At 57.5% G+C, this 40,739-nt stretch carries 34 protein-coding genes, 1 tRNA gene and 1 pseudogene; 17 read left to right on the top strand and 19 right to left on the bottom strand.

What is annotated here, in order from left to right:
* Nucleotides 1-383: 383 nt before the first annotated feature.
* Nucleotides 384-2,585, bottom strand: a complete 2,202-nt coding sequence (katG, locus tag ACR0JF_RS22375) for a catalase/peroxidase HPI (RefSeq protein WP_170661062.1) — start codon at nt 2,583-2,585, stop codon at nt 384-386.
* 358 nt (nt 2,586-2,943) lie between these two features.
* Between katG and ACR0JF_RS22370 the strand changes: the two genes are divergently transcribed.
* Nucleotides 2,944-4,560 carry a choline dehydrogenase gene (locus tag ACR0JF_RS22370; RefSeq protein ID WP_170661061.1) on the top strand — a complete coding sequence of 539 codons (1,617 nt, stop codon included), beginning with the start codon at nt 2,944-2,946 and terminating at the stop codon, nt 4,558-4,560.
* Here the strand turns inward: ACR0JF_RS22370 and ACR0JF_RS22365 are convergent.
* Complete coding sequence (locus ACR0JF_RS22365) at nt 4,544-5,398, bottom strand: SDR family oxidoreductase (protein ID WP_170661060.1); 855 nt, start codon at nt 5,396-5,398, stop codon at nt 4,544-4,546. The two genes, ACR0JF_RS22370 and ACR0JF_RS22365, sit on opposite strands and share 17 nt — an antisense overlap.
* Nucleotides 5,399-5,486: 88 nt before the next feature.
* Here ACR0JF_RS22365 and ACR0JF_RS22360 point away from each other — a divergent pair, with 88 nt between their 5' ends.
* Nucleotides 5,487-6,119: a class I SAM-dependent methyltransferase gene (locus ACR0JF_RS22360; RefSeq protein WP_170661059.1), complete on the top strand. Its 633-nt coding sequence runs from the start codon at nt 5,487-5,489 to the stop codon at nt 6,117-6,119.
* A 21-nt stretch (nt 6,120-6,140) separates the two neighbouring features.
* On the opposite strand, the gene ACR0JF_RS22355 is transcribed toward ACR0JF_RS22360, so the two are convergent.
* Together ACR0JF_RS22355 and ACR0JF_RS22350 are read right to left on the bottom strand one after the other, a co-directional pair.
* Nucleotides 6,141-7,130, bottom strand: a complete 990-nt coding sequence (locus ACR0JF_RS22355) for a sterol desaturase family protein (RefSeq protein ID WP_170661058.1) — start codon at nt 7,128-7,130, stop codon at nt 6,141-6,143.
* 23 nt (nt 7,131-7,153) lie between these two features.
* Complete coding sequence (locus tag ACR0JF_RS22350) at nt 7,154-7,909, bottom strand: class II aldolase and adducin N-terminal domain-containing protein (RefSeq protein WP_170661057.1); 756 nt, start codon at nt 7,907-7,909, stop codon at nt 7,154-7,156.
* Nucleotides 7,910-8,023: 114 nt separating this feature from the next.
* On the opposite strand from ACR0JF_RS22350, the gene ACR0JF_RS22345 reads away from it, so the two are divergent.
* From ACR0JF_RS22345 to ACR0JF_RS22325, 5 genes are all read left to right on the top strand, one after another.
* On the top strand, nt 8,024-8,884 hold the full coding sequence (locus tag ACR0JF_RS22345) for a LysR family transcriptional regulator (protein ID WP_170661056.1): 861 nt from the start codon (nt 8,024-8,026) through the stop codon (nt 8,882-8,884).
* Nucleotides 8,885-9,038: 154 nt separating this feature from the next.
* Entirely contained in the window at nt 9,039-10,841 is a 1,803-nt protein-coding gene (ade, locus tag ACR0JF_RS22340) for an adenine deaminase (RefSeq protein ID WP_170661055.1), read from the top strand.
* Nucleotides 10,838-12,298, top strand: a complete 1,461-nt coding sequence (locus ACR0JF_RS22335; protein ID WP_170661054.1) for an AMP nucleosidase — start codon at nt 10,838-10,840, stop codon at nt 12,296-12,298. The genes ade and ACR0JF_RS22335 overlap by 4 nt, the downstream gene beginning before the upstream one ends.
* Before the next feature lie 130 nt (nt 12,299-12,428).
* Nucleotides 12,429-12,716, top strand: a complete 288-nt coding sequence (locus tag ACR0JF_RS22330; protein ID WP_050605937.1) for an HU family DNA-binding protein — start codon at nt 12,429-12,431, stop codon at nt 12,714-12,716.
* A 106-nt stretch (nt 12,717-12,822) separates the two neighbouring features.
* Nucleotides 12,823-13,710, top strand: a complete 888-nt coding sequence (locus ACR0JF_RS22325; RefSeq protein ID WP_170661053.1) for a DMT family transporter — start codon at nt 12,823-12,825, stop codon at nt 13,708-13,710.
* Here the strand turns inward: ACR0JF_RS22325 and ACR0JF_RS22320 are convergent.
* On the bottom strand, nt 13,686-14,207 hold the full coding sequence (locus tag ACR0JF_RS22320) for a glutathione peroxidase (protein ID WP_170661052.1): 522 nt from the start codon (nt 14,205-14,207) through the stop codon (nt 13,686-13,688). The two genes, ACR0JF_RS22325 and ACR0JF_RS22320, sit on opposite strands and share 25 nt — an antisense overlap.
* A 146-nt stretch (nt 14,208-14,353) precedes the next feature.
* Between ACR0JF_RS22320 and msrB the strand changes: the two genes are divergently transcribed.
* Both msrB and msrA read left to right on the top strand, forming a co-directional pair.
* On the top strand, nt 14,354-14,803 hold the full coding sequence (msrB, locus tag ACR0JF_RS22315; RefSeq protein ID WP_170661051.1) for a peptide-methionine (R)-S-oxide reductase MsrB: 450 nt from the start codon (nt 14,354-14,356) through the stop codon (nt 14,801-14,803).
* Nucleotides 14,800-15,309 carry a peptide-methionine (S)-S-oxide reductase MsrA gene (gene msrA, locus ACR0JF_RS22310; RefSeq protein ID WP_170661050.1) on the top strand — a complete coding sequence of 170 codons (510 nt, stop codon included), beginning with the start codon at nt 14,800-14,802 and terminating at the stop codon, nt 15,307-15,309. The genes msrB and msrA overlap by 4 nt, the downstream gene beginning before the upstream one ends.
* A gap of 30 nt (nt 15,310-15,339) precedes the next feature.
* Here the strand turns inward: msrA and ACR0JF_RS22305 are convergent, their stop codons facing one another.
* The 6 genes from ACR0JF_RS22305 to ACR0JF_RS22280 all read right to left on the bottom strand — a co-directional run bounded on the left by ACR0JF_RS22305 (nt 15,340) and on the right by ACR0JF_RS22280 (nt 26,334).
* On the bottom strand, nt 15,340-17,343 hold the full coding sequence (locus ACR0JF_RS22305; protein ID WP_170661084.1) for a hydantoinase/oxoprolinase family protein: 2,004 nt from the start codon (nt 17,341-17,343) through the stop codon (nt 15,340-15,342).
* Nucleotides 17,344-17,503: 160 nt separating this feature from the next.
* On the bottom strand, nt 17,504-18,556 hold the full coding sequence (queG, locus tag ACR0JF_RS22300) for a tRNA epoxyqueuosine(34) reductase QueG (RefSeq protein ID WP_480669941.1): 1,053 nt from the start codon (nt 18,554-18,556) through the stop codon (nt 17,504-17,506).
* A gap of 75 nt (nt 18,557-18,631) precedes the next feature.
* On the bottom strand, nt 18,632-19,297 hold the full coding sequence (fzlA, locus tag ACR0JF_RS22295; RefSeq protein WP_170661048.1) for an FtsZ-binding protein FzlA: 666 nt from the start codon (nt 19,295-19,297) through the stop codon (nt 18,632-18,634).
* 58 nt (nt 19,298-19,355) lie between these two features.
* Nucleotides 19,356-20,096: a monofunctional biosynthetic peptidoglycan transglycosylase gene (gene mtgA, locus ACR0JF_RS22290; protein ID WP_170661047.1), complete on the bottom strand. Its 741-nt coding sequence runs from the start codon at nt 20,094-20,096 to the stop codon at nt 19,356-19,358.
* A 152-nt stretch (nt 20,097-20,248) separates the two neighbouring features.
* Nucleotides 20,249-24,781 carry a glutamate synthase large subunit gene (gltB, locus tag ACR0JF_RS22285; RefSeq protein ID WP_170661046.1) on the bottom strand — a complete coding sequence of 1,511 codons (4,533 nt, stop codon included), beginning with the start codon at nt 24,779-24,781 and terminating at the stop codon, nt 20,249-20,251.
* Between the two features lie 119 nt (nt 24,782-24,900).
* Nucleotides 24,901-26,334: an NAD(P)-dependent oxidoreductase gene (locus tag ACR0JF_RS22280; protein ID WP_170661045.1), complete on the bottom strand. Its 1,434-nt coding sequence runs from the start codon at nt 26,332-26,334 to the stop codon at nt 24,901-24,903.
* A 228-nt stretch (nt 26,335-26,562) separates the two neighbouring features.
* On the opposite strand from ACR0JF_RS22280, the gene ACR0JF_RS22275 reads away from it, so the two are divergent.
* Nucleotides 26,563-27,366: an undecaprenyl-diphosphate phosphatase gene (locus ACR0JF_RS22275; RefSeq protein ID WP_170661044.1), complete on the top strand. Its 804-nt coding sequence runs from the start codon at nt 26,563-26,565 to the stop codon at nt 27,364-27,366.
* Here the strand turns inward: ACR0JF_RS22275 and ACR0JF_RS22270 are convergent, their stop codons facing one another.
* Nucleotides 27,367-28,350: a complex I NDUFA9 subunit family protein gene (locus tag ACR0JF_RS22270; protein ID WP_170661043.1), complete on the bottom strand. Its 984-nt coding sequence runs from the start codon at nt 28,348-28,350 to the stop codon at nt 27,367-27,369. It lies immediately after the preceding gene.
* A 201-nt stretch (nt 28,351-28,551) separates the two neighbouring features.
* On the opposite strand from ACR0JF_RS22270, the gene ACR0JF_RS22265 reads away from it, so the two are divergent.
* The 3 genes from ACR0JF_RS22265 (at nt 28,552) to ACR0JF_RS22255 (ending at nt 29,336) form a co-directional block, all read left to right on the top strand.
* A tRNA-Leu gene (locus ACR0JF_RS22265) sits at nt 28,552-28,638 on the top strand.
* A 63-nt stretch (nt 28,639-28,701) separates the two neighbouring features.
* The gene (locus tag ACR0JF_RS22260) at nt 28,702-28,908 is read left to right on the top strand and encodes a hypothetical protein (RefSeq protein WP_170661042.1); all 207 of its coding nucleotides are present in this window, start codon (nt 28,702-28,704) and stop codon (nt 28,906-28,908) included.
* Nucleotides 28,818-29,336, top strand: coding sequence for a hypothetical protein (locus ACR0JF_RS22255; protein WP_480669947.1), 519 nt, complete (start codon nt 28,818-28,820; stop codon nt 29,334-29,336). The genes ACR0JF_RS22260 and ACR0JF_RS22255 overlap by 91 nt, the downstream gene beginning before the upstream one ends.
* A 40-nt stretch (nt 29,337-29,376) precedes the next feature.
* Here the strand turns inward: ACR0JF_RS22255 and ACR0JF_RS22250 are convergent, their stop codons facing one another.
* Nucleotides 29,377-29,628, bottom strand: a complete 252-nt coding sequence (locus ACR0JF_RS22250; protein ID WP_170661041.1) for an SOS response-associated peptidase family protein — start codon at nt 29,626-29,628, stop codon at nt 29,377-29,379.
* A 353-nt stretch (nt 29,629-29,981) separates the two neighbouring features.
* Nucleotides 29,982-30,386: a hypothetical protein gene (locus ACR0JF_RS22245; RefSeq protein ID WP_480669936.1), complete on the bottom strand. Its 405-nt coding sequence runs from the start codon at nt 30,384-30,386 to the stop codon at nt 29,982-29,984.
* A gap of 1,093 nt (nt 30,387-31,479) precedes the next feature.
* Here ACR0JF_RS22245 and ACR0JF_RS22240 point away from each other — a divergent pair.
* The 4 genes and pseudogenes from ACR0JF_RS22240 to ACR0JF_RS22225 all read left to right on the top strand — a co-directional run.
* A pseudogene (locus tag ACR0JF_RS22240) lies at nt 31,480-31,914 on the top strand (Hint domain-containing protein); the annotation flags it as partial.
* 469 nt (nt 31,915-32,383) lie between these two features.
* Nucleotides 32,384-33,055 (top strand): cupin domain-containing protein, encoded by a 672-nt coding sequence (locus tag ACR0JF_RS22235; protein ID WP_170661039.1) that lies wholly within the window; start codon nt 32,384-32,386, stop codon nt 33,053-33,055.
* Entirely contained in the window at nt 33,052-34,047 is a 996-nt protein-coding gene (locus tag ACR0JF_RS22230; RefSeq protein WP_170661038.1) for an FAD-dependent oxidoreductase, read from the top strand. The genes ACR0JF_RS22235 and ACR0JF_RS22230 overlap by 4 nt, the downstream gene beginning before the upstream one ends.
* Nucleotides 34,044-34,583, top strand: a complete 540-nt coding sequence (locus tag ACR0JF_RS22225; protein WP_170661037.1) for a TetR/AcrR family transcriptional regulator — start codon at nt 34,044-34,046, stop codon at nt 34,581-34,583. Before ACR0JF_RS22230 ends, ACR0JF_RS22225 begins: the two co-directional genes overlap by 4 nt.
* A gap of 1,685 nt (nt 34,584-36,268) precedes the next feature.
* Here ACR0JF_RS22225 and ACR0JF_RS22220 read toward each other — a convergent pair.
* The 5 genes from ACR0JF_RS22220 to ACR0JF_RS22200 all read right to left on the bottom strand — a co-directional run.
* Nucleotides 36,269-36,502, bottom strand: a complete 234-nt coding sequence (locus ACR0JF_RS22220) for a hypothetical protein (RefSeq protein WP_170661036.1) — start codon at nt 36,500-36,502, stop codon at nt 36,269-36,271.
* A gap of 42 nt (nt 36,503-36,544) precedes the next feature.
* A complete protein-coding gene (locus ACR0JF_RS22215; protein WP_170661035.1) occupies nt 36,545-36,901 on the bottom strand; it encodes a hypothetical protein in 357 nt (118 codons plus the stop codon).
* Between the two features lie 608 nt (nt 36,902-37,509).
* Nucleotides 37,510-37,926 (bottom strand): hypothetical protein, encoded by a 417-nt coding sequence (locus ACR0JF_RS22210; protein ID WP_170470608.1) that lies wholly within the window; start codon nt 37,924-37,926, stop codon nt 37,510-37,512.
* Between the two features lie 186 nt (nt 37,927-38,112).
* Nucleotides 38,113-39,600: a heme biosynthesis HemY N-terminal domain-containing protein gene (locus ACR0JF_RS22205; protein ID WP_170661034.1), complete on the bottom strand. Its 1,488-nt coding sequence runs from the start codon at nt 39,598-39,600 to the stop codon at nt 38,113-38,115.
* Nucleotides 39,601-39,610: 10 nt separating this feature from the next.
* A partial coding sequence (locus tag ACR0JF_RS22200; protein WP_480669933.1) for a COG4223 family protein occupies nt 39,611-40,739 on the bottom strand: 1,129 nt, incomplete at its 5' end.

Raw genomic sequence — 40,739 nt, 5'->3', positions numbered from 1 at the left:
GCGCGCCCGCCTAAAACTCAACCTCAGATGCCCCCAGTCTATCCTGAGCGTCTCCACCGCCTCAGCAGCGCCCCAGCGCCTCAGCAGCGCCCCAGCGCCTTAGCAGCGCCGGTGAAGGGGTATTTACGGATTAGGTCTGGGACCTGCAACCCCCATTTTGCAAAAACTTCAAATTTCTCGGCAGAAAGTTTCCTACCTTAATAAAAGCAACAGGTTAGCTTCATTTTACTGGCGGTTTTTCCGCCTATACCCCCACGGATAGCTGACAACGAACAGCCAAGCGCCTGAATCGTACCCAATGCTTGGTATGCGTTCAGGACGGACTGAGAAAAACGCCGCCCGAGTCTCCTCGGACGGCGCTTTTTCGTGAGTGGTGTAGGCCACTACTTCAGATCAAAGCGATCCGCGTTCATCACCTTGTTCCAGGCCGAAACAAAGTCGCAGACGAATTTGCCCTCGGCATCTGCCTGACCATAGACCTCGGCCAATGCCCGCAATTGCGAGTTCGAACCGAAGACCAGATCGACACGAGTTCCCATCCACTTGACCTCACCGCTGGTGCGGTCACGTCCCTCATAGACGCCTTTGCCCGAGGGTTTCCATTCCGTGCTCATGTCCAGGATGTTGGTGAAGAAGTCGTTGCTTAGCACACCGACGCGATCGGTGAACACACCGTGCTTGCTGTCACCAAAATTCGCACCCAAGACACGCAGACCGCCTACAAGGGCCGTCATCTCAGGGGCAGACAGTGTCAGCAGCTGCGCCCGGTCGACTAACAGCTCTTCGGGCGAGACGGTATAGTCGGCCTTCTGGTAATTGCGGAACCCATCTGCGATTGGCTCCATCACGGCAAAGCTGTCCACATCGGTCTGCTCTTGAGACGCGTCGGTCCGGCCCGGGGTAAACGGCACTTCAACATCCTGACCGCCTGCTTTGGCCGCCTGTTCGATACCAACAGCACCCGCCAAAACGATCACATCGGCCAAGGACACTTTCTTGCCGCCCGATTGAGCATTGTTAAACGCGGCCTGAACGCCTTCCAACGCGCCCAGCGCCTTGGACAGCTTCATCGGTTCGTTGACGTCCCAGTCTTTCTGCGGCGCAAGACGGATTCGGGCACCATTGGCACCGCCCCGCTTGTCCGAGCCACGGTAAGTCGAAGCCGAGGCCCAAGCTGTCGAGACCAGCTCGGACACCGAAAGCCCAGTCGCAGCGATCTTGGCTTTCAGGTCGGCCACATCCGCATCGTCAATCAGATCGTGATCGACTGCAGGGACGTTGTCCTGCCAGATCAGCTCCTCAGCGGGGGCTTCTTCGCCGATATAGGCCGAACGCGGACCCATGTCGCGGTGAGTCAGCTTGAACCAGGCGCGTGCGAAAGCATCGGCGAACTCTACCGGGTTCTCGTGGAAGCGTTTCGATATCGGGCCATAGATCGGATCCATGCGCATCGCCATGTCGGCGGTGGTCATCATGGTTTTGACCTTCTTCGACGGATCATGCGCCTGCGGGGCCATGTCTTCTTCTTTGACATTCACTGGCTCCCAGATCCACGCGCCCGAGGGGCTTTTGGTCAGGTTCCAGTCATAGGCGAACAGCAGGTCGAAATAGCCATTGTCCCATTGGATCGGGTTCGCGGTCCACGCGCCCTCGATCCCCGAGGTGGTGGTGTCGTCACCCTTGCCCGAGCCGAACTTGTTGATCCAGCCAAAGCCCATCTCTTCAATCGGAGCGGCCTCTGGATCGGGACCAACCAGATCGGGATCACCCGCACCATGCGCCTTACCAAAGGTGTGGCCACCTGCGACCAGAGCGACGGTTTCCTCGTCATTCATCGCCATGCGACCGAAGGTGTCGCGGATATCACGGCCCGAGGCCAGCGCGTCGGGCTGTCCGTCCGGACCTTCCGGGTTCACATAGATTAGACCCATTTGCACGGCGGCCAGTGGGTTTTCCAGATCACGCTCGCCCGAGTAACGGCTATGTGGGTTGTCCGTCGGGGCCAGCCATTCGGTTTCCGAACCCCAATAGATGTCCTCCTCTGGGGCCCAGATGTCTTCGCGACCACCGGCGAAACCGAAGGTCTTGCCGCCCATCGACTCGATGGCGCAGTTCCCCGCCAGAATCATCAGGTCGGCCCAGGAAATCTGGTTTCCGTATTTCTGCTTGATCGGCCACAGCAAGCGGCGGGCCTTGTCGAGGTTTCCGTTATCCGGCCAGCTATTCAGCGGAGCAAAACGCTGGTTCCCGGTCGAGGCGCCGCCACGGCCATCTGCCGTCCGGTAGGTCCCGGCACTATGCCACGCCATACGGATGAAGAAGCCACCATAATGGCCATAGTCTGCCGGCCACCAGTCCTGCGAATCCGTCATCAGCGCATAGAGGTCTTCTTTCAGCGCTTTGTAGTCCAGCTTCTTGAACTCTTCAGCATAGTCGAAATCTGCGCCCATCGGGTTCGATGCCGGTGCATGCTGGTGCAGGATCGAAAGCTTCAGCTGGTTGGGCCACCAGTCGCGATTCGAACGCGTGCCAGCGCCATGCATCACAGGGCAACCGCCTGCTTTGGGGTTATCACTTCCGTCCATATCGATCTCCAATCCTGGCTCAGGTCTTGCGGCTCAGCGCGGTATTAACTGTAACGAACAAGATTACAGAAAGATGTAGCCCTGATGGATTTCAAGGGTCGCTCGCCGAGATTGGCGCAGCCCCCACTCATCAGGGCGACTCTGCGCCCTTGTGTCGGGGGAAATCTAGCAAACCAGAGACATAGAGATAAGTTTTGTTTTCTCATAATAACAATAACCAAAACCTATGATACGTGGATCCTCCGACCCGTAACCTTGGGTCACAACGCGCTCAGGCAGATTGTCTTCTTTCCTGTTCGCTTTCAGTCTGGCCCGAACAAGCGGCCAAAGACCCCGAGCAGGACATAAGGACAGCAGGATGGAGTTTGACTATGTGATCGTCGGCGGAGGCTCGGCCGGATCGGTTCTGGCCGGTCGCCTGAGCGAGGACCCGAACATCAGCGTCTGCCTGCTTGAGGCCGGTGGTCCCGGAAAACATATCGCCATCCGTATGCCCGCCGCCGTAGTGTCGACGCTTCCCGGACGCCCCAAGATCAGCAATTGGGCGTTCGAGACAGTCCCGCAACCGGGCCTGAACGGGCGGAAAGGATATCAGCCGCGCGGCAAAGCCTTGGGAGGCTCCAGCGCGATCAATGCCATGCTCTATATACGCGGGCAGCGACAGGACTATGACGGTTGGGCCGATCTGGGCTGCGACGGTTGGGATTGGGACAGCGTTCTGCCTTACTTCAAACGCTCGGAAAACAACGAGCAGGGTGCAGATGACCTACATGGCGATAGTGGCCCCCTGCAGGTGTCGGATCAGAAAGAGCCGCGCCCGATCACCAATGCCTTCATCGATGCCGCCAGCCAGATGCAGCACCGCCGCGTCGAGGATTTCAATCGCGGCGATAACGAGGGCGTTGGACTCTATCAGGTGACGCAATTCCGCGACCCGACCCGCAACGGGGAAAGATGTTCAGCCGCAGCGGCCTATGTGCATCCGGTCATGGATCGTTCAAACCTGACCGTCATCACCCATGCCCATGCCAAAGAACTGACCTTCGATGGCAAACGCGCGACTGGAGTGATCTATAAGAAGAGAGCAAAAGGCGAAGATATCTCGGTCTCGGCCAGACGAGAGGTGTTGATCTGTGCGGGCGCGCTTCAATCACCGCAAATTTTGCAGCTGTCCGGTATCGGCGACGGGGAAGAGTTGCGCCAGCACGGAATAGCAGTCCGTCATGACCTGCCTGGCGTTGGTAAAAACCTGCAAGATCATCTGGATTTCATTCTGGCTTACAAAACCAAGGACACCGACAATTTCGGTATCGGCCTGACGGCAGGCATGCGCCTGATGGGGCATCTGTTGCGCTGGCGCAAAACCGGGTCATCGATGGCCTCGACGCCCTTTGCCGAAGGGGCCGCGTTCTTGAAGACCTCTCCTGAACTGGACCGTCCCGACATTCAGCTCCATTTCGCCATTGCGCTGGTCGATGATCACGCCCGCAAGCTGCACTATGGCCATGGCTATAGCTGCCACATCTGCAAGCTAAGGCCCGAAAGCCGGGGCACCGTCGGTCTGCATAGTGCCAATCCTTTCGCCGCACCCGCCATTGATCCCAAGTTTCTATCCGATGACCGCGATCTGCAAACCATGATCAAAGGTGCGCGGATGATGCGAGACATCATGCAGGCCCCCGCCCTTGTCCCTTACCGTCATAAAGAGATGTTTGGGACCGAAACCGCCGAAACCGACGCGGATTGGGAACGCCATATCCGCGCTCGCGCCGATACGATCTATCACCCCGTCGGCACCTGCAAGATGGGGCTGGATGAGATGGCTGTGGTCGACCCAGAGCTAAAGGTTCACGGGATCGAAGGGTTGCGGGTCGTCGATGCGTCAGTCATGCCAACTCTGATCTCGGGCAACACCAATGCGCCCACGATCATGATTGCCGAGAAAGCGGCCGACATAATCAAGACTGCTCAGTGACCTTCATCAGGGCCTCCAGCCCAACGCGGTAATTGGGGTAGAGCAGTTTGACCCCAAGCTCATCCTTGATCCGGTTGTTTCGAACCCGCTTATTCTCACTGTAGAAACTGCGCGCCATCGGCGTCATTTCGGCCTCTTCAAACGGAACGGCGGGCGGTAGCGGCAGGCCCTGCAGTTCGGCTGCGTAGCCGATCACATCTTGCGGCGGCACCGGCTCATCATCGCAAACGTTATAAACAGCGCCGGGATTCGGGGCCGCCATCGAAGCTGCGAGAACCTGCGCGATATCCTCCACATGGATGCGCGAGAACACCTGACCCGGTTTGATAATCCGCCGGGTCCCACCGCCCTTGAGCTTGGAAAAAGGCCCGCGACCGGGGCCATAGATGCCCGCCAGTCGGAAGATATGGATCGGCAGGCCGGGAATAGCCGACCATTGCTCCTCGGCCAGCAATCGCCAGCGCCCGCGTTTGGCTGTCGGCGCAGGTGGCGTGGCCTCATCCACCCAGTTGCCCTGATGATCGCCATAGATCGCCGTGGTCGACAGATAACCAACCCATTTGAACTGCTCCGCGCGCGCGGCGATCTCGGTGCCCAGCGCCGCCAGTACCGGATCGCCATCCTCCTTCGGTGCGGTCGAGATCAGCAGATGCGAGACCCCATCCAGATCCGGCACTTCTCCAGGCCAGATCAACGGCTCAGCGCCGGAGGCGCGAATAGCGTCAGTACCCTCGGCATCCCGCGTGGTGCCAACAACGCGCCAACCCTCGGGCGTCAGGCGGCGCGACAGGGCTTGGGCAGAGTATCCGTGACCAAAGGAAAACAGTGTGTTCGTCATGCCCTCTAGATGATCCGAGCAGACCGGGGATGCAAGCGCCACGTCGACTCACTTGATTCGAATCTCGCGATGCGCCTTTCTTTTAGGCATGAGCCAGAAAACCCCAGACCTGCACGCAGCCTATGCGCTGACCTCTCCGGACGACAACAAGCGCCTCTATGCCGAATGGGCGGGCGACTATGATGACGGTTTTGCCGCGCGCGAGGATTATCAGCTGCATATCCACACCGCCCGCGCCTTTGTGCGGGCCGGGGGGCAAGGCCCGGTGCTGGATGTCGGCGCAGGCACCGGTCTGTGTGGCGCGGTTTTGGCCGGTCTTGGGGTTGGGCCGATCGACGCCACGGATATTAGCGCCGAAATGCTGGATCAGGCCATGCGCAAGGACACCTATCGCGACGCGATCGAGGCCGACCTGACCCAAGGCATCCCTGTGCCGCGCCATAGCTATTCGGGTATCGTGTCCTCTGGCACCTTCACCCATGGCCATCTGGGCCCCGAGGTGCTGCCCGCCTTGCTGCGCGTCGCGCGCCCGGGTGCGCAATTTGCCATCTCAATTAACGCCAAACATTATGAGGAACTAGGCTTTGCCGACGCCTTCAGGCAGCTTGAGCAGGGTCAGATCATCAACCTGTCCCTGCCCGAGGTCCGCATCTACGGAGACCTCGCCGCTGGTCCGAACAAGGACGACACGGCCTATGTCGCCCTGTTCGAGAGGACCTGATCAGGTCTTCGCCCCGAAACGCTAGGTGTACATCTGTTTCTTGAACGCCCGCGTGCGCGTCGTCGCCTCGGCCGAACCGTCGTGATAGGTGCCGAACCACTTGTCGAACGGGATTTCCGAGGTGCCGTAGTTGCACTCGAAATAGCGGTGGTGCAGCTGATGGAAGAAATCGCCAGCGCGGGCAGCATCCGTTTCTTTCGCCCTCAGCTTTTCGAAACCGGAATGGGACAGAACCGGGCTGATCTGCTGAAAGTAGGTATGGAACAGAAGGTGCAGCGGGTACGATGGGATGATCAGGTGAATGAAATAGGTCGTGAAGTAGAGGATGTTCTCATACCAATGGTTTGAGATTCCCGACCAGGGCCCGATATTGACATTGCGGTGGTGCACCGCGTGGACATGTTTGTAGAGTTTCGGGTGATGCTCCAACCGGTGCACCCAATAGAAATGCAGGCCGGACCACATGGGGATCAGCAACATCCACAGAACAAACCATACCGGCGCGCTGGCCCATGTCACAGTCGGCACATAACCATTGGCCATCGCCCAAAAGATCACCCACTGATAAACGGTCGCCACTGTCATCGCGCTGCCCAAGGTCCACCAAATATTGTCGAGGACCTGATTGCGGAAGGTGAAGTTGCCGTTGTCCCGGGTCAGATCACGGCGATCGAACTTTTTGTACATGCCCTGCCCTTTGCGCATGTAAAGCCACCAGTGCAAACCACCCGCGACCAGAATTTGAGGCACCATGTTCAGCAGCCAAATCCGGACCATCCACCCCGCCGAGAAACTCTTCATTGCGTCCAATCCGGGGAAGAACAGAACATAGGCGATCACGGCCAGTGTCATGCACAGGGTCAGCGAGGTGATCTGCAACCACGCCCCGCCATACCATTTTACAACCGCCGCCGGGCGGAGCGGCCAAGTGAATAGAGGGTTCAATCCCACCGGTCCTTCGGGGTGATAATTCCAACGGGCGGCTTCCGGGTCCTGAGCAGTATCGGTCATGGCAGTCACTTTTGTCTGTTGGGTCAGGTTGCATAGTCCGAGCCTTCGGCGTCGAGCAGGGCTTTGATCTCACGCAGATGCGCCTGGGCTTGATCGGGGTAGTCATCCAGCTCTTGCGCGGTCTTTTCGGCGATTTCATCCGACAGCACGCGCAACGGCTGGCCCGTTTGCAGCGCACGGATGTAGGTTTCGGCGGCGCGTTCGAAATAATAGAGTCTATTAAAGGCATCTGCAGGGTCGCTGCCGATGATCAGAACACCATGGTTGCCCATGATCATGACCTTCTTCTTCGGGTCCGACAGCATTGAGGCGCAGCGTTCCCCCTCGCTTTCAAAAGCCAGACCGCCGAATTCCTCATCAATCACATAGCGGTTGTAGAAGGTGGCTGTGTTCTGGTCGATGGGGGGCATGTTGCTGTCCGCCAGCGATGCCAGCACGGTGGCAAAGATCGAATGTACATGCATGACGCACCGCGCATGCGGGCAATGGCGATGGATTGACCCATGAAGACCCCACGCCGTTGGGTCAGGCGCGCCGGGTTGGCTCATGACATCCGGATCATTGGCATCCAGCAACAACAGGTCCGAGGCCCGGATTCGCCCGAAATACATCTGATTGGGGTTCATCAGGAACTGCGTGCCGTCCTCGTTCACCGCAAGGCTGAAGTGATTAGCAACGGCCTCGTGCAAGTTCAGACGTTCGGTCCAGCGGAACGTCGCGGCCATGTCCACACGCTCGGACCAATGGTCGATATTGGGGCGAAGATTGGCGACACTCATGAGAACGCTCCTTTGGGCAGGGGATTTAAACAAAGCCTGCCTTGGGCCCCTGGATTTGACCAACGAAAAAAACGCATCTATCCCATTAGTAGAACTTATGGTGAGGTTATGCAGATGCAGAATTCCCTGCCTCCTCTGGGCTGGCTGCGCACATTCGAGGCGGCAGCACGTCATCTGTCATTCACCGGCGCCGCCCGCGATCTGAACATGACGCAAAGCGCGGTGAGCCAGCAGATCAAGTCGCTCGAGGGGCATCTGGGTCAGCCCTTGTTCCTGCGACGCCCCAAGGCGCTGGAACTGACCGAGGCCGGAATCACTTACCTGCCCGTCGTGCGCGAGGCGTTTCGCACGCTGGTACGTGGCACACAGGCCGTGACGGGCGCTCAGCAAAACGCGGTTCAGGTTCAGTGCAACATTTCCTTTGCCGTGAACTGGCTGGCCCCACGCCTGCCGGCCTTTCGGGCTGAGCACCCGGATGTGCAACTGAACATCTTCACTGAACTCTGGGAGCCGCAGGAAATGGCCGAAGGCGCTGCGGTCGAGATTCGCTTTTCCCTCAGGCCCGCCGATACGGTCCGGACTGAGTTGCTGCGGCGTGAACACTACTATCCCGTCTGTGCGCCTGGTTTCAGTGTCGACCTGGAAACGCTGCAGGAAAAGCCTTTGTATGATTGCTCCAACCTGCTTTCGAATTGGGCCAGTTGGGCGGATGATCAGGCTCTAACATGGGGCAAACCGTACATAACATACGCCACGACCTATCTGGTTTGTTTGTCAGCGGCGATGGCCGGTGGCGGCTTGTGCCTAGCGCATGACACGATCGCAGACAGGTTAATCGAGCAGGGTTTGCTGGTCGCCCCTTTTAAGCATCGCGCAGAGATGCCCGAGGCGTATTACCTGCTGCTCTCCCCTCAGGCAGAGGAAACGCCTGGCGCTGTGGCCTTTGCCAATTGGATACGTCGCGAGATCGGGTGAGAGGGCCTCTCCCGCCCATCGTCGCGGCCCCTTGCGGGGCAGCTTCTCTGGTTGGGCCGGGCAGCGCTGGCGCGCTGCGGGCGGGATTTGTGATGATTTCATGATACGGGATTACCGGGGTTGCACCTGACAACACATTCGGGAAAGTTGAGCCATGGAATACACACCCTTCCCAAGCTGGCCCGATGTCGCCCCCCGTTTAATCGCCGTTGCCGCAGGTCGTGAACCGGCGGATATGGTGATCCGCAATGGTATATGGGTCAATGTTCACAGCCGAGAGCTGCTGCCCGATCACTCCGTCGCCATTGCCGAGGGGCGGATTGCCTTTGTCGGGCCTGACGCCAGCCACTGCATTGGTCCCGACACGCAGATCATCGACGCCAACGGGCGCTACATTCTGCCCGGCCTTTGCGACGCGCATATGCACATCGAATCGGGCATGCTGACACCGGCTGAGTTCGCGCGGGCCGTGGTCCCGCATGGCACGACCTCGATGTTCACCGACCCGCATGAGATCGCAAATGTGCTGGGTCTCGACGGCGTGCGCATGATGCATGATGAGGCGATGATGCAGCCGGTGAATATCTTCACTCAGATGCCCTCCTGCGCGCCATCGGCCCCGGGATTGGAGACCACCGGCTATGAAATCTCGCCCGAGGATGTGGCGCAGGCGATGAGCTGGCCGGGTATCATCGGGCTGGGTGAGATGATGAATTTCCCCGGTGTGATCAACGGCGATCCGAAGATGCTGGCCGAGATCGCAGCCACTCAACGGGTCGGGAAAACGGTCGGCGGACACTATGCTTCGCCTGATTTAGGGTCTGATTTTGCGGCTTATGTGGCTGGTGGCCCGGCAGATGACCATGAAGGCACCTGTGAGGCAGACGCCATCGCGCGGGTACGGCTGGGGATGCGCTCGATGATGCGGCTGGGGTCGGCCTGGTACGATGTGGAGACCCAGATCACGGCTGTCACAGAGAAAGGTCTGGACCCGCGGAACTTCATTCTATGTACCGACGATTGCCACTCGGGCACCTTGGTCAATGAGGGCCATATGAACCGGGTGGTGCGCCATGCCATCGCCTGTGGGTGTGAACCCCTGGTTGCGTTGCAGATGGCCACGATCAACACCGCCACGCATTTCGGGCTGGAGCGCGAGATCGGCTCGGTTACGCCGGGACGACGCGCGGATATCATTCTCAGCTCGGACTTGACCGATTTGCCGATCGAGATGGTTATTGCACGCGGGCAGGTGGTCGCTGAGAACGGAGCCATCACCGTCGAATGCCCGCATCTGAACTGGCCGGACCACGCGCGCAATACGGTGCATCTGGGACATGCGCTGACGGAAAGCGACTTTGAAATCCAGGCCCCCGCAGGCGCGAACCGGGTTCAGGCCAATGTCATCGGTGTTGTCGAGAACCAGGCTCCGACCAAGGCGCTCAAGGCCGAATTGCCCATCATCGGCGGTCTGGTCGAGGGGGAGGGCGAGGTCTGCCAGATCGCGCTGGTAGAACGCCATCGTGCCACAGGAGGGGTCACGAACGCTTTCGTCTCAGGCTTTGGCTATCAGGGCAATATGGCCATGGCCTCGACCGTGGCCCATGACAGCCACCATATGATCGTCGTCGGCACCGACCGCACGCAAATGGCGCTGGCCGCCAACCGTCTGGCCGAGGTCGGCGGTGGTATCACCCTGTTCCGGGACGGTCAGGAACTGGCGCTGGTGGAACTGCCCATCGCTGGCCTGATGTCCGACAGCCCTGCCGCCGAGGTCGCGGCAAAGGCCGAAAAGATGGTCGAGGCGATGGAGGCCTGCGGCTGTCAGTTGAACAACGCTTATATGCAACACTCTCTGCTGGCCCTTGTCGTGATCCCCGAATTGCGGATCTCGGATCTTGGGCTGGTGGATGTTCGTACGTTTGAAAAGATAGACCTTCTGGAACCCCTGGCATGACAATAATAAGAACACCTGACACACCTGCTGCGGAAGACTTCACCGACCCCAAGGCCGCCGTCGCGCGGCTTGAACTTCTCTACAATCAGGCCACTGATTTCCTGTGCGAGGGCTTTTCGGCGGCCATGCAGGAGGTGGCTCCTTCGGCCCGTATTAGAGCCTATTACCCGGAAATTCGCATCAAGACCTCGAGCTATGCGCAGGTCGATAGCCGCCTGAGTTTCGGGCATGTCTCGGAACCTGGCATCCATGCAACCACCGTAACGCGACCTGACCTCTTCCGCTCTTACCTGACGCAGCAGATCGCGTTGCTGATCAAGAACCACGACCAGCCGGTGACCATCGGAGCATCAGATACGCCGATTCCGGTTCATTTTGCAGTCGCCAACAACCCAGATCTGGTGGTGCCGCATCAAGGTGCCGCGGGTTTCACCCTGCGCGATGTGTTCGACGTACCCGATCTGACAACAACCAATGACGATATCGTCAATGGCGTGCATGATCATACCGAGGTCGGGCCGCTTGCGTTGTTCACCGCTCAGCGCGTCGACTACTCTCTGGCGCGGCTGGCGCATTATACCGCGACGGATGCGGGGCATTTCCAGAACCACGTTCTGTTCACCAACTACCAATTCTACGTGTCCGAGTTCGAAAACTACGCGCGTGAACAACTCGCCGATCCCGATAGCGGGTACACCAGCTTTGTCTCGACCGGGAATGTCGAGATCACCGAGGCAGATGCAGCGCTGGAGCAGCCGATGAAGCTGCCTCAGATGCCGACCTATCACCTGAAGCGTGCGGACGGATCCGGCATCACTCTGGTCAATATCGGCGTCGGACCGTCGAACGCCAAAACCGCCACCGACCATATCGCGGTACTACGTCCGCATGCCTGGTTGATGGTCGGGCACTGCGCCGGCCTGCGCAATACACAAGCCTTGGGCGACTTTGTACTGGCGCACGCCTATCTGCGCGAAGACAAGGTTTTGGACGATGACCTGCCGGTCTGGGTCCCGATCCCACCGCTTGCAGAGATTCAGGTGGCGCTGGAGCGCGCCGTGGCCGAGGTCACCGAACTTGAAGGGTATGAGCTGAAGCGGATCATGCGGACGGGCACTGTCGCCTCGGTCGATAACCGCAATTGGGAGCTGCGCGATCAATCCGGCCCGGTGCAGCGGCTTAGCCAATCCCGTGCGATTGCGCTGGATATGGAAAGCGCAACGATCGCTGCAAATGGCTACCGATTCAGGGTTCCCTACGGAACTTTGCTCTGCGTGTCCGACAAACCGCTGCATGGTGAATTGAAGCTTCCCGGCATGGCGTCGTCCTTCTATACAACTCAGGTCAGCCGTCATCTGGCGATCGGAATAAAGGCGATGGAGCATCTGCGCGGCATGCCGTTAGAACGCTTGCACAGCCGGAAATTGCGTTCATTTGACGAAACGGCCTTCCTCTGACGTAAAAAAGCAACGTTTTCCCCATATTTTTAGGGTTTTCCGCGCTACTATTCGTTGTGTTCGTCCACAATATCCCGTTACAGTTACGCGGTGAGGCCCTATAGATCGGGCACGTTAAGGAGACCAAGAAATGGCAAAGCCTATGACAAAGACTCAGCTGGTGGCTGCTCTCGCTGAGGAAATGGGAACCGACAAGAAATCCGCGAACGCGGCGCTGGAGGCTGTGACCGGCCTGATCACCCGCGAAGTTTCGGCCGGTGGCGCAGTAACCCTTCCCGGCGTCGGCAAAATCTACTGCCGCGAACGCCCCGAGCGTCAGGTTCGCAACCCGGCCACTGGTGAGACCTTCACCAAAGAAGCCGACAAGGTTGTGAAGATGACCATCGCAAAAGCTCTGAAAGACAGCGTGAACGGCTAAGCCGCGACGTCATGTTGACAGAATGTGGGGCTGCCGGAAGGTGGCCCCTTTTTCTTGCCGGACGACCCGTTTAAGAAAAGCACACCGCCCACCCAAGGAGATGGAAATGGATCTGCGCGCCATCGCAATGGGGCTGACCTTTGCCCTGATCTGGTCGTCGGCTTTTACGTCGGCGCGGATCATCGTTGCGGATGCATCGCCTCTATTTTCTCTGGCGTTGCGCTTTTTGATTTCCGGCATCATCGGCGTCGCGATCGCGCGGGCCATGGGCCAATCCTGGCACCTCACACGTGAGCAGTGGCGCGCGACCATATTGTTCGGAGTTTGCCAAAATGCCCTTTATTTGGGTCTGAATTTCTATGCGATGCAAACCGTCGAGGCCTCGGTCGCGGCGATTATCGCATCCACAATGCCGCTGCTTGTGGCACTGGCGGGCTGGGCATTTCTGGGTGAGCGTTTGCGCCCCTTGGGGATTGTCGGGCTACTGGCTGGATTTGTTGGCGTTGCACTCATCATGGGCAATCGCATCGGCGCGGGTGTCGATCTGTTCGGAGTGGCCCTTTGTGGAATCGCAGCCCTCGCCCTGACCTTCGCGACCTTGTCCGTGCGCGGGGCAACGTCGGGCGGCAATTTCATGATGGTAGTTGGTTTGCAAATGTTCGTGGGTGCCGCGATTCTGTTTGTCGCCGCCCCGATTTTTGAAACGATCCGCATACATCTGACAGTGCCGTTGGTTCTGGCGTTCAGCTACACAACGCTGTTCCCTGGCCTTCTGGCGACGTTGATCTGGTTCATGCTACTCAACCGGATCGGGGCGACTCGCGCGGCCACGTTCCACTTCCTCAACCCCGTGTTAGGCGTCGCTATTGCCGCCGTTCTGCTGGGTGAGAAATTGGGGCCTCTGGATGCGCTGGGTGTTGTGATCACCACGCTCGGCATTCTAGCGGTGCAACTGTCGCGTCAGCCTGGTCAGGGTAGCAGCGCCTCGACCTGACGGGTCAGCTTTGGCGATGTCGGCTTTACGCCTGAACCAAAAGTAGCCACGACTTCACCTTCTGAATCCAACAGAATTTTGTTGAAGTTCCATTGCGGCACAAAGCCGGTTTGGTCCGCAACGGCCTTGTAGAACGCATGCGCCTTTGGCCCCTTGACCGGAGTGATGTCGGCCATCGGTAGGGTCAGGCCGTAGTTCATCTCGCAGAAGGCTTTGACTTCGCTTGCCGTTTCCAGTTCCTGATTAAAGGAATCCGATGGGACCGCAAGCACCACCAAACCGCGTTTGCCATAAGTTTCATGCATCTTCTGCAAATCCGCGTATTGACCGGTGAAGCCGCATTGCGATGCGGTGTTAACCACCAGAACCGGCTGACCGCGCCATGACTCAAGGGACAAAACACCCCCGTCGATCGACGCAAATTCGGCCGTCAAAGGCGCCGCTTGCACAGCACGGCCGATCAACAAAAGAACGCTTAGCAACAACACACGAAACATGGCAAAACCTCCTTGGTATACAGGATACGGTAAAAACCTCCTTCCGGATCAACCGCACATGCGCGCGAGGGGTTTGAAATATGATTTTGATTTCCGAAATTTTATGCCCAAATACTACTCAACCATTCCAATTGATCGGAGGAGCCATGTCCCGCTACACCAAGGACCCCGCGGTTGTTGCCGCTCTGTCCCCCGAGGCATTTCACGTCACCCAGCGCAGCGGCACCGAACGTCCCGGAACCGGCGCATATCTGGGCAATAAAGAGCCCGGCATCTACGTGGATATCGTATCGGGCGAGCCGCTTTTCGCCTCGACCCACAAATACGAATCCGGCTGTGGCTGGCCCAGTTTCACAAAGCCAATCATCCACGAACATGTGGAAGAGTTTCGCGACACCACCCATGGTATGATCCGCACCGAAGTCCGCTCAAAACACGGCGACAGCCATCTGGGCCACGTCTTCCCGGACGGCCCGCGCGAGCATGGCGGGCTGCGCTATTGCATCAACTCTGCCGCCCTTCGATTCATTCATCGTGACGAGATGGAGAACGAAGGTTACGGCGAATACCTGATCCATGTGGAGGACATCCAATGAGTATCGAACGAGCTGTTCTGGCCGGTGGCTGCTTTTGGGGCATGCAGGACCTGATCCGAAAACTGCCCGGCGTGTCCCGCACGCGTGTCGGATATACCGGCGGCGACGTGCCAAACGCCACCTATCGCAACCACGGCACCCATGCCGAAGGGATCGAGATTTTCTTTGATCCTTCTCAGATCACCTACCGCGATCTGCTGGAGTTCTTCTTTCAGATCCACGACCCGACTACACCGAATCGTCAGGGCAATGATCTTGGCATGAGCTACCGTTCAGCGATCTACTATGTAGATGACGTGCAAAAGCAGGTGGCTCTGGACACAATTGCGGATGTGAACGCCAGTGGATTGTGGCCCGGCAAGGTCGTCACCGAACTTGAACCCGTGGGTGACTTCTGGGACGCCGAACCCGAACATCAGGATTATCTGGAACGCATTCCAAACGGCTATACCTGCCACTTCCCGCGCCCCGATTGGGTCCTGCCCAAACGCGACGCGGCTGAATAACGCTTGGCCCCCTTCGAGTTCCGAAGGGCGTTAACCCGTGGCGACACGCGGTCGACCGCTGGCCTCGACGGTCAACATTGCCTCGACAAACACCTCACGCTCTTCCACGCGAGCGGTTCGGATATCGCGGTCGACAACAACCCGGATATCTTCGGCACCCGCCTCGCGCACGGCACCTTCCGCCTCATCTCGCAGAATCTTTTCCAGCAGCGCCAAAGCTTCATCCGAGAAGTTGAAGTCCTTTGGCCCATCCTCCAGATGAACGCGATACTGCCCTTCGGCGGGCGACGTAATGGTACCCGACCGCCGCAAGGTCAGCCGCCCAACCACCGCCCCGATGGCGTTGGCCACGCCTGCATGTTCGGGCAGAATCATTTTGCAACGCAGCCGCTCCCCAACCGCCGGATAGTAACTTGGGGCCGAGGCACCCAGACCCACCACATCCACATTCAACGCCGCATCCAGCGCCAGCAATCCTCGGTGCTGCGTCAATCCGCGTTGGGTCAGGACATGCCGGGCAAGCTCCTTCGGGGGTAGACCGAAATCTTCGGACTCCTCGGCAAAAGCAGTCTCTAACAAGGTCAAACTGGTCTGTTCGGTCAGTTGGTCGATGATCATCTGCGCCAGGAGTTCTGGTGTCGCCGCCAGCATGTCACCCGACCCAACCCGTTTCCGGGCCACCAGTTCCAGCGCTTTGCGTGCGGCATCTGCGTCCCACGCCTCGACCCGACCCAGAACATGGCTGGCATCAGATGGCGTGATCCCCGAAACCTGTAGGATTCCGCGATCCACTAAGCGGGTCAGCGCTCCGTTCTCCATCCGCGTCCGCAATAGTCCGCTGAGGGGCAAGACCTGATCGCCTAACCTGTGCAGCAACGCCTCTTCCCGTGCGCCGATTCCATCGACACGCACCCCCGGAACGCGCCGTGCGAACCGTGTGTCATGCTCACCCACCGTGGTTGAGCGCAGCTGCTCGTCCAGCATCGCATGTACGACTTCGGGCGCCTCGGAGGCGATGAGGGAAACCGGCAGCACCCGCCGTGGCCCAAGGAAGACGCCGCCCTTCAAGCCTTCGGTCATGACATGAACCTGGCTGTCGCCGCCCAAACCGTGGGTCCGCATCGCAACGGCCTCAACCATTGTGCGGAACCCACCAACCTGCGCGCCCGCCGGATCAATCGCGGGTTTCCCATCGCGGATCAGCGCCACATCCGTCGTTGTACCGCCGATATCCGAGACCAGAGCGTTCTCGGCCCCCGTCAGCCACCGCGCCCCGACGATCGAGGCCGCTGGACCGCTCAGAATCGTTTCGATCGGCCGCTCCCGCGCCTGTTCCGCGCTCATCAACGCGCCATCCCCGCGCACGACCATCATCGGAGCGGTAATGTCCAAAGCCAGCAATTGATCCTGCGCGCGCCCGATCAGCCGATCAATCATCCCGATCAACCGCGCATTCAAAACGGCCGTGACGGCGCGCTTTGGCCCGTTCAACTTGGCGGACAATTGGTACGAGCAGGTGACCGGCGCCCCGGTTTTCTCGGTTATGATCCGCGCCGCTTCCAACTCATGCGCCGGATTGCGTGTTGCGAACTGCGCCGCCACGGCAAAGCCGGAAACCCCTTTGTGAGAGTCTAAAAACGCCCCTAAAGCTTCAACATCCAGCTTTGCGACCTCACCGCCCGCATGGCTGTGTCCACCTGCCACGACTAGCGCCGGATCGCCTTTCAAAGCATCCCTAAGACCATGCTTTTCAAGATCGCTTTCCTTGAACCCGATATAGACCAACGCCACGCAACCACCCTGTCCCTCGACCAGAGCGTTGGTGGCCAGTGTCGTCGACAGAGACGCCATTGAGACCTGATCTGGCGTCACCTGCGCCTCATCCAAAACGGCCGAGATCGCCTTGCCGACCCCAATCGCCAGATCCGCCCGCGTGGTCAGGGACTTAGCCGAGGCGATCACCTCACGCTCATCCCGGATCAACACCGCATCGGTATAGGTTCCGCCTGTATCTACCCCCAAAGCCAGCGCCATCGGGTCCTCCATCTGTTCGCTGCAGATGGGTGTAGCGGTTTGGACCGACACGTCCAGCCTGTTTGCGGCATTTCAAGCGTTTCGGGTTTTACCTGAATTACCAAGTGACACGAATGTCCCGAGAACGCTGAAAGCGTGACAGGGTATTCGCGTCACAGGTTTAACCCGAAGCGCTATTACTCAGCTGTTCCACAGCCCAGCGCGCGGCATCGGCCACAGTCGGATCGGGATCATCCGCCAAGCCCTGCGCCACGGCCCGCAATTCGGCCCGGCCCGAGTTGCCAATGGCATAAAGAACATTCCGTACAAACCGGTCGCGCCCGATCCGCTTGATCGGAGAGCCCGAGAATTTCGCCCGAAACGCGGCATCATCCAAAACCGCCAGATCAGCCAGGGCCGGAGACTTCAGATCCTCCCGCGCTACATATCTTATGTCGCTGGCAGCCACCGCAAACTTGTTCCAAGGGCACGCTGCTAGGCAATCATCGCAGCCGTAAATCCGGTTGCCCATCTTACCGCGCAATTCCTCGTCAACCGGGCCATTATGCTCGATCGTCAGGTAGGAGATACACCGGCGCGCGTCCAACTGATAAGGGGATGGAAAGGCATCTGTCGGACAGCTGTCCAAACAGGCGCGACATGATCCGCAATGGTCAATTTCCGCCATATCCGCCGGAAGGTCCAAAGTCGTAAAAACAGAGCCTATAAAGCACCAATTGCCCCATTCTCGACTGACCAGATTGGTGTGTTTACCCTGCCATCCCAACCCGGCTGCATGACCCAAGGCCTTCTCGGGAACCGGAGCCGTGTCGACGAACACCTTCACCTCACCACCCGACTCAGAAATCAGCCAACGGGCCAACCGCTTTAGCCGCTTCTTAACCAGATCGTGGTAGTCCTTGTTCTGCGCGTAGACTGAAATCGCCCCGCGTTCGGGATGGGCCAAAACCTCAGTTGGATCATGCTCGGGCGTGTAGCTTTCGGCCAGCATGATCACCGATCGCGCCTCGGGCCAAAGGGCCGCCGGATCCCCACGCCAATGCGTGCGTTCCGCCATCCAGCCCATCTGCCCGTGATACCCCGCCTCCAAAAAGGCGTCCAACCGAGCAGGCACTTGTGGCACATCCCATGGCCGACACACCCGGCACGAGACAAACCCCTCGGCCAAAGCCTGCGCCACCAGTTTGTCCTTTAAACCCGATCCGCTCTTCATCTGGCTAAAAATATCCTCGGGGGGAATCGCGCCTCTGGCGCGATGGGGGTCAGACAGCCCCCCTTTGCCACCCTATCAGAAATCCAGATCGGCGTAATGGGGCGGAGGCCGAAACCCCGGCACCTGATCCGCCAGAATCGACCGGAACGCTGGTCGCGATTTGATCTTGGCGTACCAATCTTTCACCGCCGCGCTGCGATTCCAATCCACGTCCGAGATATAGTCCAGCGCCGACAGATGCGCTGCAGCCGCGAAGTCCGCCAGCGTCATCTGATCCCCGGCCAACCAGCGACGATGATCCAGCAACCACGCCATGTAATCCAAGTGATACTTGATCGCCCGCGCGCCTTCCTTGACGTTCTTGCTGTCCGGATAGCCCTGCCCGGTCATCTTCTTGTTGACCCGCTCATATAGAAGTTTCGAGGTCACCTCGTGATGAAACTTGTCATCGAACCAGCCCACCAAGCGCCGCACCTCATACCGTGCCTCGGCGGCCTTGGGCATCAATGGCGGTTCAGGGCGCGTGTCCTCGATATACTCACATATCGCCGCGCTCTCGGACATGATCTGCCCGTCCAACCGCAACACCGGCACTTTGCCAGCCGGGTTTCGACGCAGGAAATCCGGATCTTGTTCCCAATACCGCTCTTCGACCAGCTCAACTTCGATCTTCTTCTCGGCCAGTGACAGCCGAACCTTGCGACAGTAGGGAGAGAGGGGAACGTGAAACAAACGCGCCATAGACTTCCAATCAAACCAATGAGTACCCCTCAGCTTTAGCCTTGGCAGGGCGTGGGATTCAATCCTCGAAACAATCCGCGCGACCATCTGCGCGGATGGTAGCCGCCCCTTGCAGGATGGCCGCCGCCCGTCTGCGGGTGAAAACCGACGGATCCGTCACCGAGCGCTTGCGGGGCGAGGGCAGGATCGCCGCAAGCCGCGCCGCCTGCGTTGGGGTCAGTTGCGCCGCGCTGACACCAAAGTTCCGCTGCGCCGCGGCCTCAACCCCAAACAGGCCCGTCCCGGTTTCCGCGACGTTCAGATAGACCTCAAGAATGCGCTGTTTGCTCCAGAAAATCTCGACCACAGGCGTGATCGTGGTTTCCATCGCCTTACGCACCCAGCTGCGCCCCTGCCACAGAAAAACATTCTTCACCACCTGCTGCGTGATGGTTGAGGCCCCTCGGGTCCCGCCCCCCCCCAATGCGTCGCGAATGGCTTCGACGTCAAAACCCCAATGCAGACAGAAATTTGCATCTTCAGCCGCCACGACCGAACGCGCCATGATAGGAGCGATATCCTCAATCGGAACCCACTCGCGCTCGACCTTTCCAAGACGGCGCCATTCAGACCAGATCGTATGCGTGATCGGAGGGTTCACGACCGAATACAGCAGCACCAAAGCCACCAGAAACGCTGCAACGCCCAGCGCGGAATAGATCATCCATCGCCGGATACGGGACCAGAGCGACCGTGTCTTTTGCCCCTTGCCTGCTTTACTTTTTCTGCCGCTTTTCTTGCGGGCTGCTTTCTTTGCCATGGTTTTGCTATACGCCGCCGCGACTGTCTTGGGAACGGCGGAATTCCGGATCGGCGGATCGGACCGCGCGACTGTGTCCGCCGCGAAATACAAAAAAGACCCGCGCTCCACCTCAGAAACGCGGGTCCTTCTTATTTATCTCTGCACCCGACTTATTCGGCCGGAACAGCAGCCACTTCGTTTGTCAGAGGATGGCTGAGCTTGTTCAGCATCTCTTTCGGGCAGACCTGCAGGAAGTTCGCCTTTTCCACATCCCAATGCTGCAGGATGTCCGAGGCCTTCCGGCTGAAGGTTTCCGCCGCGTGACGCTCGATCAGCGATTTCAACTGATCTTCCCAATGATCGACGGTCACCGGGCAGGTCACCAGCGTTTCCATGTTCATAAACGCCTGCGCCTTGCCCTCAGGATCATACAGATAGGCCATGCCGCCGGTCATACCGGCGCCAAAGTTGGCCCCGATATCACCCAGGATCACCGCAACGCCGCCGGTCATGTATTCACACCCGTTCGAGCCACAGCCCTCGATCACCACTTTGGCGCCCGAGTTCCGCACCGCGAACCGCTCACCCGCGCGACCAGCGGCAAACAGCTGCCCGTCGGTTGCACCGTAGAGAACGGTGTTACCGATGATCGTGTTGTCATCTGCCTTCAGCGGGCTGACCTGTGGTGGGCGGACGACGATCATGCCGCCTGACAGCCCTTTGCCGACATAGTCGTTGGCGTCACCAGACACCTCCAGCTTCAGACCCGGTGCCGCAAAGGCCCCCAGCGACTGACCTGCCGAGCCCTGCAGTTTCACATGCAGGTGGTCGTCCTGGAACGTGTTCCGCATTCCGAAGTTCTGAACGATATGGCTGGAGACGCGCGTACCTACGGTCCGGTGCGTGTTCTGGATCGCGTAAGACAGCTGCATCTTTTCACCGTCTTTCAGGAACCGCGCCGCGTCGCGCACGATCTCGGCGTCCAGCGTATCAGGCACCGCGTTGCGGTCCTTGTCACGGTTGTAGACGATGTCATGCGCGCCATCGACAGTGATCAGCAGCGGGTTCAGGTCCAGATCGTCCAGATGGGCCGAGCCACGGCTGACCTGATCCAGCAGATCGGCCCGACCGATGATCTCATCAATCGAACGCGCACCGAGGCTGGCCAGCAGCTCGCGTACTTCCTGCGCGTAGAAGGTGATCAGGTTGACGACCTTATCCGCGTTGCCGGTGAACTTGGCGCGCAGGCTTTCGTCTTGCGTACACACGCCAACCGGGCAGGTGTTCGACTGGCACTGACGCACCATGATACAGCCCATCGCGATCAAGGCGGCGGTGCCGATGCCATATTCCTCGGCCCCCATCATTGCTGCCATGACGATGTCACGACCGGTCCGTAGGCCACCATCGGTCCGCAAGGTCACGCGGTCACGCAGGTTGTTCATCGCCAGAACCTGATGCGCCTCAGTCAGGCCCATCTCCCACGGAAGACCGGCATATTTGATCGAGGTCGCAGGCGACGCGCCCGTACCACCATTATGGCCCGAAATCAGGATGATATCCGCTTTCGCCTTGGCCACACCTGCAGCAATCGTGCCCACGCCTGAGGACGCCACCAGCTTCACCGTCACCTTGCAGCGCGGGTTGATCTGCTTGAGGTCGTAGATCAGCTGCGCCAGATCCTCGATCGAGTAAATGTCGTGGTGCGGCGGCGGCGAAATCAGCGTCACGCCTTTGGTTGAGTGCCGCAGACGCGCGATCAGGTCGGTGACTTTCATGCCCGGCAGCTGACCACCCTCACCCGGTTTCGCACCCTGGGCGACCTTGATCTCAAGCTCTTCACACTGGTTCAGGTACTCGGCAGTCACGCCGAACCGGCCCGAGGCCACCTGCTTAATCTTGGCGGACGGGTTGTCGCCATTTGGTTCCGGCACGAAGTGCGCCGGGTCTTCACCACCTTCACCCGAGTCGGATTTCGCACCAATCCGGTTCATCGCCACGTTCAGCGTCTTATGCGCCTCGGGTGACAGCGCACCTAACGACATGCCCGGCGTGACGAAGCGTTTCCGGATCGAGGTGATCGATTCGACCTCTTCGATCGGCACTGGCTTGCCCAGCGGTTTGAAATCCATCAGATCACGCAGATGGATCGGCGGGTTCGACTGCATCTTGGCCGAATACTGCTTCCACAGCTCGTAGGACGCCTTGTTACAAGCCATCTGCATCATGTGCATCGAGGTCGCTTCCCACGCATGGGTCTCGCCCGATTGCCGGGCTTTGTAGAACCCACCAATGGGCAGCACGTCCAAACCGTTGTCCCATGCCTTGGCATGGATTTCTTCGACCTTGGCCTGAATACCGGTGACACCGATACCGGAAATCCGGCTGGTCATCCCGGGGAAATATTCGGCCACCATGGCACGGCTGAGGCCAACAGCCTCAAAGTTCAGACCGCCGCGATAGGATGAGATCACTGAGATGCCCATCTTGGCCATGATCTTCAGTAGACCCTGATCGATGGCCTCGCGATAGCGCGCGACGTTTTCCGTCAACGTGCCTTCCAGCAGACCACGGTCAATCCGATCCGCCAGCGAATCCTCTGCCAGATATGCGTTCACCACTGTAGCACCACAACCGATCAGAACCGCAAAGTAATGCGGATCAACACATTCGGCCGAACGCACGTTCAGCGAGCAGAAGGTCCGAAGCCCTTGCCGTGTCAGATGCGAGTGCACCGCGCTGGTCGCCAGGATCATCGGCATGGCCACACGGCCCTCGCCCGAGTTCATGTCGGACAGCACCAGATGCCCCGCGCCCGAGCGCACAGCCTCTTCTGCTTCGGCTCTAACACGGGCCAAAGCGGCGCTCAGCGCGCCACGACCGGGCTCAAAACTACAGTCGATTTCCGCCAGAGGAGAGCCGAAGGTCTCGACCAGTTTGTCCCACTGCGCGTTTCCAACAAAGGGGCTGCCCAGCACCACGATTTCAGTTTGGCTGCTGTCTTCGTCCAGCACGTTTTTCAGGTTACCGAACCGGGTTTTCAGCGACATCACGCGGTATTCCCGCAAGCTGTCGATGGGCGGGTTTGTCACCTGGCTAAAGTTCTGACGGAAGAAATGGCTCAGCGGGCGGTACTGCTTGGACAGTACAGCCGAGGGCGTGTCATCCCCCATCGAAGCCAGTGACTCCTTACCGTCCTCGGCCATCGGCGCGAGGATCTGCTCCAGCTCTTCGATCGAGTATCCCGCCGCGATCTGACGCTTACGCAGCTCTTCTCCGCGGAACATAGCTGTGTCGGTCACGCCGGCCAGCGCGTCATCCAGATCATTGATCTTATTGACCCACTCACCAAACGGCAGGGCGCGGGCCAATTTGTCCTTAATCTGTTTGTCGCGGTAAAGCTTACCGCGCTTCATGTCCACTGCCAGCATCTGACCCGGACCCAGAGCGCCTTTTTCGGTCACGGAGGCCTCATCAATCGGCACCATTCCGGCTTCAGAGCCCGCGATGACCAGACCATCGCCCGTCACCACATAGCGCATCGGGCGCAGACCATTACGGTCGAGACCGGCACAGACCCAGCGGCCATCGGTCATGGCCAGAGCGGCGGGGCCATCCCATGGTTCCATCACCGAGTTGCAGTAGGAATACATGTCGCGCCACGCCTGCGGCAGCTCAACCGCCTGCTTGGACCAGCTTTCCGGCACCAGCATGGTTTTCGCCATGGGCGCCGAGCGACCTGCGCGCACCAGAACTTCAAAAACCGAGTCTAATGCGGCCGAATCCGACGATCCGCCTGCGATAATCGGCTTGATGTCTTCGGCATAATCACCAAAGGTTGAGGACGCCATTCGGATCTCATGGCTCTTCATCCAGTTGATGTTACCCTTCAGCGTGTTGATCTCACCGTTATGGGCCAACATCCGGAAAGGCTGGGCCAGCCACCATTGGGGGAAGGTGTTGGTCGAATAGCGCTGGTGATAGATCGCAAAGGCCGACTCAAAGCGTTCGTCCATCAGGTCTGGGTAGAAAACCGCGACCTGTTCGGCCAGCATCATGCCCTTATAGATGATCGAGCGGCAGGACAACGAGGCCAGATAGAGACCCGAAATCCCAGCAGCCGCAGCCGCTTTTTCGATGCGACGACGGATGACATACAGCTCACGCTCGAATGTCTCCTCGTCCACGCCTTTCGAGTTCGAGATCAGGATTTGCTCGATTTCTGGACGGGTCGCGTTGGCCTTGTCGCCCAGGCAGGTGACATCAACCGGCACGTGACGCCAGCCGTAGATGTAGTAACCCATCCGCAGAACCTCGGTTTCAACGATGGTGCGGCATTGCTCCTGCGCGCCGAAATCGGTGCGTGGCAGGAAGACCTGTCCAACCGCAATAAGCTCGTCCAGCTTGGGTTCGTGACCGGTACGACGGATCTGGTCGTAGAAGAACGGAACCGGGATCTGAACATGGATACCCGCGCCGTCGCCTGTTTTGCCATCCGCATCGACAGCGCCCCTGTGCCAGATCGCCTTGAGGGCATCGATCCCCGCATCCACGACCTTACGCGATGGCTTACCGTCGACGGACACCACAAGGCCCACACCGCATGAGGAATGCTCTTCCTCTTCGGAATAAAGACCGTTTTCCGCCATCCACTTGCGCTTGGTTTCCTCGGCGCGCACCCAATCGGCATCAAATTTGGTCATTCGCTGTCTCCTGCTTCCAAGGGGGCACGGATTGCCAGATCCCTGGTTTTGGTCTTTGGCTGGCGTTCTGGATCGAACGCGTATCCCTTTGGGAAAATGTTGAACTTCGACGATGGCAGTTATTCAGCTGCGACCACCGCCTTGGCATTGAACCGCTCGATGATGGCATCGGCACAATCACGGCCATCCCGGATCGCCCAGACGACCAGAGAAGCGCCGCGCACGATGTCACCAACGGCGTACACTCCATCCATCTCGGTCTCACCGGTCTGGAAGGCCGCTTTGATGGTGCCCCAGCGCGCGACCGGCAAATCGGGCTGTCCGAACAACGTGGGCAAGTCTTCGGGCTCAAAACCTAGCGCCTTGATCACCAGATCGGCGTCCTCGACATAGTCGGCACCTTCGATCACCTCAGGCGCCTGACGGCCCGACGCATCCGGTTGTCCCAGGCGCATCTTCTGCACCATCACGCCGGTAACCTTGTCATCGCCGACGAAACCCTTTGGCGCGCTGAGCCATTCGAACACCACGCCTTCTTCCTCGGCATTCTGAGTTTCTCGCTGCGAGCCGGGCATGTTGGCACGGTCACGGCGGTACAGACATTTGACCGAGGTCGCGCCCTGACGGATCGAGGTGCGCACACAATCCATCGCCGTGTCGCCACCGCCGATAACCACAACTTTCTTACTGTCGGCGTTCAGACGACCATTGTCGAAATCTTCAACCGCGTCCCCAAAGCTTTTGCGGTTCGAGGCGGTCAGGAAGTCGATCGCCTTCTCGATACCCGTCAATCCGCTGCCCGGCATGGACAGATCACGCGACTTGTAAACGCCGGTTGCGATGATCACGGCGTCATGCTTGGCGCGAATTTCGTCAAATTTGGCGGCGTCCACGTCGCAGTTCAGAACGAACTCCACCCCGCCTTCGGCCAACAGGTCATTGCGGCGCTGGACGATGTCTTTCTCGAGCTTGAAGCCAGGGATACCGTACATCAACAGGCCGCCCGCACGGTCATAGCGGTCATAGACTGTGACTTGGATACCGGCACGGCGCAGCATGTCGGCTGCCGCCAGGCCACCCGGGCCTCCGCCGATGATGCCCACACTTTCGCTGCGTTCAACGGTTGTAACGACGGGCTTCACCCAGCCTTTGTCCCATGCGGTGTCAGTGATGTATTTTTCAATCGTCCCGATGGTGACCGTACCGTGACCCGACTGTTCAATCACACAATTGCCCTCGCACAAGCGATCCTGAGGGCAAATACGGCCACAGATCTCGGGGAATGTGTTGGTGGCTTGGCTTGTCGCGTAGGCCTCTTCCAGACGACCTGTCGCCGTCAGACGCAGCCAGTCGGGGATGTTGTTGTGCAGCGGGCAATGCGACTGGCAATAGGGCACACCACATTGGCTGCAGCGGCTGGCTTGCTCTGCAGCCTTGGCCGATGCGAATTCCGCGTAGATTTCATCAAAGTCTTCTTTGCGGTCATCGGCGGCACGCTTTTCAGGCATGACACGGTCAATCTGCACAAATTTCAACATCGGTTGCTTTGCCACGGGTCCGACTCCATGAATTGGCTTGGAAGCATCTCTTTATGAGATCGCCCCGGATATGAAAAGTCATATATGCTGACCTAATTAAGAAAAATCTCGGCTGGCGCGCAAAATATTTGCTTTTTTTTTCTATTTTTATGTCCGACACGGACCTATCTATCATCTTTCCTTTTCGACACCACCAGAATACCCATAAACCCAAAGCAATTTGATGGCAGTGCGGCAGGGTAAATGAGTCTCTTTCACTTGATTCTCGTGGCGATCATTCAGGGGCTTACTGAATTTCTGCCTGTCTCCTCGTCCGGCCATCTGATCTTGCTGCCCAACCTGACCGGGATGCAGGATCAGGGCCAAACCATCGACGTCGCTGTTCATGTGGGCACGCTGGGCGCGGTTGTTTTGTACTTCTGGTCCGACGTCAAACAAGCAATCCGCGGGCTGCCTGCGGCGCTGTCCGGACGCACCGACACGACGCAGGCTCGGCTGGCGCTTGGGTTGATTGTGGCAACGATTCCGACTGTCCTCGCTGGGCTGGTCCTTTACCTGACCGGCCTGACCGAGGCGCTACGATCCATCGCCGTCATCGGCTGGACCATGCTATTGTTCGGGCTGCTGCTCTATTGGATGGACCAGAAAGGCCCCCAGACTAAGATCGCCGCCGATTGGGGCCTGCGTGACGCGGCCATCATGGGCCTTTGGCAGGCCATCGCTCTGATTCCCGGCACATCCCGGTCAGGCATCACCATTACCGGGGCACGGCATCTGGGCTATACACGGGAAGAAGGCGCGCGCCTCGCCATGCTGATGTCGATCCCGACCATCATCGCCTCGGGCGTGTTGCTATCCCTCGACGTAGCCCACCAGGCCGACGCGCAACTGGCCAAAGACGGAGCGGTCGCCGCCCTCTTTGCCTTTGTGTCAGCCCTGCTCGCCCTCGGCCTGATGATGCGCCTGCTGCGCAGTGTCAGCTTCACGCCCTATGTCATCTATCGCGTCATTCTGGGCGCGATCCTGCTGGTGATCGCCTATAGCTGATCAGGTCCGCAGGTTCTTGGCCGAGTTCTGAATATCGTCATACTGACCCGAGGGGCGGAATTTCCACAGGTACTCCAGCAGAACAGCGTCAAGCGTCGTCGGCACAATCCCCAGATCCGCAAAGCCCTTGGCGCTGTCACCGACCACATTGTCCTGCCGAAGGTTTTTGAGCTGATCCCGTGTCAGGATCGGGTTCGAGAACAACTGGAAGCTGACGAACTTCAAGATGTCCAACACGCCGGCCATGATCTTGGCGGCAAAGAAAGGCACGCCCAGAATCACCCGACGTCGATGAATGACCTCCAGCATTTGCTGCATCAAAGCCCGGAAGGTTTTCACCTCAGGACCGCCCAGCTCATAAATGCCCGAGGCCGCCTTCCCCAAAACACCCTGCTCGGCCGCTTGCGCCACATCATCCACATAGACCGGCTGAAACCGCGTCTCGGCCCCGACCAGAGGCAAAAACGGCCCGAACCGCGTCATCGCGGCGAACCGGTTGAAGAACTGATCCTCGGTCCCAAAAATGATTGAGGGGCGCAGGATCACTGCGTCGGGCATATGGGCCAGAACTCCGGCCTCGCCCGCCGCTTTGGTGCGAGAATAGGCGCTGTCTGACTCGGCATCTGCACCAATGGCCGAGATATGAACCATCCGCTCCACGCCATTCTCGGACGCAAGACGCGCGATGCGTTCGGCCCCTTCGGCCTGCACTGCGTCAAACCCGTTCTTTCCCAGTTCGTTCAGGACACCCACGCAATTCACGACCGCATCCGCACCCTGCATGGCCAACTGCACCGAGGCATCGTCCCGGATGTTGCAAAAAACCGGTTCCACCTGACCCACAACGCCATAGGGTTTCACGAACATGGCCTCGTTCGGGCGTCGCACGGCGACTCGGACACGCCATCCCTTGGCCGCCATACGGCGCACAATATAGCGCCCGACAAACCCTGACCCTCCGTAGATCGTGACCAGTTTCGACATTCGATGGCTCCTGCTGCGTGGCTCTGACGTAGAAGTAGCGCCCGAACCCCTTTGAAACAAGGCATCAAATCGCCGCGTGTCCTGCGAAGAAACCCACTGCGAAAAGGGTCCGAACGGTGTGGTTCAAAAAACTTTCAAAAATCTGTCCGAATCTGGTTGACCCTCCCCGCCGCTGGGCTTAAACGCCCCCTCACGACACCTGCCCAGGTGGCGGAATTGGTAGACGCGCTAGCTTCAGGTGCTAGTGTCCGTATGGACGTGGAGGTTCGAGTCCTCTCCTGGGCACCATTCCCAACAGGTAAGCTACTGCTTCCCTTCAGCTTTAACTGGAGCTCACCAAGGGCGTAGTACATGCTGGAGAACAAAACCGTTCCCTTCTCATTTGTGAAAGCAGGGGTCTTTTACTTTACACGGCGGGTCCCGAAGGACCTTGATCACCACTATACCACTGGAAAATATCGTTCTCGCTGCGGACAAGGTCAGCAGCAGTCGCAAAGTCCCGAGCGCAAAGAGCTGCTCAGCGACTGGATGAATATTGGTATCACCTACGCATCCTAGACGTAGACCTGCCGGGCAAGCATCTTCTGACGATGGGAGCTGCGGTCGACTTTGGGTCTTCGTCGCCGTGTCCCAATGATGCCAGCGTCGACGCGGTAAAGCTCTCAAAAGCCGTGACAGACTATCTGCAGCTGAAAGAGCAAGGTCGTCCAATCACCTCCTTCAGTGATCTGCTGCACGTGGTCATTGCGCCTCGACAACGTCAACCTACTCTGGCCCGCCATCGTCGCGGCCAATCGGTGCGACCTTGTGGCAGCGCATCCGGCCATCCCACTCAGTCCCGAGTTCCTGCGCATAATCGTGGTCAATCTCGCCCGTCATCCACGGCACCAGGTTCTCATTCGTTTGAATCGCAGGCGACCTCGTGTGAATGTGCTCGATTTCGTGCAGGCAGGGAGGGTAAGAATGGTGCAGGTATTCATACCTGATGAGAAACGCGCGTAGAGGCCCGTATAGTACGTGCAGTAGTCATTGGATTATGCCTTGATACCCGGCCCCTTTTGGACCTGTCCATTCATAATGGAAACTGGCGGGAATTGTGCACCTACTGCTCTTCCAAGCGACCCGGAACGAACCTAGTTTATATGCCGTTTCTATCTTCGCGTTGAAGGTTGTGAGTTTCCATCGCTTTACGTCTTCCTTGAACCAGTGCGGTACAAACCGCCTGCGCGCCGTAGAGCCTATCAATTGGTCATCATTGATGAACGCGATATCCAACATCTGAGTGATTTGACGTTCCAGCTCATCGAAAGGTCTTTGGCGATAGGATCGCGCTCAATTGCGATTAGAACTCCGTTCACGATCCAGTTCTGCAGGGCATAAAGCTCTGCCAATGTAATTTCGGGTCTACCGGGTCTTCCACATATTCAGTAAGCATAGCGAAATCAGCGGAACCTTTGATGAACTTTTTTGTTGGCAGATACTCATTTCGTGCAGGTGTGAGAATCCTGACTAAAAACGAGATTGCGTCTCTCGCGGTTAAGACGAAAGCTCTCAGGATATCGGAAGGCGTAAGTTCTGAACCGGAAAAATCAGATTGGGATCGTCAATAAGATGTGCATTTGCACGCAGGATTACAGAAACTTGACCCGGATTGCCATAGTGAGCCGTTGAAATCGTACCCAGCGTGTCACCCGGCGCGACAATGTAGTTCCGATAACCAACATACCCTGACAGAATGCGTGGTGCGTAGAAAACAGGAACGTGGACAGTAGGAAGTGCGCCTTCGCACCGGCACTGTCATCAGTCAAAGTTACAAAAAGTCGATCAAGCTGGAAGTTGGGATTGTCTGAAATATCTACACTAGGTGGAAACTGCTGCAACGCGATTGCACCTGCCGAAGCCGCGCCGCTAAATTCGACGTGTACTTCACTGATTGAGATGGAAAGATGGCCTTCAAAGCCAACGGCATTTCCCGCAATCATGATGGTGCTGCCGACAAAATCAAATGGCTTAGGTTGGAGAACCTCGATATTCATTGATGAGCTCCTTGCGGCTAAACTCAAAACAACAACCGAAATCGTCCCGGCGACCAAATGCGACTGGGTTCAATACCGACACCGGACTATTTCGAAGCGATGGTGCAGAATTTGAAGCGTGCTGACAATTGGCGTGCCGACCCCCATTTTAACGGGCTGAATATGACGGGCGGTATGGTAATCACCTCAGGCATTCCGAGCGGGAGAAACGGAGAGCCTACGTTTCACAAATGATTGATAGTGAAGATGCTGAGGGGCTGGACGGGGGGTTCTTAGCCAGCCCCTCATTCTCGGGGGGTGCAGAGTGGTAGTATCGTTCTCTGGCTACAATCATGTCAGCGAAACCGATTGGCCGGCATTGGGGAAAACCCTTAACTCTGCGGAAACTATTGAAGCATCTTGTTTCCATTTTGGAAACAGGTAATTTCATTCTGAAACGTGGTCGCAATTTCGACACAATGTCATTCTGTCGATGAAGGCGATGTGTTTTGGTTTTAGAACTTTCTGGTCTTTCCAATTTGGTTTGAGGGAGTAAATTAGTTCGGCGTTTCGCCCCACGAAACCCTCCGATTTAATCTAAATCTTGGATCGCGTGATTTAAGGGTCGATTGATGGTCGTAGATTTCTTTTCATCGCCGAAATCGGAACACTTCACGGAGATACTGTGACTACGCAGCGCTCCCTGAGGAGGTCAGCGACTATATCGAGGGGTAACGAGTTCTGCGCGTCGAACCATTGCTGTCTCGCAAATCCAAGGAGTTCGCGCTCTACAAAGCAGAGGATCGAATTTTGGCTATGGATTTGGCTGCGCTGTGCTAGAGGCATCTGTAACCCGCGCTCTATCTGAACCCACGGCATACAACAGTCGCTCCGAGTCTGTAGTGACGCATGCAACAAGCCAAAACTAACTCCAAGCGGACAGTTTTGGAAATTCTAACGTAAGAAACCTAGAGTTCGGCCAGCTCTTTGCTTACCAACGTGGAAATGAAAGTTCAGCACTTCAATGCCAAGCACTACTACGTCTTGTGGCTCTCGGTTGGGCTAAATCACCTACCTGAACATTGAGAAAACGTAAGTAGCATGTTTCACGCACGGGACAGCTCCAAATGGTGATCGTTTGATTAAAAACCTGAAGGATGGTGATTTGGTCGAAACGCTTGGTCATGTGTCGTTGCCGATCAGATGGATCGGGAAACGTGATGTTAGCGGCAGAGGTAAGCATGCGCCTATTCAATTTGCGTCAGGAGCAATAGGAAATCGGCGAGAGCTCCGCGTGTCTCCTCAACATCGCGTCCTTGTTTCAGGTTGGCGGTGTCAGTTGTATTTCCATTCGCTCGAAATGCTATGTGCAGCAAAACATCTATGCAATGGAGGCACGGTCTACCGTGAGCCTTGTGATACGGTAGGATATGTCCACATCATGTTTGACAAACATGAAATCATATACAGCGAGAATGCCAAGCTCGAAAATTTCTATGCTGGCGAACATGTTCTGAATACAGACCGACAGTTATCAGGAATTGATTGAGGTTTTTCCGGAGTTAGCCGAAGGAACATACTATCATAGTCCTGCATGCCCTTTGGTTCGCCGCGCCGAAGCCGCACTTGTTAACTAGTCACCAGAACTAGTTTTCAAACTCCATCCCCTCTGTCTGAGCCCATGACACAAGGCAGCAAAGTCCTGCGTCCTGTGAATTCGCCACGCAAACCTCGAAGATTTGCAATGCAACCCGAACCGGACGAGTACAAGCACAGCAGACAAATAGGCCGGTAACGGCAGCAATGGGCTCAAAATGGCAACTAATAGCAACTAGTTGGTTAGCAACAGGGAGACGATGTCCTCTATGCGGACTAAGCCGCCGATCGCTGCGGTTCGACCAATGGTTCACGAACGCGTGATCACTGTTGCTATAGTGGGGTCGAGAAACAACCTACCTATCAGTAGGTAAGTAGAGTAAATTTGCACAGACACAGTGACACTGGAAGGAGACCCAACCATGCGCGTGAACGCCGACTTCAATGAACGTACCCTTGTACATTTTGAAGAGAACGATTGGGTCGCATCCCCGATGCCCGGAGTTGAGCGCAAGATGCTTGACCGAATTGGAGAGGAAGTAGCTCGTGCCACCACCATCGTACGTTTCGCGCCCGGCAGCGCCTTCTCTGCCCACACGCATGACGGTGGCGAAGAATACCTGGTTCTCGACGGTACTTTTCAGGACGAGGACGGTGATTTTCCAACTGGTTCCTACGTGCGGAACCCGCCGACCTCTTCTCATACACCTGCAGCACAGGACGGCGCGACAATTCTGGTAAAGCTCCACCAATTCGATGCTAGCGACCGCAATCAGGTCCAAATCGACAGCGGCAAGGCAAGCTGGATTGAAGCAGCAGATGGTGTTTCCAGGTTGCCCCTTCACACAGATGTACGTGAAACTGTAGCGATGGAACACTGGGATGCAGGTACAGTGCGCTCTCTAGATGCTTCAGGCGGGCTTGAGGTCTTTGTGATTGATGGGAGCTTGAACGAGGGTGGCGATACCCTGTCCCGCTGGGATTGGTTACGCCTACCCGTCGGGGCGAGTTTCGAGGCGACCGCTGGCGCTGACGGGGCGCGAGTCTGGATCAAGACCGGCCACCTTAGTCACGTCGCAGAGAGCGTGGCATGAAGCCAAACGGAGAGATTGTCATCGTCGGCGCAGGGTTGGCCGGCCTCGCTTTGGCGCATGCGCTGAAGCTTGAAGGGCGCGACGTGCTTTTGCTTGAGGCCCGCGACCGCGTAGGCGGTCGCATTCTCTCACAGAGCGGCTATGACCTCGGCCCTGCTTGGATTTGGCCGCACAACCACCGCATGCTGGCCCTCGTAGACAAGCTTGGGCTGCGAACATTTCCACAATACAGCGATGGACGATTGGCGTTCGAGGATGCTCAGGGCAATGTGCGTCGTGACTTCGATTTCGCGCCCATGGGTGACGCGCTTCGCGTTTCAGGTGGACTCGCTCAGATAACCGACGCTCTCGCACAAAAGGTTGTTGAAACGCTGTGCCTTGGCCACGAAGTTCGGCGTGTGATCGAAGAAGACGAATTCGTAACCTTGATCGGAAACGGGTTTTCATTGCGCGCCGACTTCGTTGTTTTGGCGTTGCCCCCGCGCCTCGCTGCACAGATGGGTGTGGTCGTTCCGGATGTTCCAACTTGGATGGCCGGGCATGCAAAACTCGTTGCTCTTTACGACACCCCATTCTGGCGCGACGCGGGCCTGAATGGCGACGCAATCTCTCATCAAGGTCCCCTGGCTGAAATCCATGACGCGTCACTCATGGACGGCGCCGAGGGTGCTCTGTTCGGCTTTGCAATGCCCGGCACGGCCCGGCAGCCCGGGTTCGAAGCTCTCGCTGTGGCGCAACTGGTCCGCCTGTTTGGCCCCAAAGCAGCCGAGCCACGCAGCGTAATCGTAAAGGATTGGAGTGCCGACATGGCAACCGCCACGTCTGCCGACCTCGAGCCGCTTAAATCACATCCTATGTATAGTACACTAACTCCTACTCCGAGGGTGATCTTTGCAGGAACTGAAACCGCACTGTCGCATGGTGGTTTCCTCGAAGGCGCTCTTGAAGCCATGGATGCAGCGCGGCAAGAATTGTCGAGGGTGATGGTATGACATCAGAAGAGAAAATCCTCGCCGCCGCCGAGGCGCGGGTCCGCACTGTCGGCTACAACGGCTTTTCGTTCCGAGACATTGCACGCGACGCAGGGTTGACCAGCGCAGGTGTACATCATTACTTCCCGACCAAGTCCGATTTGGTCGCTCGACTGGCCAGAAATTACACGTCCCGTTTCTTAGCCGCACTGGATGGATGCCCGTGCGACGCGCGTGTCGAGCGCCTGCGCGAACTTTTCGCGGAAAGCTTGCACCAGGACGGAAAGATGTGCCTTTGTGGACTTCTCGCAGCTGAAAGCGGAGGTCTGCCTGAACCGGTCGCGGAGGCGGCAAAAACGTTCTTTGCAGCATTGGTCGATCGGCTTGTCAGCGCATTTCCGGACAGCGACGATCCGCTTTCTGACGCACTAGCGGTGCTCGCGACGCTGGAAGGCGCTGCACTACTTGCGACTGTACAGGGTGATCCTGACATCTTCGAGAAAGCAACGTCCGCTTTGGGCTTGAAAGCAAAGCGGCGCTTAGATTCAGAGCTTTGACCTTGCAGACGATTTCTATGCCGATAAGACCAAGTAAACGGGCTGTCTACTCAACGACTTGCCCGCCCTGAAGAACGTAGAGATTGAACTAACAACAGGCCGCACTAGCTTGCCGGCTTAGGTCTACCACAAACCGAAGTCTATTGATTTTTTGCTTCATAGACGCATCTCACACGAACCCTTGGCCCGCGATAGACACGCTAGCAATTCTCGCGCTTGTGAAGCCCGGCAGCTTTATCGTTCACCATGATTTGCAAATATTCTGGGGTGAGAAGGGCGCATATGCGACCGGGCCAAAAGTTCTGCGAGAATTAATCCCTGGCCGAATTCTTTCAAACTTTCTTTGACTGGGTATCCGAGCGCGACGCAAAGCCTCTAGAGACCCGGAAGTTCCCCAAAAATATCTTCGCTATTCAAGTCCCGGAAAACATAAACCGCCTTGCGCGTAGGGTTAGCGAAGCGTTTTGTCTCTTCTGGGACCGCAGAACTGATGCGCATTTGGTGCCGCCAAGCTTCTCGGCTTCATTTGCTCAGTATCTTTCAAGCACCCATCGACCAAGCGTCGTTAAGAATTTTGAGATTGGGCAAGAGCGTTATGACGCTCCTCTTGCCCCGCGACCGAAAGCAAAGCGGTTCTTCGGTTTTCTTTAGCGGATTAGATGGTCTAGCTACTTCTGATAATCTCGGGCATGAGTTATAGATGCTCGTCCTACACCTCACATGCCTAACGACTCAGCGTTTTTGAGTCTGTATTGCTCTGCGACCACGTCGAACAGTTGACGCATTGCTGTGGCGGAAATGGTGTTGTAGTACAAGTTGCACATGAAGCACACGATGCGCATCCAAAACCACTTGGGCAAACGCCAGATGTTCGCTAAACGTTTCCCATGTCTGATTGACCCAACCGCAATCCGTTTGACCTACACAAAGAGCTTGAGTCCCGCACCGTGACAGACTGGCAGTCCACAGTCTGAAGCAGGTTAAAAGCTCACCATTTGAAGCTCAAGTTGCAGTGGTGGCCTTCACTTGAGCGCCAGATAAGCGTACTATACGCAAGCCGCTACACGGCAGGAACGCAGGATCACTCGACCGCGATGCATGAGTGGTTGTTGAGGAATGACGTTGCTGCACCAGAGGTTTTGACGGGTTGGCCAGAGCAAGGGTCCTGAAGTGCGAAAGGGACTGGCAGCGGGGGTAAGGGCCAGTCCCTTGCGAGATAAACAGAACGGAAGTTCGATCCGTTGAGTTGAAGTTAGCCCATCTATAAACATCGCGAAATTAGGGGAATCCCCTAGATTTGGACGTTTCTAAGTTCCAAACAGGAAACAGTCTGTTTCGTTGCGAATCTTAGACACACCCAAACAACAGTGTCAGTCTTCTTCCGTGGGCGGCATTTGGTGGCATTTTAGTACGTTTCAATCATTACAGATGGCTCAATCGGGGGTTATAACTGCAATGTGCCGCCCCGCTATATTCAGCCCAACACCAAAATCGATTGTGATTTTTGCGTGTCACACTGAGCTCTCAAATTCATCTGACGGTCGAAATTGAGACACTTCTCTCTCGTATCAAACGTGGGCGGCGCGCCTCGAGGGGGTTAACGATTTCAAAGAGGGGGTAAGAGTTCGGCGCGTCGCACCAACTGCAATCGGGTTCTAACGACTGTCGCCGCTGTTGAGTTCAATCTAATGGTTGGTAGATACCGACAGACCCTGTTCGGAAACTGCACCGCGCGGGTCTTCCGATTGCTTTTGACTGATTGCCTCACACGCTTCTTCCATCGCTAAGATTGCCTTTTCAACAGCAATAGCGATTGCGGGATTGGCCCGTACCCATGGATGGTCGCCAACATTCGATTTGAAGCATTCCGCGAGGATGATCGCGGGAAACAGCGCACATTCCGCTAAGTGGTCATTCATATAAACCTCCTGAACAAGTTGGATTCAGGTCATTTGGTTTCGTCAGGCGAATTGAGATTGTGAATTTCTGCCAAGCTCTTCTGCAAAGTTGCCAATTTCCTGCATGTGCCGATAGCGTGCGCTTTGGACGTAGTCTTCTAGCGGTTGCTTCAGCTTCTTAGCCAGTCGCACATGTTCGTTGATTGCTTCGCGCATCTCTTGTGCTTCTCGGCTGCGTATACCGTGTTTATAGGCCGGGTTGGCTCTACCAGAGCCGTGGCCACCACCTGCGCCGTGCATCCGGCACACCGCCCAGCCTTTTCCCGCAGGGTTTTTGCAAGGAAGTCCGGTGCGTTTTGACTTCGTTATACATCGCGGAGCGGCGTGCGCCCTTTGCATGGGTTTAGAGGCATTTTTCATTTCTTGCCTTCCGCCGTGTCGACATTGCCGACGATAGCTTGTCCGCCGCCTCCAACGTTTAAGCGCTGAACGGTGACCGTCTGTTTGCGGCGATGAAGCCCTTAGCCTGAAATTCGCGGAAGCCATTTGCCACAGTACTACACGTGACCCCAATGCGCTCTGCCGCTTGCCGTGCGCTAAGGCTGATACAGGTACTCAGCAACTCGTTCGTCGATTGCCACCGATTTGACCACTGCCGAAGGACTATTGAACTCATACCTCACGAGCTCACGAGGTGGCCCACTGGCGCGTTGAGTGCCATCAGTTGCTGGCCTGTATTCAGCGCGGTTTCTCCATACAGACTTAATCAACTGGGAAACACATTTCAGACTTTCGGAAAACTGCAACACCTGAATTTCTCCGTTTTGGCGCGTCAAGCTATGACACCAACGACATAATTTACAGCTAAATTGCATTGATTTCTCGCATTTGTGGCGGGGAAATAGCCCATGTGTTTGGAGAGCTCAGTCTCACATTCCAATCACTCGAATAGCATTTCATGCCATGAGCGTTGACGTCTGAGCCTAGCAAAGCACTTCTCTGCGTAGGCCCCGGCCTTTGTCCCAGACTTACTTGGCTTTCTTTTCAAGGTTTTGCCAGAACTTCAGCTTTTCGTCGAAGGTCTTTTCCATCTGCTTCGGCTTCGCTTTCGGGACGGCCTGTTGCACTACATGCGTTGCCTCGTGACCGATCAATTTCTTGGCCGCCGATGCAGTCTTGGCAGCTTTCGACACCTGAACGAGAAGGTCTTTGTTGGCTTTTTCGTCCATGCATTTTTTCTTTTTGGCAGTCGAAATGGCCTTCTGTGCAGCTTTGCCCTGCTTCATCGCCACTGCAATCGCCTTCTTCAACGGTGCCAGTGTCTTCTTGGCGACCGGGGACGCCTTTTCCGCCTGATCAATTATTTTGGACTGCTGGACAATCGCCGCCGCGAGCTTGTCCGCCTCTTTTTCAAATTTATCCAGGCCTTTTTCATCAATTTTCATTTGGTTTCTCCTCAATCTAAGACGCTTGGTCGATTCATCGAGAGAATGCGGCAAATGCTGCCGGTAAGTCAGTGAAACCCGTCACACTGGCGTTAAACATACCAAAGCAGCGCACCTTGGGGGCGGAGCCAAAAACTTTTGTCTATTGCAAGGCCGCTGTGGGCCGGAAAAGTTCAGCCTTTTGGATCAGGCCTGCTTCTCTATGGTCTCATCGACCGTATCGGCGTTCAGCTCGATCACCTCAGCAGGGACATCCTCTTCGGTCTCGGGTACTTCTTCGGCAGAGGCTTTGTCTTCCAGCGCGCCCACAATCAAAGGCAACATATGCACACCTGTGGCTGTGGCGATCTCGGGCGTCTGAGGTGTCTGCCAGCTGAGCGTATCGAAGCTGCCACAATTCTGGCAGACCGGACCCCATTCGGGCTGAATGTCATGGCAGTTCTCGCAGACCCACTGCGGTCCACGCGGCGCGGTCAAGGCCTTGGCCAGCCAACCCTGAACAACAGCGTCCGAGGCACCTTCGCCGCGCTCAATGGCCGCCATCAAGGTGTATCCACGGGCATCGGCCTGTTCTTCGACCACATCGCCCAGCGCGCGACGCGCTTCGGGGAAGTCCTCGGCGACGATGTTCAATTCGGCCAGAATCAGGCGGGTTTCCATGTTCTCAGGATGGATACGGGTCAACGCGGTGAACCTCTTGATCCGATCCTGAGCCGACTCGTCCGGCGCAATCTCGGCAAAGGCGTGGGCGAGATCGGGGTGGGGCTGAACCTCCCACGCTTTCTTGAGGATCTTGGTGGCCGCGCGTGGCTTGCCCTTTTCGATATAGGCCCGCGCAGCCATGGCGGCGGCGGGCACCAGATCGGGCGACAGGCGGTTGGCCTCGATGGCTTGTTCTTGTTGCTCGACGCTTGCGCCATCGTCCAGAATGCCCTTGGCCTCGGACAGGGCCAAAACCGCGTCGCGCCGTTTGAACACATCGCGCGGCAGGTACCCGGCTTTCAGCTTCGACGTCAAAGTCGAACGCGCTCCGGCCCAATCCTGCGCCTTGGTCTGAAGGTTCAGCAAGACATCTTGCGTTTCCTCATGGCGCGGCTTCAGCGCCAGGGCTTTCTCGGCCAGTTTGCGCGCGGTTTCGTCATCGCCCTCGGCCAGCTTCTGTTTCATGATACCGCGCACACCGACAAAGCGCGTGGCACTGTTGGTCACCAGCTTCTTGTAAGTTTCCGAGGCCTTTTTGGTGTCGCCCGTCATCTCGGCCGCTTGCGCGACCAACAAGTTGGTCAGTTCCGGCTTGTTCAGCAGTTTCTCGGCCTTAGAGGCCTTGGCCATCGCCATGCGACCCTCACCAGATGCCAAAGCCATGAGACCGTCGGACATCGCCTCATACCCGCGCCGTTCGCGGCTGCGGTCGAAATGGCGCGACAGGGCCGTTTCATCACCGTTGAGGAATTTCAGCGTCGCGATCAGCAGGCCCAGCAGTTTGAAGAACAACCAGACGCCAAAGACCAGCACACCCAGCGCAATCACCGATTGCAGCGGCCCTAGCGTGTATTCTACCCCGGCGACGGTAATCTGAACCCCGCCGCTGGTTTGCATCAGGAAGTGACCACCCAAGGCCAGAAGGCCGATAATCGCAACAAAAACAAGGATCTTAAACAATGACCACAGCATGGCAGGTCCTTCAGTTCGAGTTCAGGTTGGAAGCAAGCGTATCGGCAGCTTCAACCGCCGCGACCCGGGTCTGGGCTGCTTGTTCCCAATCGGCCATTGCGGTCTGCGCCGCCTCTGGCAAGGATTTCAATTCAGTCATGGCGGAGGCGACATCACCATCGGCCAAGGCCGCCTGAGCACGCGACAGCACGGCATCCGGGCCATCCCCATCCTGAGGGGTCACCGATCGCGCACCGGTCTGGCGTTGCAAAAAGGCGATCACGCCAGTGCCTTTATCCGCATCACGCGCATCCGCCAAAGCGATACGCGCCGCGGCAGGGAATGAGGCCCTCAAGGACGACAGCGTCTCAACCCCTTTATCTGCAGGCGCTGAAAGCGCATCCGGCACCGTCACCCCCCCCGCTTGCAATTCACTCACAAGGTCCGAATAAGGCTGACCGGCATCCAACTGTCCATGCAGGCGCGACAGGATAGCTAGGTTGGTCGCGGCTTGCGCTTCGGCCGTTGCTTTCGCCTCAAGCGCCTGCGCATCGGCGACCATTTTTTCGACCTCACCGCGTTGCGCCGCCAGTGAGTCCTGCAGCTTTTTCAGTTCAGCTTCAAAAGCAGCGGTCGCTTCGGTCGAGGTGTTTGCAGCGATGGGCGCCTTCTCAAGCTCGGTCAGCCGGTCGGTCAAAGGCGCGATCTGGCCCGTCAGAGATTCGACACTGGATTTCACGGCGGTCAGATCTGCATCAACCGGGTCAAATTTTTGCGACAGCGCCTGAACCTGATCCGTCAGGCCCGACACGTCCGGCGCATCCGAGAGCTTCTTCGTCAGCGCTTCGATCTGATCGGATTGTTCCGAGAGCTTCGATTCAAGCGCCGCAATCACGTCCGAGTTATCTGACCCAGCAGACGAGACCAGCCCCGTTTGGGCCGCCGCAAAGCCAAGGCCCGCGGCAATCACTCCACCTATCAGGGCCGGAACAAATCCGCCGCGTTTTCCCTCGGTTGGTTCAAAGGGTGTTTCTTTCGCTGCCGCGGATTCCGACGGCTCTCTGGTCGTTTCGGCTTCGGCTTCGGCTTCGGCTTCGGCTTCGGCTTCGGCTTCGGCTTCGGCTTCGGCTTCGGCTTCGGCTTCGGCTTCGGCTTCGGCT

The sequence above is a fragment of the Ruegeria sp. BG11 genome, from assembly GCF_056538565.1.
The sequence above is the reverse complement of the archived record's forward strand: the minus strand, read 5'-3'. Positions and strand labels throughout refer to the sequence as shown.

Bases quoted from the DNA above. Each gene is read 5' to 3' on its own strand.
- katG (WP_170661062.1), bottom strand. From the start codon at position 2,585: ATGGACGGAAGTGATAACCCCAAAGCAGGCGGTTGCCCTGTGATGCAT.
- ACR0JF_RS22370 (WP_170661061.1), top strand. From the start codon at position 2,944: ATGGAGTTTGACTATGTGATCGTCGGCGGAGGCTCGGCCGGATCGGTT.
- ACR0JF_RS22365 (WP_170661060.1), bottom strand. From the start codon at position 5,398: ATGACGAACACACTGTTTTCCTTTGGTCACGGATACTCTGCCCAAGCC.
- ACR0JF_RS22360 (WP_170661059.1), top strand. From the start codon at position 5,487: ATGAGCCAGAAAACCCCAGACCTGCACGCAGCCTATGCGCTGACCTCT.
- ACR0JF_RS22355 (WP_170661058.1), bottom strand. From the start codon at position 7,130: ATGACCGATACTGCTCAGGACCCGGAAGCCGCCCGTTGGAATTATCAC.
- ACR0JF_RS22350 (WP_170661057.1), bottom strand. From the start codon at position 7,909: ATGAGTGTCGCCAATCTTCGCCCCAATATCGACCATTGGTCCGAGCGT.
- ACR0JF_RS22345 (WP_170661056.1), top strand. From the start codon at position 8,024: ATGCAGAATTCCCTGCCTCCTCTGGGCTGGCTGCGCACATTCGAGGCG.
- ade (WP_170661055.1), top strand. From the start codon at position 9,039: ATGGAATACACACCCTTCCCAAGCTGGCCCGATGTCGCCCCCCGTTTA.
- ACR0JF_RS22335 (WP_170661054.1), top strand. From the start codon at position 10,838: ATGACAATAATAAGAACACCTGACACACCTGCTGCGGAAGACTTCACC.
- ACR0JF_RS22330 (WP_050605937.1), top strand. From the start codon at position 12,429: ATGGCAAAGCCTATGACAAAGACTCAGCTGGTGGCTGCTCTCGCTGAG.
- ACR0JF_RS22325 (WP_170661053.1), top strand. From the start codon at position 12,823: ATGGATCTGCGCGCCATCGCAATGGGGCTGACCTTTGCCCTGATCTGG.
- ACR0JF_RS22320 (WP_170661052.1), bottom strand. From the start codon at position 14,207: ATGTTTCGTGTGTTGTTGCTAAGCGTTCTTTTGTTGATCGGCCGTGCT.
- msrB (WP_170661051.1), top strand. From the start codon at position 14,354: ATGTCCCGCTACACCAAGGACCCCGCGGTTGTTGCCGCTCTGTCCCCC.
- msrA (WP_170661050.1), top strand. From the start codon at position 14,800: ATGAGTATCGAACGAGCTGTTCTGGCCGGTGGCTGCTTTTGGGGCATG.
- ACR0JF_RS22305 (WP_170661084.1), bottom strand. From the start codon at position 17,343: ATGGCGCTGGCTTTGGGGGTAGATACAGGCGGAACCTATACCGATGCG.
- queG (WP_480669941.1), bottom strand. From the start codon at position 18,556: ATGAAGAGCGGATCGGGTTTAAAGGACAAACTGGTGGCGCAGGCTTTG.
- fzlA (WP_170661048.1), bottom strand. From the start codon at position 19,297: ATGGCGCGTTTGTTTCACGTTCCCCTCTCTCCCTACTGTCGCAAGGTT.
- mtgA (WP_170661047.1), bottom strand. From the start codon at position 20,096: ATGGCAAAGAAAGCAGCCCGCAAGAAAAGCGGCAGAAAAAGTAAAGCA.
- gltB (WP_170661046.1), bottom strand. From the start codon at position 24,781: ATGACCAAATTTGATGCCGATTGGGTGCGCGCCGAGGAAACCAAGCGC.
- ACR0JF_RS22275 (WP_170661044.1), top strand. From the start codon at position 26,563: ATGAGTCTCTTTCACTTGATTCTCGTGGCGATCATTCAGGGGCTTACT.
- ACR0JF_RS22270 (WP_170661043.1), bottom strand. From the start codon at position 28,350: ATGTCGAAACTGGTCACGATCTACGGAGGGTCAGGGTTTGTCGGGCGC.
- ACR0JF_RS22260 (WP_170661042.1), top strand. From the start codon at position 28,702: ATGCTGGAGAACAAAACCGTTCCCTTCTCATTTGTGAAAGCAGGGGTC.
- ACR0JF_RS22250 (WP_170661041.1), bottom strand. From the start codon at position 29,628: ATGTTGGATATCGCGTTCATCAATGATGACCAATTGATAGGCTCTACG.
- ACR0JF_RS22245 (WP_480669936.1), bottom strand. From the start codon at position 30,386: ATGAATATCGAGGTTCTCCAACCTAAGCCATTTGATTTTGTCGGCAGC.
- ACR0JF_RS22235 (WP_170661039.1), top strand. From the start codon at position 32,384: ATGCGCGTGAACGCCGACTTCAATGAACGTACCCTTGTACATTTTGAA.
- ACR0JF_RS22230 (WP_170661038.1), top strand. From the start codon at position 33,052: ATGAAGCCAAACGGAGAGATTGTCATCGTCGGCGCAGGGTTGGCCGGC.
- ACR0JF_RS22225 (WP_170661037.1), top strand. From the start codon at position 34,044: ATGACATCAGAAGAGAAAATCCTCGCCGCCGCCGAGGCGCGGGTCCGC.
- ACR0JF_RS22220 (WP_170661036.1), bottom strand. From the start codon at position 36,502: ATGAATGACCACTTAGCGGAATGTGCGCTGTTTCCCGCGATCATCCTC.
- ACR0JF_RS22215 (WP_170661035.1), bottom strand. From the start codon at position 36,901: ATGAAAAATGCCTCTAAACCCATGCAAAGGGCGCACGCCGCTCCGCGA.
- ACR0JF_RS22210 (WP_170470608.1), bottom strand. From the start codon at position 37,926: ATGAAAATTGATGAAAAAGGCCTGGATAAATTTGAAAAAGAGGCGGAC.
- ACR0JF_RS22205 (WP_170661034.1), bottom strand. From the start codon at position 39,600: ATGCTGTGGTCATTGTTTAAGATCCTTGTTTTTGTTGCGATTATCGGC.